Annotated in this window: 50 protein-coding genes and 8 pseudogenes (1 of these 58 running past the window's edge); 20 read left to right on the top strand and 38 right to left on the bottom strand. The window is 59.6% G+C overall.

Annotated features, from left to right (window positions below):
• The 22 genes and pseudogenes from RFM98_RS29710 to nifH form a co-directional block, all read right to left on the bottom strand.
• Positions 1 to 37 carry the 5' portion of a cysteine synthase family protein gene (locus tag RFM98_RS29710; RefSeq protein WP_320312067.1) on the bottom strand. 1019 nt of this gene lie to the left of the window's left edge, so the window shows 37 of its 1056 coding nt (coding positions 1-37); the start codon lies at positions 35 to 37; its stop codon lies beyond the left edge, outside the window.
• Positions 38 to 47: 10 nt separating this feature from the next.
• Positions 48 to 1100, bottom strand: a complete 1053-nt coding sequence (locus RFM98_RS29705) for a GHMP family kinase ATP-binding protein (RefSeq protein WP_320312066.1) — start codon at positions 1098 to 1100, stop codon at positions 48 to 50.
• 456 nt (positions 1101 to 1556) lie between these two features.
• Positions 1557 to 1748, bottom strand: a pseudogene (locus RFM98_RS31285) (insulinase family protein); the annotation flags it as partial.
• A 185-nt stretch (positions 1749 to 1933) separates the two neighbouring features.
• Positions 1934 to 3268, bottom strand: a complete 1335-nt coding sequence (locus RFM98_RS29700; RefSeq protein ID WP_320312065.1) for a metal-dependent hydrolase family protein — start codon at positions 3266 to 3268, stop codon at positions 1934 to 1936.
• A 49-nt stretch (positions 3269 to 3317) separates the two neighbouring features.
• Positions 3318 to 3627: pseudogene (locus tag RFM98_RS29695) on the bottom strand (HoxN/HupN/NixA family nickel/cobalt transporter); the annotation flags it as partial.
• A gap of 146 nt (positions 3628 to 3773) precedes the next feature.
• Complete coding sequence (locus tag RFM98_RS29690) at positions 3774 to 4463, bottom strand: OmpW/AlkL family protein (protein WP_320312075.1); 690 nt, start codon at positions 4461 to 4463, stop codon at positions 3774 to 3776.
• Between the two features lie 285 nt (positions 4464 to 4748).
• The gene (locus tag RFM98_RS29685) at positions 4749 to 4886 is read right to left on the bottom strand and encodes a hypothetical protein (protein ID WP_320312064.1); all 138 of its coding nucleotides are present in this window, start codon (positions 4884 to 4886) and stop codon (positions 4749 to 4751) included.
• A gap of 167 nt (positions 4887 to 5053) precedes the next feature.
• Positions 5054 to 6067, bottom strand: coding sequence for a 1-aminocyclopropane-1-carboxylate deaminase (locus RFM98_RS29680; protein WP_320312063.1), 1014 nt, complete (start codon positions 6065 to 6067; stop codon positions 5054 to 5056).
• A 325-nt stretch (positions 6068 to 6392) separates the two neighbouring features.
• Positions 6393 to 6683, bottom strand: coding sequence for an exopolysaccharide production repressor protein (locus RFM98_RS29675; RefSeq protein WP_320312074.1), 291 nt, complete (start codon positions 6681 to 6683; stop codon positions 6393 to 6395).
• Positions 6684 to 6743: 60 nt separating this feature from the next.
• Positions 6744 to 7061 (bottom strand): ferredoxin III, nif-specific, encoded by a 318-nt coding sequence (fdxB, locus tag RFM98_RS29670; RefSeq protein ID WP_320215349.1) that lies wholly within the window; start codon positions 7059 to 7061, stop codon positions 6744 to 6746.
• Positions 7058 to 7261 carry a CCE_0567 family metalloprotein gene (locus RFM98_RS29665; RefSeq protein WP_320236493.1) on the bottom strand — a complete coding sequence of 68 codons (204 nt, stop codon included), beginning with the start codon at positions 7259 to 7261 and terminating at the stop codon, positions 7058 to 7060. The genes fdxB and RFM98_RS29665 overlap by 4 nt, the downstream gene beginning before the upstream one ends.
• Before the next feature lie 26 nt (positions 7262 to 7287).
• Positions 7288 to 7764, bottom strand: coding sequence for a DUF269 domain-containing protein (locus tag RFM98_RS29660; protein WP_320312062.1), 477 nt, complete (start codon positions 7762 to 7764; stop codon positions 7288 to 7290).
• A 339-nt stretch (positions 7765 to 8103) separates the two neighbouring features.
• Positions 8104 to 9261 (bottom strand): TlpA disulfide reductase family protein, encoded by a 1158-nt coding sequence (locus RFM98_RS29655; RefSeq protein ID WP_320312061.1) that lies wholly within the window; start codon positions 9259 to 9261, stop codon positions 8104 to 8106.
• Positions 9262 to 10634: 1373 nt separating this feature from the next.
• Positions 10635 to 11279 (bottom strand): universal stress protein, encoded by a 645-nt coding sequence (locus RFM98_RS29650; protein ID WP_430682365.1) that lies wholly within the window; start codon positions 11277 to 11279, stop codon positions 10635 to 10637.
• A gap of 320 nt (positions 11280 to 11599) precedes the next feature.
• The gene (locus RFM98_RS29645; RefSeq protein ID WP_320312059.1) at positions 11600 to 12385 is read right to left on the bottom strand and encodes a winged helix-turn-helix transcriptional regulator; all 786 of its coding nucleotides are present in this window, start codon (positions 12383 to 12385) and stop codon (positions 11600 to 11602) included.
• 27 nt (positions 12386 to 12412) lie between these two features.
• A complete protein-coding gene (locus tag RFM98_RS29640; protein ID WP_320253083.1) occupies positions 12413 to 12892 on the bottom strand; it encodes a NifX-associated nitrogen fixation protein in 480 nt (159 codons plus the stop codon).
• 12 nt (positions 12893 to 12904) lie between these two features.
• Complete coding sequence (nifX, locus tag RFM98_RS29635) at positions 12905 to 13408, bottom strand: nitrogen fixation protein NifX (RefSeq protein WP_320312073.1); 504 nt, start codon at positions 13406 to 13408, stop codon at positions 12905 to 12907.
• The gene (nifN, locus tag RFM98_RS29630) at positions 13374 to 14756 is read right to left on the bottom strand and encodes a nitrogenase iron-molybdenum cofactor biosynthesis protein NifN (protein ID WP_320312058.1); all 1383 of its coding nucleotides are present in this window, start codon (positions 14754 to 14756) and stop codon (positions 13374 to 13376) included. Before nifN ends, nifX begins: the two co-directional genes overlap by 35 nt.
• 9 nt (positions 14757 to 14765) lie before the next feature.
• Positions 14766 to 16256 (bottom strand): nitrogenase iron-molybdenum cofactor biosynthesis protein NifE, encoded by a 1491-nt coding sequence (gene nifE, locus RFM98_RS29625; RefSeq protein ID WP_320312057.1) that lies wholly within the window; start codon positions 16254 to 16256, stop codon positions 14766 to 14768.
• 60 nt (positions 16257 to 16316) lie between these two features.
• Entirely contained in the window at positions 16317 to 17858 is a 1542-nt protein-coding gene (nifK, locus tag RFM98_RS29620) for a nitrogenase molybdenum-iron protein subunit beta (protein WP_320312056.1), read from the bottom strand.
• A 133-nt stretch (positions 17859 to 17991) separates the two neighbouring features.
• Positions 17992 to 19494 carry a nitrogenase molybdenum-iron protein alpha chain gene (nifD, locus tag RFM98_RS29615; protein WP_320256017.1) on the bottom strand — a complete coding sequence of 501 codons (1503 nt, stop codon included), beginning with the start codon at positions 19492 to 19494 and terminating at the stop codon, positions 17992 to 17994.
• A 95-nt stretch (positions 19495 to 19589) separates the two neighbouring features.
• Positions 19590 to 20483, bottom strand: a complete 894-nt coding sequence (nifH, locus tag RFM98_RS29610; protein WP_320215360.1) for a nitrogenase iron protein — start codon at positions 20481 to 20483, stop codon at positions 19590 to 19592.
• A gap of 555 nt (positions 20484 to 21038) precedes the next feature.
• On the opposite strand from nifH, the pseudogene RFM98_RS29605 reads away from it, so the two are divergent.
• The 3 genes and pseudogenes from RFM98_RS29605 to RFM98_RS31455 all read left to right on the top strand — a co-directional run.
• A pseudogene (locus RFM98_RS29605) lies at positions 21039 to 21657 on the top strand (tyrosine-type recombinase/integrase); the annotation flags it as partial.
• An 89-nt stretch (positions 21658 to 21746) separates the two neighbouring features.
• A complete protein-coding gene (locus RFM98_RS29600; RefSeq protein ID WP_320312055.1) occupies positions 21747 to 22373 on the top strand; it encodes a type IV toxin-antitoxin system AbiEi family antitoxin domain-containing protein in 627 nt (208 codons plus the stop codon).
• Positions 22303 to 23276: pseudogene (locus RFM98_RS31455) on the top strand (nucleotidyl transferase AbiEii/AbiGii toxin family protein). The gene RFM98_RS29600 and the pseudogene RFM98_RS31455 overlap by 71 nt, the downstream one beginning before the upstream one ends.
• A gap of 150 nt (positions 23277 to 23426) precedes the next feature.
• On the opposite strand, the gene RFM98_RS29590 reads toward RFM98_RS31455, so the two are convergent.
• Entirely contained in the window at positions 23427 to 24137 is a 711-nt protein-coding gene (locus RFM98_RS29590) for a hypothetical protein (protein WP_320312053.1), read from the bottom strand.
• Between the two features lie 292 nt (positions 24138 to 24429).
• On the opposite strand from RFM98_RS29590, the gene RFM98_RS31450 reads away from it, so the two are divergent.
• The 4 genes from RFM98_RS31450 (at position 24430) to rpoN (ending at position 27722) form a co-directional block, all read left to right on the top strand.
• Positions 24430 to 24645, top strand: a complete 216-nt coding sequence (locus RFM98_RS31450) for a transposase (protein WP_430682364.1) — start codon at positions 24430 to 24432, stop codon at positions 24643 to 24645.
• 443 nt (positions 24646 to 25088) lie between these two features.
• On the top strand, positions 25089 to 25670 hold the full coding sequence (locus RFM98_RS31445) for a transcriptional repressor (protein ID WP_430682363.1): 582 nt from the start codon (positions 25089 to 25091) through the stop codon (positions 25668 to 25670).
• The gene (locus tag RFM98_RS29580; RefSeq protein ID WP_320277896.1) at positions 25670 to 26203 is read left to right on the top strand and encodes a peroxiredoxin; all 534 of its coding nucleotides are present in this window, start codon (positions 25670 to 25672) and stop codon (positions 26201 to 26203) included. Before RFM98_RS31445 ends, RFM98_RS29580 begins: the two co-directional genes overlap by 1 nt.
• Before the next feature lie 70 nt (positions 26204 to 26273).
• Positions 26274 to 27722 carry an RNA polymerase factor sigma-54 gene (rpoN, locus tag RFM98_RS29575; protein ID WP_320312051.1) on the top strand — a complete coding sequence of 483 codons (1449 nt, stop codon included), beginning with the start codon at positions 26274 to 26276 and terminating at the stop codon, positions 27720 to 27722.
• 56 nt (positions 27723 to 27778) lie between these two features.
• Here rpoN and RFM98_RS29570 read toward each other — a convergent pair whose 3' ends face one another.
• From RFM98_RS29570 to RFM98_RS29560, 3 genes are all read right to left on the bottom strand, one after another.
• A complete protein-coding gene (locus tag RFM98_RS29570) occupies positions 27779 to 28861 on the bottom strand; it encodes a cytochrome-c peroxidase (protein ID WP_320312050.1) in 1083 nt (360 codons plus the stop codon).
• A 950-nt stretch (positions 28862 to 29811) separates the two neighbouring features.
• Positions 29812 to 30261 carry a Ros/MucR family transcriptional regulator gene (locus RFM98_RS29565; protein WP_320215370.1) on the bottom strand — a complete coding sequence of 150 codons (450 nt, stop codon included), beginning with the start codon at positions 30259 to 30261 and terminating at the stop codon, positions 29812 to 29814.
• A 472-nt stretch (positions 30262 to 30733) separates the two neighbouring features.
• Positions 30734 to 31297 (bottom strand): cold-shock protein, encoded by a 564-nt coding sequence (locus RFM98_RS29560; protein WP_320312049.1) that lies wholly within the window; start codon positions 31295 to 31297, stop codon positions 30734 to 30736.
• Positions 31298 to 32417: 1120 nt separating this feature from the next.
• Between RFM98_RS29560 and RFM98_RS29555 the strand changes: the two are divergent.
• Positions 32418 to 32528: pseudogene (locus tag RFM98_RS29555) on the top strand (integrase); the annotation flags it as partial.
• A gap of 18 nt (positions 32529 to 32546) precedes the next feature.
• Here the strand turns inward: RFM98_RS29555 and RFM98_RS29550 are convergent.
• A complete protein-coding gene (locus RFM98_RS29550; RefSeq protein WP_320312048.1) occupies positions 32547 to 33203 on the bottom strand; it encodes a helix-turn-helix domain-containing protein in 657 nt (218 codons plus the stop codon).
• 295 nt (positions 33204 to 33498) lie between these two features.
• Between RFM98_RS29550 and RFM98_RS29545 the strand changes: the two genes are divergently transcribed.
• Positions 33499 to 34617 (top strand): ATP-binding protein, encoded by a 1119-nt coding sequence (locus RFM98_RS29545; RefSeq protein ID WP_320312047.1) that lies wholly within the window; start codon positions 33499 to 33501, stop codon positions 34615 to 34617.
• Positions 34618 to 34767: 150 nt separating this feature from the next.
• Here RFM98_RS29545 and repC read toward each other — a convergent pair whose 3' ends face one another.
• The 7 genes from repC to RFM98_RS29510 all read right to left on the bottom strand — a co-directional run bounded on the left by repC (position 34768) and on the right by RFM98_RS29510 (position 41796).
• Positions 34768 to 35244 carry a replication initiation protein RepC gene (gene repC, locus RFM98_RS29540; RefSeq protein ID WP_320312046.1) on the bottom strand — a complete coding sequence of 159 codons (477 nt, stop codon included), beginning with the start codon at positions 35242 to 35244 and terminating at the stop codon, positions 34768 to 34770.
• Positions 35245 to 35560: 316 nt separating this feature from the next.
• Positions 35561 to 36205 carry a nitrogen fixation protein NifQ gene (locus tag RFM98_RS29535; RefSeq protein WP_430682362.1) on the bottom strand — a complete coding sequence of 215 codons (645 nt, stop codon included), beginning with the start codon at positions 36203 to 36205 and terminating at the stop codon, positions 35561 to 35563.
• Positions 36202 to 37254, bottom strand: a complete 1053-nt coding sequence (locus RFM98_RS29530; protein WP_320312044.1) for an LLM class flavin-dependent oxidoreductase — start codon at positions 37252 to 37254, stop codon at positions 36202 to 36204. Before RFM98_RS29530 ends, RFM98_RS29535 begins: the two co-directional genes overlap by 4 nt.
• A gap of 300 nt (positions 37255 to 37554) precedes the next feature.
• Positions 37555 to 39153 carry an SDR family oxidoreductase gene (locus RFM98_RS29525; RefSeq protein WP_320312072.1) on the bottom strand — a complete coding sequence of 533 codons (1599 nt, stop codon included), beginning with the start codon at positions 39151 to 39153 and terminating at the stop codon, positions 37555 to 37557.
• Positions 39154 to 39466: 313 nt separating this feature from the next.
• Positions 39467 to 40108, bottom strand: a complete 642-nt coding sequence (locus RFM98_RS29520; protein ID WP_320312071.1) for a nuclear transport factor 2 family protein — start codon at positions 40106 to 40108, stop codon at positions 39467 to 39469.
• Between the two features lie 176 nt (positions 40109 to 40284).
• Positions 40285 to 40530: a ferredoxin gene (locus RFM98_RS29515; RefSeq protein ID WP_320256007.1), complete on the bottom strand. Its 246-nt coding sequence runs from the start codon at positions 40528 to 40530 to the stop codon at positions 40285 to 40287.
• Positions 40531 to 40578: 48 nt separating this feature from the next.
• Entirely contained in the window at positions 40579 to 41796 is a 1218-nt protein-coding gene (locus RFM98_RS29510; RefSeq protein WP_320312043.1) for a cytochrome P450, read from the bottom strand.
• Between the two features lie 705 nt (positions 41797 to 42501).
• On the opposite strand from RFM98_RS29510, the pseudogene RFM98_RS29505 reads away from it, so the two are divergent.
• Positions 42502 to 42689: pseudogene (locus RFM98_RS29505) on the top strand (transposase); the annotation flags it as partial.
• Between the two features lie 92 nt (positions 42690 to 42781).
• Here RFM98_RS29505 and RFM98_RS29500 read toward each other — a convergent pair.
• Together RFM98_RS29500 and RFM98_RS29495 are read right to left on the bottom strand one after the other, a co-directional pair.
• Positions 42782 to 43579 (bottom strand): calcium-binding protein, encoded by a 798-nt coding sequence (locus RFM98_RS29500; protein ID WP_320312042.1) that lies wholly within the window; start codon positions 43577 to 43579, stop codon positions 42782 to 42784.
• Positions 43580 to 44496: 917 nt separating this feature from the next.
• Complete coding sequence (locus RFM98_RS29495; protein WP_320312041.1) at positions 44497 to 45558, bottom strand: hemin-degrading factor; 1062 nt, start codon at positions 45556 to 45558, stop codon at positions 44497 to 44499.
• 581 nt (positions 45559 to 46139) lie between these two features.
• On the opposite strand from RFM98_RS29495, the gene RFM98_RS29490 reads away from it, so the two are divergent.
• The 10 genes from RFM98_RS29490 to tdh all read left to right on the top strand — a co-directional run bounded on the left by RFM98_RS29490 (position 46140) and on the right by tdh (position 56184).
• Positions 46140 to 46460, top strand: coding sequence for a HesB/IscA family protein (locus RFM98_RS29490; protein ID WP_320312040.1), 321 nt, complete (start codon positions 46140 to 46142; stop codon positions 46458 to 46460).
• 15 nt (positions 46461 to 46475) lie between these two features.
• The gene (gene nifS / locus RFM98_RS29485) at positions 46476 to 47693 is read left to right on the top strand and encodes a cysteine desulfurase NifS (protein WP_320312039.1); all 1218 of its coding nucleotides are present in this window, start codon (positions 46476 to 46478) and stop codon (positions 47691 to 47693) included.
• Positions 47690 to 48910: a homocitrate synthase gene (nifV, locus tag RFM98_RS29480; protein ID WP_320312038.1), complete on the top strand. Its 1221-nt coding sequence runs from the start codon at positions 47690 to 47692 to the stop codon at positions 48908 to 48910. Before nifS ends, nifV begins: the two co-directional genes overlap by 4 nt.
• A complete protein-coding gene (nifW, locus tag RFM98_RS29475; RefSeq protein WP_320312037.1) occupies positions 48894 to 49274 on the top strand; it encodes a nitrogenase stabilizing/protective protein NifW in 381 nt (126 codons plus the stop codon). Before nifV ends, nifW begins: the two co-directional genes overlap by 17 nt.
• Before the next feature lie 183 nt (positions 49275 to 49457).
• On the top strand, positions 49458 to 50309 hold the full coding sequence (locus RFM98_RS29470; protein WP_320312036.1) for an electron transfer flavoprotein subunit beta/FixA family protein: 852 nt from the start codon (positions 49458 to 49460) through the stop codon (positions 50307 to 50309).
• Positions 50310 to 50324: 15 nt separating this feature from the next.
• Complete coding sequence (locus RFM98_RS29465; protein WP_320312035.1) at positions 50325 to 51434, top strand: electron transfer flavoprotein subunit alpha/FixB family protein; 1110 nt, start codon at positions 50325 to 50327, stop codon at positions 51432 to 51434.
• 10 nt (positions 51435 to 51444) lie between these two features.
• Positions 51445 to 52752, top strand: a complete 1308-nt coding sequence (locus tag RFM98_RS29460; RefSeq protein ID WP_320312034.1) for an FAD-dependent oxidoreductase — start codon at positions 51445 to 51447, stop codon at positions 52750 to 52752.
• 9 nt (positions 52753 to 52761) lie between these two features.
• On the top strand, positions 52762 to 53055 hold the full coding sequence (locus tag RFM98_RS29455) for a ferredoxin family protein (protein ID WP_320223341.1): 294 nt from the start codon (positions 52762 to 52764) through the stop codon (positions 53053 to 53055).
• A gap of 171 nt (positions 53056 to 53226) precedes the next feature.
• Positions 53227 to 54975, top strand: coding sequence for a nif-specific transcriptional activator NifA (nifA, locus tag RFM98_RS29450; RefSeq protein ID WP_430682361.1), 1749 nt, complete (start codon positions 53227 to 53229; stop codon positions 54973 to 54975).
• Between the two features lie 174 nt (positions 54976 to 55149).
• Positions 55150 to 56184: an L-threonine 3-dehydrogenase gene (gene tdh, locus RFM98_RS29445; RefSeq protein WP_126083104.1), complete on the top strand. Its 1035-nt coding sequence runs from the start codon at positions 55150 to 55152 to the stop codon at positions 56182 to 56184.
• Positions 56185 to 56687: 503 nt separating this feature from the next.
• Here tdh and RFM98_RS29440 read toward each other — a convergent pair.
• Together RFM98_RS29440 and RFM98_RS29435 are read right to left on the bottom strand one after the other, a co-directional pair.
• Positions 56688 to 56901: pseudogene (locus RFM98_RS29440) on the bottom strand (transposase domain-containing protein); the annotation flags it as partial.
• 96 nt (positions 56902 to 56997) lie between these two features.
• Positions 56998 to 57228, bottom strand: a pseudogene (locus RFM98_RS29435) (winged helix DNA-binding protein); the annotation flags it as partial.
• Between the last annotated feature and the right edge of the window lie 443 nt (positions 57229 to 57671).

Genomic DNA, 57671 nt, shown 5'->3' with positions numbered 1-57671 from the left:
ACCCCGAGAATGGCAGGCGTTTGCGGAGAGCGTTCATCCTGCTTACCTCACTGACAGCCAGTCATGGTCAGATATATTTTTGGCGAGTCGTCGAACGCCGACACATGAGCGAGCACGCACCGAAGCTTCCGTGGAAAATCAGCCGCCATTCGATCAAGCAGGATTCCAATCATTGTGCCGCTGTGCGCGACTATGACCCCGAGAGCGTCAGCGGCCTCGGATGCTTTCAGCATCGAGTTCAGGTGCTCCTTTGGAGCTCGCTCCTGATGCAGGAGCGCGCTGGCCGTAGCTATTCTGCCTATTGCAGCCGTATCACCCTGCGGAATCGCTGTCCGCGCGCGGTCGAGTAATTCGTGGTATTCTGATCTGTGGCTGGCGGAGATTTTACCTCGCCGTTGATCATAGTCCACGGTCTCAACCCTCCCTCCTTCATCGATACCGACGATCGCAAGCGGCGGCATTTGCCCAAGGAAGGAGAGAAGGCGACACGCTCTCTGCTGATAGGCGACCACGCCAGGATACATCACCCCGTCAGATGGCTCGATCTCCGACATCAGTTTCTCGACCAATGACGTGCGAATCCTAAGCTTGCAGCAGTGCGCGATTGATCGCGCAGCCGCTACAAGGTCCGCAGACGAACTCGCCAGTCCTTTGCCTTCGGGGAGTTCCGATTGCAAAAGCAGAATTCCTCCTGAGGCGCCGAGCGCACTCAAGAGATTCTCAGCTAGCTGTTTTGCCTTGACTTTATGGGACGGATAGACCGTCACGGATCTTGTGTCCGCGATCGGCGTGAAGTGAGCCCTCGCAAAGAGCGCGATCGGCATCGTGACCAGGAAGTGGGAATCCTCGAGAACAGAGTCCGCCGGCAGTTGGCCTTGGAGCAGCTCGCCGAATGTGCCGCAACAAAGGGCATCGCTGGATTGAACCCTTGGCTCCGGCCCATCCACGGCTATGTTCTGGGCCGCGTCTGCGCCATCGAACGTCTGATGACACATGTAAGGCCTCCAAACTTCATCGGCGGCCGCTTCGAGAAGGTCTCTCGTCAACATGCTCAGTTCTGTTTGTGAAAATATTGAGTACGTCGACTTTCGTATTTCCATGTTACTTTCTCGTCCCGATACATTGATTGTGCTGGTGCACGGCACGACCGATACGCGCCAGCACCGGCTGGCGTTTCGGATGGGATGCCTTTGAGTGCCTCGCGCCTGAAATCCCTTCGTAGCATTGATAGTGAGTTTTGTTCGTAAAGGTTCTTTAAAATTAATTGTAAGATCTGTTTCACTGTTTGTTGTTGGCGGCGGGGCACTGAGCATCCGGCGAAACGCGTTGGGCGCCCGCGAAGGGCGCCGCTTTAACCAATCAGTGATCCCGCTTTGGCTTCGGCAAGGGTGCACCAAGCACCAAGCTCTCAACCTCTGCAGAAGCGCGCTGCTGTTCTCAAGATGCCTATCCACAGGCCTGCCCTCCTTCGATTTTGGGGACGGCCGGTGGAAGGGCTCTCCACAAACGCAACGGATCACCTCAACTCATACCTGTTGCGTCGTACGCCTCATTTATTTCTTGGTCGCCGCGAGCTCTTCCTCGGTCGGCCCGTTTTGCGCCATCTCCTTCACCACCTTGCGCACGATCGAGAGCGTCTCGGCGGCGCGATCGGAGCGTGTCGCGGTCGTCACCAGCAACGCGTTGGAATGCTCGTGATTCGTGACGCTTACGATCGACCTACCCCCTTTACGAAGCTTCGCTATCAAGTGCGCCTATTTCCGAGCCCTCGGCCAGGCTTCTGCCTGTTACGACACGCTGGCATGATGGCGCGGCCTTCCTCACCAACGATGGCAAGCTAAAAATGCCATGCCAACACGCGGCAGCACTGATGGTGCCGGTCTAGCCGCGCCGCGGCTCCAAGCCGATAAGGTCCGATTGGGCGGCGGTCGCGCTAACAGACGTAACACATCATCGCAACTATCGTGGCCTGGATCTGGGCTTGGAATGTTGTCAACGGCCAGCCGGTTCTGCTCGGGAAGCCATTGTCGTCGATGGTGTTCTTTACCACGCGTCCGGCCGTCACGATGAGGGATAGGTGGTCGCCCTGGCCGCCGAGCAGCGACATGTTCTCCAGCGGGTCACCGTCGACGGCGATAAGGTCGGCGAAGACGCCGACCTGGAGCGATCCGACCTCGCCGGTCATGCGCAGCAACTCGGCCGCATAGCACGTCGTGGACCTGATCACCTCGATCGGCGGCAGTACCTCGGCGCGTATGGTGAATTCGTCGGACTGGTACTTGTGCAGTTCGCCCAGGAGATCGGTGCCGAACGCCATCGTCACCCCGGCCCTCTGGAGAATTTCGAGCGAGCCCCGGCTGCGCAGCCGGACGTCGTCGTTCTTCGCGAGGGATACGTCCGGCAGGCCCAGCGCCTTGGCATCCTTGTGCAGCGCTTCGTAGGCCACCAGTGTGGGGCAGGCGATAGCGCCGCGTACCTTCATGAGGCGCGCTGTCGCCGGCTCGATCAAGTTGGCATGTTCAACCGAGCGCACACCGCACCGCACGGCACGCGAGATCGCCTCGTCGGTGTAGAGATGCGCGGAGACATAGGTCTGAGCGTTCGCCGCCTCTTCGACGATGGCCTCCAGCTCTGGTATCGAGAACTGCTGGAAGTTGATGGGATCCGTCGGCGACGACACGCCGCCATTAGCCATCGCCTTAATGAACTGAGCCCCCTGGCGGATTTCGTCGCGGGCAGCGTGACGAACGGCGTCGACGCCGTCGCAGACTCGGCCCATCGCACCGAGACGGTAGGTCTGGGACTCGGCGCTGCGGTTGTCGACGAAGCCGCGATAGTCGCTGTGACCGCCAGTTTGGGAGAGCGCCTTGCCGCAGAAGACGAGACGCGGTCCCTCGATCTGGCCGGCTTCCTCAGCCTGGGCCAGCGGCCGCGTCGCCCCGCCGACGTCGCGCACCGTCGTGAAGCCGCGCATCAGCATCTGCTTCATGATGCGCGCCGCGCCGAAGGCGACCGTCACGTCCGGAAGCATCGCCGTGCGGCCAGGGTCGACGGTGATCGCCGTCACATGTACGTGGCAGTCGATAAGCCCTGGCATCAGGGTGCGGCCCTTCAGGTCGATGGTGCGCGCCACCTCTGAGGAGATCGGCTTCTCGGAGATCTCCGCGATCACGCCATCCGCGATGCGCAGCCACGATTCCGACGCCCCGGCGAAGCCGTTTCCGTCAAGCATCCTGGCATTGGCCAGGATCAAATCATCCGCGGGCATGTTTCCTCACTCTTTGTGCTGGCTGGGTGTGAAGGAGATATGCGTGTGGCTGACGCGCTCGCGAGAACGCCGCCCAAATGCCTCTCAGGACAAGCCGGTTGGCAAATCCAATCACCAGCAGGAACAGTGCAGAAATCGATGTGCCGGTGACGCTGCCAATGTCGTGGAAGACGTGAAGCTGGTTCCCGGTGGCTGCGATCACCAAGTCTACCCAGAACGACGATGCTGGAATGGCCCAGCAAAAAGAAGAAGCCGACCGAAAACGGATGTTTGCCTTCGTGTGCGAGCTTGCGCACGGCATTGTCTGTTGCCGCAATATGGTCTGCGTCAAATGCATGTCGAAGGCCGAGCATGTAGGCAGGGCCTAGCACCTACGAATGAGGTGCTCGCCCATATTGCACGGCGTAAGGTTGAGGAACAGCCTGGACAGGGTCCGGTCTGCCCTCAACTCTTTCATTGGGCGTTTTCGGCGCTTCTAAATGCCGAAGGTTCAATCGCCGACCTGTTAGAAGCGGTAAGTGACGCCTGCACCAATCAACCAGGGGTCTAGCTTGGCCTTGCCCTTCAGATCGGTGCCGGCCACTTTGACGGTAAAATCTGGTTCCAGGAAAAGCTTCTTGACATCGACGTTGATCCCCCAGTGCCGATCCACCATGTAGTCGAAGCCGACCTGCAGCGCGGCACCAAACGTGTTCTTCACATGGAGAGCATCGGCGCTGCCGACACTCTGATTGTAGAAGACGGTGTAGTTCAGGCCGGCGCCGACATAGGGTCGGAAGGCCCCGAAGTGGGTGATATGATACTGCAGCGTGAGCGTGGGTGGCAGTATCCATACCTTGCCGACATTCCCCAGCGCGCCGATTGCTCCGGTGCCATCAACGTTAGCGTAGGTAGTGGCGAGTATGAGTTCGGCAGCGATGTTTTCGGTGAAGAAATAGGAGATGTCGAATTCTGGCGTCACGGTGTCTGAATAGGAGAGATTGGAACCGGCAATTCCACCGACGTAACCTGAATCGTTGCTTTTCACTCCCAACGCGCGCACGCGGACCTGCCACGGGCTCGACGCCTCCACTGTCCCCTGGTCCTGTGCGATGTAACGTTGCGCAGGGTCTGCCGCCAAAGCCTGCTGACCCACCCCCATAAGGACGATGAGCGCTATCGCACCCTGCGCCGCAACCATCCGCACTTTTGTCATCATGTTCTCTCCTGGTATCTGATAACCGTAGACTCTGTCGTTGTGCGCGCGGGATGATTCTCATCACTCGCTGGTACAGACGCTCTGCGAAGAGCACTGCATTTGTCGTGCCAACGAGAAGAACATTGGGAAACCGCAAGATTCGCTTCCGACACGCTCGTGTCTCGGAGCTGATACTGACGTGTTTCGAGCTGGTATTGTCGTGTTTTGCACAAACGGACTAACGACCGAAAGCACGCGACAGCTATCCCCGACCCATTGGCAGAGGATGAACGAGACAATACCTCACGAGGTGATCGCGACGTTGGTCATGCGATGTCTCATGCGAGAGTGTTTGGGCCTGCCAATCGGGCTTGAGGTGATCGCAATCTCTCGCGTTAGCGCGATATCGCTGATCCGGCCGAGCATGGTCATATCGAGCATGTGATCTTTCTCCCTGCCGGTCACGCTACCAGCGTCGCCAAGTGTTTGCGGTTCGTGGCGATATCAATAGACGGCTTTGCCGCGACTGCTCCAGATGCACTAGCTCCGCACTCGGCAGCCGTCGCGGCAACTCCCAGCCGGGTCGCTGCTGACGCGGCCCGTACGGGTCAGCCGTTTCGAAAGGTGTAACCGTAGCCGTTGATCGCCGGGGCACCGCCGAGATGCGTGAAAAGAATCCTCGATCCCTTGGCAAAAAAGCCTTTCTGGACCAGGTCGATCATTCCTTGCATCGATTTGCCTTCGTAAACGGGATCGGTAATCACACCTTCGAGCCGCGCGCACAGACGGATGGCATCCTTAGTTTCCGGGGACGGTATGCCGTAACATGGGTAAGCGTACTCCTCGAGCAACACCACATCATCCTCGACCAGTTCCATTCCGAGATCGACCAGCTCCGCAGTATTTTTGGCAATATCCAGCACTTGCGCCTTGGTTTGCGAGGGAGTGGCAGAGGCATCGATACCGATGACGTTGCGATGTCGACCGTCATTGGCAAATCCGACGAGCATGCCGGCATGCGTCGAGCCCGTGACCGTGCAAACGACGATGAAGTCAAACGCAAACCCAAGCTGTTTCTCCTGAGCGCGCAACTCCTCTGCGAACCCCACGTAGCCGAGACCACCATACGGGTGAACGGACGCGCCTGCTGGTATCGCATAGGGTCTGCCGCCCCGTGCCTTGACCTCATAGAGCGCCTTTTCCCAACTGCGGCGGATGCCGATGTCAAAGCCCTCGTCGACCAGATGCACTTCTGCTCCCATGATGCGGCTTAAGAGAATGTTGCCGACCCGATCGTAGACGGTATCCTCATGTGGAACCCAGCTCTCCTGAACTAGGAGGCATTTCATGCCAATCCTGGCGGCGACCGCGGCGACGATGCGCGTGTGGTTGGACTGCACGCCGCCGATGGAGACAAGCGTATCGGCATCTGAGGCGATGGCGTCTGGGATGATGTATTCGAGCTTGCGCAACTTGTTTCCGCCAAACGCGAGTCCGGAGTTGCAGTCCTCGCGTTTGGCGTAGATTTCCACCTTTCCCCCTAGATGCTTGCTGAGCCGGTCGAGCTTCTCGATGGGCGTCGGTCCAAAGGTGAGCGGATAGCGTTCGAACTTTTCCAGCATGTTCTCTCCGGCGATGCGTGAATGAGCCGAGACTAGCTATGCACATCAGCTTAAGGGGCGTGTTTGGTCTGAGGTCAGCTGCGCTGTCCGACGTCTTAGAAGAGCTTCGTCACATTCCAGCGCCTCATTCGCCGTCCCGACACGCAACGGCCAGGCCGGCGTCCCTACCAATGCCTGTCGCACCGAAAACTGCGTCGCCGGGATTGGAACGACGGAATGCGGTCGCCGTCGACCGCACCAGGCATAGCATTCCTTGAAAGATCCACCCGATGTTCACGGTTGATCCGAAGTGGCGTGAAACTGACTTTGATCTCGTCATCGCGCCTCAGTGGAGCAGCGATATGCCGCCCATCGGAAAGACCGGAGCCACATCGGAAGATTTATTCCTCACCACCTCATTATCGTCTGGCGGCTGATATTCCAACTGCGTCGCAACTCCTAAATGTTCAGCCCTTTGGCCATATCTGCTAGCGCGGCCAGACCGCCAGATCAGAAAGAGCACGCTTGCGAAATAGGCTATTTGGAGGAGCAGCGAACAAGCCAGCGTTGTGACGACTACTGTGCGGATGGAATGAGAAGCAAAGTAGACAGCCAAAGCGTTGCTGCACAGGACCACCCAAAAAACGCGATAAAAGATTCTGAAGGGCAACGCCGTTCTCCTGGTTTTCTCGCCACATCATGCAGCGACCTTGTCGGCCGCAACATGGGTCTGGCAGTTCTTCGGGCAGACGCGGGCGCAGGCTCCGCAGCCGACGCAGCGGCCTGCATGGTCGACGACCATGATCATGCGATTGAGCTCGCCATCGAAGTCGTCGTCTTCGTCGTTGCAGGGGCCGAGGATTTCGCCTGCGTCATCGACGCCGTAAAGGTGCATGACCTCGCGCGAGCAAACCTTAAAGCAGCGTCCGCAGCCTATGCAGGTCGTGCCGTCGATAGCGGTGAGATATTGCGGCATCCATTTGGAGCCGTCGCGGGTGACGAAGGCGCTCGTCATCGCGCATTCTCTGATGCAGCTAGATCTCTCTTGGCAGCGTCCCACTCGGCAAAAACGGCGAACGTTCTCTCGGCAATCACCTTGATCTCGGTCCAATTGACCGGGAGGTCTTCGGCAAGGTCGTGCAATTCCATCTTCGCGGTTCCCGCACGCGACTGCAGCTTGCGGACCTTCTTCTGCAGCTCTTCACGGTTTGACATTAATCCTTCCTCGAATACGGCTTCCATCACGCCAGCGCGACGTCGGGACTGACTTCGGTGTCTGCGGTCGCATCGTCGACCAGTTTCGTACCGGCCTCCGCGAGTTGTCGGAACGTCTCGAAGCCGAACCGGTGGATGTCCGGACAGAACGACCCAACGCCTGGCACCGAAAAGCCCGCGCCCAGAGGCCTCACGGGTTTGGCCTCCACAATTGGCGATGTCGCCGGGTGGAAACGCTCCGCGATCGCAAGCCCGACGGCGCTGTAAAACATGTCGAGCCTCCACAGCGCGTGGGGATCGGGATAGCCCATGCCAGGGATCGCGCGGCCCTTCTTTCTGGTGACGATGAAGCCGGCGAGCAGCGCTGCGTCCGATTTGCCTTCCCATAAGCAGTAGGACTCCTCAGCACGGATCAGCCGCACGAGGCATTTGACGAACGGGGTGGCAAGGGCGGCCTCGTCCTCGTTAATAGCAGCGCAGGTCGCGGCTTCGGGCAATTTCATATTCTCCCCGTTTCAGGCCTCTTCCTCGATTTTTCTTTTTCGGCAACGCCTAGTTCGGGCACATATGCGTGGCCGATGCCCGGCTCGGAGCGGGCAATTCCAAGCAATTGACATCCCGGAGAGCGGTCTTGGACGCGTCTTCGATCGCGAGGCCTTCCACCACGGCGACAATTCGCGTCCAACATCACTTGCGCCGCGACGCGGCCGCGGGTCATCGCAAAATTCGCGCTTTGAACCTGCCGCAAACGATCCACCCGGTGCTGCATAGGGCCTACTTGCTGCGGCCACGCCAGGCAAATGGACGAATTGGCCAGTAAACATTCAGATTGACGCCTCTTTTTATGTATTTTTTCGGCCGCTCGCGCTTTGGTGTCGGGGGGAAAATGTTTTGCGAACCCGCGAAGAGAGCGCTGCAACGGCCCTCCCAGCCTTGTAGCTGGCTAGGGCCTGCAGCAAATCCGGTAGAAGGTGCTGTTTCAGTGCGTCCGGAATAGGCTCCGGACCTTCAAGCGACTGCAGTGCCAACCTGAGCAACTCAATCGCGCGATCGTTATTGCCGCTGTCGTAATAGTACCTAGCGACCCCCGGATAGGACCGGAACTTAGGGCCGTCGCCTTGCGGGGGATTGAGTGCCAGGATGTGTTCGGAAAGCTTTTTGCCCATCGCGAAACGCTCACCAGATGGAAAGTGCGAATGATCGTGCGCCGGACCGAAGAGCTGGCCTAGCGCTGCAAGCATCCAGTTCTCGGAGTTTCTGTCGATTGCGTCGCGAACCAATTGGCGCATGACGGGCATGCCTTTTTGCATGTCGTGCATTCTGTGAAGTAACAGATGCACATGAGCCAGGCGAAAACTGATATTGTCTGGCATCAAGGCGATGCCCTCTTCGATCGCCGAGAGCGCCATCGTCCAATCCTCTGCCTTTATCGCCGCCCAGAATTTGTCATTGATTGGCTTCTTCAAGCCCTGTTCGCGCGCTATTGCGCCGCTTCTGGCGATCCGCGCCGTGTCGGCGGCCTTCGCTTCATCGCTGGCGCGCCAACTGCCGTTCAGCACTTTCGGCAAGACCTCGTCGAGTTGCCTCGGATGACCGATAAAGGCGATGTGGCCGTCCCGGTCGACCACGAACGAGGTCGGAATTCCGACCGAAAAGCTGGGCTCCCTCCAAAGCTTGTTCATTTCGCCTGTAGGGTCGAACGCGATCCGATAGTTCAGATCCGGGCATTTTTCGGCCAACCACGCGCCCAACTTGGCTCGGACCTCAACGGGCGAGGAAGCGTCTTCATCAGCCGCGACTCCGACGACCTCAAGTCCGGCGTCCTTGTATTTCTCCTGCAGTTGCACCAGTTGGAGTGCCGCGGCCGCACATGGTCCGCACCAAGTCGCCCAAAACTCGACGACATACACTTTGCCGGGCTGGAAACTCGCAAACGCCTCGCCACGCAGCCAGGTCTCGACCTTGATCGGAGGAGCCTGTGACTCCATCTGCAATGCCATGTTGCTCTCCAAGGCTATTGCCAAAGGTTGCGCGACTTTACGCACGAGCTTGTTTCCCACTAAGCGAGGGGCACACGGGTTCAAGGAAAGCGAGCATCACCCGTCTGGCGCGTCTGCGCGGAGCGAGCGTTTACTCAGTCTTGCCGGCATCCAGTGTTGCCGAATCTCCACTTGCAAAGGCTGTGCCAGTGCGCTCGGCGTGCAGTAATGCGTGGTTTCGCTTGAAAACCCACCATGGGATGAAGATGGCCGGTTGGTATTGAACCCGACATGTTTGGCCGTTGTCAGGTTTTGGACATGCATCACGCCCAGCGCGTCGCCAGAAGAGCCTGGCCACGGACCACTCAACATGGATACCGGCCAAGGGACGAGCAGATGGACATCATGACTGCGTCAGCTATCGCCAGGCTCGTCATCATCGCCCGCTTCGCGTCCCTGGGTTTGAGCTTTGTGCCGTTGCGGTCCCTCAGGCGGTAGCGGAACTCGGCATTTCAATTGCAAGGCGCCGCTCCATGCGTGTGCCGCTGTGCCCCTCCCGCCTTGCGATTGAATTTCCCGCTGGTGACATGGGCGTCCTCCACGTCGAGGCCGGTCCAACTGCGGCCCGCCACGACCGCCATCGCCAATGCCACCATTTTCAGATTGACTATGACGATCGTGGCGGACTGGCCAGGAGTGCTGGTGCCGGCCGGTGAACTCTGCGGGATTCCTGCTTTGTGTCACCTTTGTGTGTTTCTGGCGCCCGGGCGCTACAGCGCCCGCCCGGGTGCGAATGCGAGCATTGTCGGATTTGATGAGCCCAAGACCATTCGGCCGCCACGCGGGTCGGGCCGGACCGACTGAATACACTGAAGATGCGGCGGTGCTCGCCGCTCTACCGTCTCAGCCAATGACATTATGATCGATGCCATCGCTTGCCGCCCAATCCGGCAAGGGCCCGACCGTCCAGACTCGAAGTCGAGGGTCTTGGCCGCGGTACTATGATTGCGTTGTTCAGCCCCAAGCCAGTAGTGAGGGCAATCCGTGATGTCGCCCATGCGGGTGCCGATGCGGGCCCGAACGGCGTGCCGCGTCGAAAGGATTCTCGTTTTCGACCTGACGCCGACCTGCGAACCCTTGAGTTTGACTGCATTGAGAAGCCCAGTACGTCGGCGTGGCCGTTGAGTTCCGCTCACGGATCATCTCGGGCGAGCAGAAGCCATCCTAAGGGCACACTGGAGACGTGCGGGATGTCTCGGGCCGAGGCGCTTGTAAATTGTATCGAGGCGCTCGGCGAAAACCTGCGCGTTTGCCGCGACCTTGGCCGACTTGGCATCAGGATAGGCGACCAGGGAAGCAGAGCTTCGAACAGCATATGTGCGTCTTCGGAACCGTCACCGCGCCAAAAACAGCGGCAATGGCGGCTTTGCTTCTATCCATCTCCTCACGCCACCGAAGAGCCGCTCGCGCAGCCGCCGGCTTCCATAAGCGCCCATCACAATCATGTTGGCAGACGTGTCGATTGCGTGCTGCGCGAGCACCGTTGCCGCCGGCTTGCCGGCGCTCGGCAGCCTGTCGACCGATACCCGAGCACCATGCCGGGTGAGATAGGCAGCGACGTCGGCTCCCGGCTCGGTGCCCTTTCCGGTGCAGGTCACCTCCGGATCGACCAAGGTGAGCCGAACTTCCTCGGCTCCGGACAGCAAATCCAGCGCTTCCCGAACCGCACGGGACGCCTCGACGCGAGAATCCCAGCCGACCAGCACGCGCCGCGGCGACAGAGTCGCCTCGGCACCCTTCGGTACGACGAGCACCGGCTTTCCGGTATCGAACAAGCTGCCGTTGATAACAAGAGGTCCGAGATCAATGTCGTTGAGAAGTGCGGGGCCGACGATGGTCAGGTCACTGCAGAGCGCCCGCTGTCGCACCGCGTCGCCGACGCTGGCCTGATCGCAGTATTCGGTATCGACGTCATAGCAAATCCACAGGGCTTCCAGCAGTTTTTGAATATCCCTGGACGTCTTTTCCAGAATGGCCATGTCGTGTGAAAATTTCTCGATTTGCCTATACCGTTTTTCCAGTCTGGCAATGGCCGCTGCACGTCGTTTTGGCCACTCGGGGATGGAACCGCATAGCGGCGGAGACGCCATAATAAGTACCGAAAGGTTCGCACCGCCCTCAGCACACAAGCCGGCAGCTATTGTGACGTCCTTATCGGAGTGATGAGCTCCCGTCACACTGAGTACGCTTTTGAAGGCCATGGACTGCTTCTTTTCGAGTATGTTGTACCTGCAGGCGTTTCGAAGCCGCTAGACTTGCCCTCGCGAGGGAGATGGGAAATGGCAAACCGGCTTGCCATTCAGCCATCCGGCTTCTCCAGCGAGTAACCTGCCGATCTGACGGTACGAATGACGCTGTCGGGCGAGGCCGCCTTCAGCGCCTTTCTGATCCGGCTGATATGGACGTCGACGGTGCGTGCACCGATATGGATATTGTTGGGCCAGGCCGCGTCGATCAGCTCGTCTCGGCTAAAGACCTTGCCGGGAGCTTCAAGCAAATGGCGCAGCAGGTTGAACTCGAGCGGTCCGAGATGGATGTCATGGCCATTGCCGCGAACTCGGTAAGCATCGAGCTTCATCTCAAGGCCGCCGCAGCAGAGCCAGCTGCCGTTTTCGGCCCCGTTTGAACCCGGCTTCGGCAGCGCCAGCTTCGCGCGCAGACAGTCAAGCAGCGTGGCCGGCGCGATCGGCCGCACAAAGCTCTCGTCGATGCCTGCCTTCAAGAGATCGAGGTGCTGGTTCTCGGCGCCGGGGGCAATCAGGGCAATAACGGGAAGGCCACCCGTCCGGGGCTCGCTCTTGAATGTTGCGCAGATTGTGGAGCCCGTTGGGCTTGCTGGCCCGCAGTCCAGCACCACCGCCTGGAGCTCTCGTTCATCGGCCGCTGCAATTGCTTCCTTCACGCCGCCGGCCGGCTCACTCGTGAAGCCGTCCACCCCGAGAATGTGACTGAGGAACAGATACAACTCCGCATCTTGCGAACAGATCAGGACCAATGGCTTCATCGGCGCTACCCCAAGAAGCAAATCGGCCTCGACCGCCCCGGTTGGGTGGGCGGGCCATGGCATGTCTTCAACGCCTGGCATGATCCCCTTGCTCGAAAATCGCGTTCATCACGCCCGCGCCACATCGGGATAGGCTTCAATGGCCGCGATCGCGTCACCGGCCAGTTTCGTACCCGCCGCCGCAAGTTTCCAGAACGTCTCGAAGCCGAACCGGTGGACGTCGCGCAGGGTCTTCGACAGAACGACCAGCCGCCCGGCCGTGAAGAGCACGCGCCCGAAACCCTCATGGCTCATCTCCATCATCGGCGATGCCATCAGGCCGGAACGCTCTTCGATCGCGAGCCCGACGGCGGTGTAAAACATGTCGAGCCTCCACAGGACGTCAGGATCGGGATCGCCGATAATCGGGATCGCACGGCGCTGTTCCTTTGTGATGATGAAGTCGCCCAGGAGCTCGGCGTCCGATTTGCCTTCCCATGTTCCATAGGAATCTTGGGCACGGATCAGTCGCACGAGGCATTTGACGAACGGGGTGGCAAGGGCCGCCTCGTCCTCGGCGACATCAGGGCTGACCACGGCGTCAAACATTTCGCCCACTCCTCATTTGAAGTCCTCGTCTTCGAAGCACGGCTTCTTTTCGGCAACGCCTGCCTCCGCCAGCACCTTGCGCAGCCAGGGCGGAGGAGCCTTCCTGAGCATCGTTTGCGTGCGCAACAGCACCTCTTGGATGGTTTGGGGCTGCGGCACTTTGATCGGATGGATTTTCGCCGAAATAACCTTGGCTGCCGAAGGTCCCCCGATAGCAAGACAAAACAGAAGATGACAGCCCTTCAGCGCCTCCACCTTCGGAGTGATGCGATCATCGCCCTCGCTGCGATGCTTCCCGCTCTCGTCGGAAACGTCGTCGAAGGCCACGGCTTCCACAAGCTGCCACTCCTCGCGCGTCACGTCGTAGACAGCAAAGCGCTTGGCCGACCCGAAATGGGCATTGAGGTTCTTCATGTCTTGCGTAGCGATCGCCACGCGCAAAGCGCCGGCTTGCCGTAGCGGCATCGATGCGTGAACCTCGTCAGAGACGAGCGAGAGGCGACGAACTGAGCTCATCTGGCATTTCTCGGTGGCGGAATGGATCAAGCGCCTCAGGCGTCGGCGTATGTCGATTGGCCTGGAAGATGTTGGCAACCTCGAAGATCAGGTCGCGGGTCCCCTGATAGAGGACTGTGAGCTTGTGTTGGCTGCCGAGCCGGTCAAAGATCGGGAAGCCGACGCGCATGAGCGGGATGCCAAGGTGCTGCGCCGCTTGGCGGCCGTGGGAATGGGTGACGAGGAGATCAGCGCCAGCGCCAAGAGCCTCCAAATCGCCAAGATCGCCGATCTGAACCGAGTCCGCCGGTACTTTCTCCAGAATTTTCGACATATTGGTCGTGGTGACCGCCGCCGCGATTTCGGAGCCCATGGAGACGAAGAAAGTCGCGAGTTGGTAGAGCTGGTCTGGTTCGGCAGCGATCGCAATTTTCTTGCCTCCGAAATGGAAATGTCCGTCGAGCAACGCGTCCTGCAACTGCGCCCGGCGCCGGCGCAGCCCGGCTGGCACCGGCGCGCCCGAAATCGCTGACAGCAGCGAGACGAACCGGTCTGCGGCCTTCAATCCAGCCAGTGACTGGAACATCGCGTAAGGCACGCCAGTCAACCTGTGCAACAGCTCGGCCGGGCGGCGCATATGCTCACCGATCACAATGCATCGCACGGCCGTGCCAAGCTCGCGGATGTCCTCGACGCTGGTACCGCCATAGGTGGTCGTGACCCAGCGGTCTGGCACTGTACCGTCGAGCGAGCCGGAGACGTCCGGCACAATCACTGGCTTGAGCCCAAAGCTTTCGACCATGTCGCGCAAATGCTCGATATCGGCGACAGTGAGATTCCAGCCGGGCAGGATCGCGATCTTCTTCGATTGCCGCGCCTGCTCGCCGGGCCGCGTCATCCTTCCGATCATCGCCGTGACAGCCTTGGCCCAGCCCTCTTCGATCGCCCCCTCGAAATCCGGCGTGTTGGCCAGCACGATCTCCGTACCCGCGAGTTCTTCCGCGCGCTTCTGCCCGATATTGGCGATATCCCCTGCGAAATCCTCGCCTCGGGTTTCCGTTAGCGCCGTCGTGCAGACCCCGATCAGCTTTGGCTTTGTGCGCGTCTTGAGATTGAGGATCGCCTCTTCCAGATGATCCGCCCCGCCAAGGATCGTCGCCACTTCGTCCATCGCGGTAGTCTGCAGGGGGATGGCTTCCTTGAAATGCCGCACGAAGAGCACGAGCGCGAAGCTGGTGCACCCCTGGCTGCCGTGGAACAACGGCATCGCACCATCGATCCCAAGAAAGGCCAAGGCTGCACCCAGCGGCTGCGACGACTTCAGTGGATTGACGGCCGCGGCTTTTGTCTGGGGAAGGATGCGGACCATCGGCTTTCCTCAACACTCGCCGAAATCGTCGGCCGTCGTGCCGGCGAATTTCTTGAAACCCTGGACGGTCGCGGTCTCACTCTCCGTGCTCGGCGGTTCGTCCCCTGCGGGGAGCCGGCACTCCCACGGTGGTGGCTCCCGCACCTGGCGCCAGATCGGGTTGTGGATGGCGAGGTCGATTTGGCGCACGAGTTCCACCATGCCGTCATAACCGGCATAGGGCTGGTGACGCTCCTGGTTGATATCGAGCCAGGGTACCTTGGCCTTCAGTGCGATAAACTGCGTGCGCCCTCCCGACAGCATGATGTCTGCCTCGTGTTTTGAGAGCATTGCGTAAAGCTCGCGCGGTGCAATGGCCTCGAACATGTGGTTTTCGTCCTTGAGGATCTTCTTGATGCGCTCCTTGTCTTCGGGCGTTGATTTCTTGACCGAGGTGCCGACGATCTCGATGCCGATCTCCATAAGTGCGTGGACGACCGACCAGGACTTCACACCGCCAGTGTTGAGAAGCACGCGCTTGCCTTCGAGCCTCGGCCGGTAGGCCGCGAGCTTCTTCCAGGCAATCGCCTCCTCTTCAGCAATCAATGCCTCTGTGCGGCCGAGGATCTCCGGATCCGCACCCTTCTTCATGAGCAGTCTGGAGATCTGCCGCAGCGCTTCGGAAGTGTCGGTGATGCCGTAGAAGGAGCCCTCGAAAAACGGGATGTCCCAGCGCTGCTCCATCTTGCGCGCCAGATTAATGAGGGCGGTCGAGCACACGATCATGGTCGCCCGGGCGCGGTGCGCTGACGCAACGTCGAGGTAGCGGGCGTCGCCCGGAATTGAGGCGCGCACCCGGATGCCGAGCCGATCAAGGAGCGGCTTCACCAGCCAAAATTCGCCCGAGAGGTTGAATTCACCAAGGATATTGATGTCGTAAGGGCCGGCATCGTCGGGCTCCGCCGTGCCGATGACATGGTCGAGCAGCGCCTCGCCGGCAAGCTTGTTGCCGAGATTCTTGGACCCGACGAAGCCCGGCGCATTGACCGGCACCACCGGCAGGTCGAACTTTTCGGCCGCGCGTTTGCACACGGCCTCGATGTCGTCGCCGATCAGCGCCGTCACACAGGTCGAATAGACGAAGATCGCGGGCGGCGCGTAAGCTTCCTTGATCTCGCGGATCGCTTTGAAAAGCTTCCGTTCGCCCTGCCCCATCATCACGTCGAGTTCGGTGAGATCGGTCGTGAAGCTTGTGCGCCACAGCGTTGGCCCGGACGAAGCCGTGCCCCGGTTGTCCCAGGAATTGCCCTCGCAGGCGAGCGGTGCATGGACCAGATGCGCGACATCGGTGATCGGCTGCAGCACGATTTTTGCGCCGTCGAAGGCACAGCCGCCGGCTGCCGCCCCGGGGGTCAGCGGCTTGGAGCAGCCCTTTTTGCGCGCCTCGGCGTCCTTGCCGCGGTTGTTTTCGCAGGCAGGCTCGTTGAAGACATCTTGGATTTTGGCATTGAGCGAGGACATTACGCCGGTCTCCAAAGTCCATCGAGAAGACGGACCGGCCCTAAAAGCCGGCCGCCGCTCTTAGCGGGTGAGGTCATAAGAATAGTCCGTCACCCCCGTCTCGCTTGTCTCGCGATCGAGCTTGTCGAAGATCTTGTCGAGGATTGTCGTCAGTACGCGCAACCCGCCTTGGTAGCCCATGAGCGCAAAGCGATGGTGATGGTGCCGGTCGAAGATCGGAAACATCAGCCGGATCAGCGGCGTGCCGGTGTCGCGCTCCAGATACTTGCCATAGGAATTGCCGATCAACAGGTCCACGGGCTCGGTGAAGAGCAGCGATCGCATCGCCCACAGGTCCTTGCCCGCCCAGACTTGAGCCTCCTTGCCGAAGGGCGAGGATGCAAGCAGCTCCTTCATCTCGTGTGCCCACGCCGTCGTGCCGTTGGTGGCGAGGCAGTGAGTCGGCTCGCCGCCTGTCTCCATGATGAAGCGGGCCATGGCGTGGACAAAGTCCGGGTCGCCGTAGAGTGCGTATTTCTTGCCGTGCAACCAGGATTGGCTGTCCGCCATGGCGTCAACAAGTCGGCCACGCTCCAGTCGGATTGCCTCGGGGATTTCCTTGCCGGAGATCGCGGAGACCTCCACCAGGAATTCGTCGGTCGCCTGCACGCCTAGCGGGTAATGGAACGAGGCTGTGGCCTGGCCGACCTCCTCGCAATATTCCAGCGTCTTTCGGGTGTTGTAATGCTGTAGCGAAAGTGTCGCCTCGGCGTTGAGTGCGTTCCTCACGTCTTGGATTTTCGTGCCGCCGTCATACATGCGGTATTCGCCGTCCGATGGTGTGTCGAACTGGTCAGAGGCATCTTGGATGAACGTGTAGGACACGCCCATCAGATCGAGCAGGCGTTTGAGTTCCCGGTTGTTGCCAACGCAAAAGCCGTCGAAGCCCGGAATGATGTTGATCGTCCCTGGGGCTTCCGTTCGCTCCTGGCCTTTCCAGAAGTGCTCCAAAATGCCCTTGACCGTACCATCATAGCCGTCAACGTGGCTGCCGACGAAGGCCGGCGTGTGCGCGAAGGGCACGTCGAAGTCGCGCGGGACCGAGCCTTCTTCCTTGGCGTTCTCGATGAAGCTGTGCAGGTCGTCGCCAATGACCTCGGCCATACAAGTCGTCGATACGGCGATCATCTTCGGGTCATAAAGTTGATACGTGTTGGCGAGCCCGTCGACCATGTTCTTCAGGCCGCCGAACACTGCCGCGTCCTCGGTCATTGAGGAAGAAACCGCCGACGCAGGCTCCTTGAAGTGGCGCGACAGGTGCGAGCGGTAATAGGCCACGCAACCCTGGCTACCGTGCACGAAGGGCATGGTTCGCTCGAAGCCCGTGGCCGCGAACACCGCGCCGAGCGGCTGGCAGGCCTTGGCGGGGTTGATGACAAGCGCTTCGCGAGCGAAGTTTCTTTCCCGGTATTCCCAGGTCTCGGTGAACTCGCGTTGATCGGTAACGACCTGATCCTGGTGCGGACATTCGAAATTCAGCTTCTTCTCGGCCAGCATCTGCCTGTATTCCGGCTCGCGGAAGAGGGGCGCATGGTCGAGAATTTTTTCGGCCGACTGCGGCATGGTGGTCACCTCTTTTTGTATCTGACCGCGCCATACGGCGGGACAGGAACATCAAACATTTCTGGTCTTCCGCGTATCACGGGGTCGCGGGGTTTATCGTCTCCTTGGGAAGACCAGGCTAGGGGTCCGGCATTTATTCGGCAGCCATCGCCCGCCCACGGCTCGGACGCCTTTTCCAAGGCGCCTCGAATAGGCCCCAGACCGGGTTGTTGATGGCAAGATCCACATCACGGGCGAAAACGGCAAAGCCGTCATAGCCATGATAGGGCCCCGAATAATCCCAGGAGTGCATCTGACGGAACGGTATGCCCATCTTTTGCACGGGGTATTTTTCCTTGATCCCCGAGCCTACGAGATTAGGGCGAACCCCCTCGATGAACTTCTCCAACTCATAACCGGTCACGTCGTCATAGATCAGCGTGCCGTTCTTCACGTAGTGAGCAGTGCGTTGATAATCGTCGTTGTGGCCGAACTCATAACCCGTGCCGACGATCACCATGCCGAGGTCCTCGTAGGCTGTGATGACGTGGCGGGGGCGCAGGCCGCCGACATAGAGCATCACCGTATTGCCTTCGAGGCGCGGTCGGTATTTGGCGATTACCTCTTCGACCAAGGGGCGGTACTTGGCGATCACCTTTTCGGTCTTCTCCTCGATTTCCGGCCCAAAATGCTTGGCAATCTTGCGCAGGGAGGCTTCGATCTGGGAGGGACCGAAGAAATTGTACTCCATCCAAGCGATGCCGTACTTTTCCTCCATGTGTCGACAGATGTAGTTCATAGACCTGTAGCAATGGATGAGATTGAGCTTGGCCTTCGGCGCGCGCTCTATCTCGGCGAGCGTGGCGTCGCCCGACCAGTTGCCGATCACGCGCAGGCCGATCTCCTCGAGCAGGATTCGCGAAGCCCAGGCGTCGCCGCCGATATTGTAGTCGCCGACCACGTTGACGTCGTACGGGCCACCCTCGAACTCGACGTCCCTCTTCTCGAACACCCAGTCGCGGATCGCATCATTGGCGATGTGGTGGCCGAGCGATTGCGAGACGCCGCGGAAGCCCTCGCAGCGCACCGGCACGATCGTCTTTTCGATCTCCTTGGCTTTCTTGCGCGAAACCGCTTCGGTGTCGTCGCCTATGAGGCCGATCGGGCACTCGGACTGCACGGTGATGCCCTTGTTCAACGGAAAAAGTTCTTCAATCTCGTCGATGATCTGTTCCAGCTTTTTGTCGCCGCCGAAAACAATGTCTTTCTCCTGGAAATCGGAGGTGAACTGCATTGTCCCGAACGTGTCGATGCCGGTGGTGCCGACATAGTAGTTGCGGCGCTGCGACCAGGAGTATTGCCCGCAGCCGACGGGGCCGTGCGAGATATGGACCATGTCCTTGACCGGACCCCACACCACGCCTTTTGAGCCGGCATAGGCGCAGCCGCGAATGGTCATCACGCCGGGAATGGACTTGATATTCGATTTGACGTCACATTCGGAAAGGACCTCCCCTTCCTCCCCGGCCTCGTCCCCGCTCTTTGCGACGTTGAGGTGCTTTTTGCGGCGCTTCGCCGTCTTGTCGGGATATTGCGACAACACCTCCTCGATAAGCTTCGCATGGAGAGCACCGTCATTTTCGTATTCCAGGCTCATGGGACCCCTTTCAAGGTTCGTGTGACGCCTCACCGGCGAGGCGCCGTTACAAAGGCGCGCTTGGTCAAGGCCGCACCTCAAGTCGACAACGCTCGTTACAGTGCGGCCGCCTTCGCCGTTTCCTTGGCTTGGAGTTCGGCAAGCATCTGCTCGTCTGTCTTCATGATGCCGAAGTCGAGCAGCATGTCCTCGAGCTCCTCCATGGTGATTGGGGTCGGGATGGTGCCCTGGCGCGAATTGGCATGGATCTTCTCGGCCAGCGCACGGTATTCCCCGGCCTGCTTTGAGTCCGGTGCATACTGGATCACCGACATCTTCCTGAGCTCGGCGTGCTGGACGATATTGTCGCGTGGCACGAAATGGATGAGCTTGGAATTGAGCTTGGAAGCCAGTGCTTCGGCGAGGTCGAGCTCGCGGTCGGTTTGGCGCTCGTTGCAGATCAGGCCGCCGAGCCGCACGCCGCCCGAATGGGCGTATTTCAAAATGCCCTTGGCGATGTTGTTGGCGGCATAGAGCGCCATCATCTCGCCGGACATGACGATGTAGATTTCCTGGGCCTTGTTCTCGCGGATCGGCATTGCAAAACCGCCGCACACCACGTCCCCGAGCACGTCGTAGGAAACATAGTCGACATCATCGTAGGCGCCGTTCTCCTCGAGGAAGTTGATCGAGGTGATGACGCCGCGGCCGGCGCAGCCTACACCCGGCTCGGGGCCGCCCGACTCCACGCACTTGATGCCTCTGTAGCCGATCTTGAGCACGTCTTCGAGTTCGAGGTCTTCCACCGAACCTTCCTTTGCAGCAAGGTGCAGCACGGTATCCTGCGCCTTCGAGTTCAGGATCAGGCGGGTGGAGTCGGCCTTGGGATCGCAGCCGACGATGAGTATCCTCTGCCCGAGATCGACAAGGGCGGCGAGCGTATTTTGGGAGGTGGTGGACTTGCCGATGCCGCCCTTGCCGTAAAAGGCGATCTGACGCAGACCTGACATGTAGCTTTCCTTCCTTCGTTCCATTCATCGCGGCTGCCCGCGACATGAATGCCGGTCGGCAGCTTTTTCGCCGCCTCGTAATGCAAGGTTCAAAACTCGTGCCAATTTTATTGACCGATCGAAGAAAGTTTTTTGTTCTTCCTTTTCAGTTATTTGACCTGAGCAAAATAAGGGAATGGCTAACCGAGCCCGTGTCGCGAACCTGACAAGACCAACGAAACCTGTCGGAGAGCGTAAATATGACAGCCATACCTCACGCCGGGACCGAAAGGCACAAAACGCTGTCGTCCACTCCTCGTGAGTGGCACGCCTCCCCGGCCAATTTGCGCCGCCACAACTTCAATCCTGGATGACGCACCTGTCTTCTGGCAATAGTCGAGAACGCCACGGTTGCTGTCGTCGATCTGGCGGAAGTGAACCTTTAGTCAAGGTGCGCCCAGATATCTCCGTTGAACGCACCCTGATGGCGCAAGTCGAGTGATTTTGGGTCATTCGCGGATTATCGCTAACTATCGCTAACCCGCTCTACGTCACTGATTTCAAGAGAAGATATGTGTAACCCTCGCCCGCGCGAGAGAGTGGTGTCTCGATGCGCGTCGCATGGTCGGGGAGGGAATCTCGCCTGCGCAGGAGAAGCAGCGACAGAAGCGCCGCTTGAAGGAAGCCAAGAGTTTCGGTGAGTTCGGGGAGCGTTGGTTCAGGAAGCGCGTATGGCTGACAGTACACGCGCCATGCGCCGGGCGATCTTCGACCGCGACATTGTGCCGACCTGGAGAAACCGGCTCCTCAAGGAGATCTCGCCGGACGATCTCCGGGGGCTCTGCAAGAAAGTGAAGGATCGAGGAGCACCGGCAACGGCTATCCACGTCCGCGACATCGTCAAGCAGATCTTCGCGTTCGTGATCCTGCATGGCGCGACGATCCGCTTGGGCCTGCGACTCATACTGCTGACCATGGTTCGAAAAAGCGAATTGCAGGATGCGGTCTGGGATGAAGTCGATTTGCCGTGTGGAGCATTCCCAAAGGGCGCATGAAGCGCTCCAAGCCTCATAATGTTTATCTGTCGCGCCAATCCGTCGATATCATGATCGCACTCAGGACATGCGCCGGGAACTCACGCTATGTTCTTCCATCGCGCTACGATGCTGACGCGCCGATGTCTCGCGCCACGTTTACAGAACGGTGGAAGGGCTGCTTGCCGACTTCCCCTCTCCGGTGTAATAAAATGTCGGAACTTACCTATAATTGCCGACAGTTTGATACATGACCGGATCCCTTGAAACCTCTCAGCGCGACCTTGCCGTCAGTCTGATTGAGCACCACGGGATCATGCGCCTGTCGGATCTGAAACGCCGAGGCATCAATCCGGCTACACTTGCGCGTCTGGTAGACGAGGGCATCCTCCATCGCCCCTCACGTGGGCTCTACGAACGCGCGGATGCCGACGTCGACATTTCTCATTCCCTGGCCGAGATCGCAACCCGAGTTCCGAAAGGCGTGATCTGCCTCGTATCGGCGCTCCAGTTTCATGAGATCACGCTGCAGCTTCCGCGCGGCGTCTGGATCGCAATCGGCTCCAAGGACCGCAAGCCGACGATCGACTATCCGCCGATCCGGGTTGCTCGCTTCGGCGAAAAGGCGCTCACCATTGGCGTCAAGACCTACACCATCGATTCGGTGCCTGTCCGGATCTTTGATCCGGCCAAGTCGATCGTGGACTGCTTCCGCTTCCGCAATGCCGTCGGCCTCGACGTTGCAATGGAAGCGCTCCGCATGGGCTGGCGGTCCAGAAAGGCCAGGCCCGACGACATTGCCCGATATGCGCAGGCGCTGCGCATCTGGAGTGTCGTTCGTCCTTATCTTGAAAGCACAGTTGCTGATGAAGGATAGGCCGGCGAATCTTCCAGCATCGATTCTTGCTCGGCTCCGCAACATCGCGCGGGACAAGCAGACGGACAATCAGCTCATCCTGAGAAGATACGCCATCGAGAGGCTGCTTTATCGGCTGAGCATCTCCCCGCATCGAGATCAGTTCATCCTGAAGGGCGCGATGCTCTTCACAGCGTGGCTCAACGATCCGTTTCGCCCTACGCAGGACCTCGATCTTCTTGGATTCGGCAATCCAGCCGTAACGGCGATCCGATCCGTTTTCGAAACAATTTGCCGGATCGAGGCCGAAAGAGACGGACTGGTGTACGATGCGAACGGCCTGAGCGTCGAGGTGATCCGTGAAGGCCAGCAATATGGCGGCGTCAGGGTGCAGACGACAGCGTTTCTCGGGAGGACCCGGATCCCGGTACAAGTCGACATCGGCTTTGGTGACGCTGTTACGCCGACGGCGCAGGAACTGGAGTTTCCGTCGCTTCTGTCGGCCGAGGGTCCTCGACTGAGAGCCTATCCCATGAAACCGTGGTTGCCGAAAAACTCCAGGCAATCGTCGTGCTTGGCCAGGCGAACAGTCGCACGAAGGATTTTTACGACCTGCTGGCGCTGTCGCGGCTGTTCGCGTTCGAAGGTGGATCGCTGGTCCAGGCAATCCGAGCGACATTTGAACGCCGTGACACGCTACTGCCAACGGAGACTCCGCTTGGACTCAGTACCGCTTTTGCCGAGGACAGCGAGAAAGCAAGGCAATGGACGGCGTTCGTCGGAAGGGAACCGCTTCTCTTGCAGCCACCGAATCTCCCGGCCGCGATCGTCGCGATTGGCGAGTTCGTTTTTCCGCCGCTCCAGGCTGCAGCCATAGGCGACGGTTTCGAGCGTCATTGGCCGGCCGGCGGCCCTTGGACATAAAGCTCGGACTTGCTTTGCTCCACGGGCGGATCACGGCTCTCGAAATCGTTACGGATCGATCGGCTGCCACGGCAGCGGATCAGCTTGGGCGCGGAGGTGTCGACCTGTCGACATAGCACTTCGAAGTGCTTTTTCGCTAGGCCGATGCTTTTATTGCATTGCGGGATGACATTTGTGCGTTGCAATATCTGACGCGGAAGCTACTATGAGGGTGTCGGCCATCAACTCTCTCGATGCGATGCCGATCTTGAATGCGGCACACCCCTCTAGTGCCGTTTTCGAATCGGGCCCGTTGCCACCTCCTCCCGGCAGCGGGCCTTTTCTCTCCAAGGCTGCCTTACTAAACTCACTCAAGTCAATGATTTTGCGCCGTTGGCACATTAGTAGTGTAAGAAGCGACGATAAAATCGATCTCGCCTTCTGGGTAGATGAGTTTGAGGTAGTTTGCCGCCTCATCATATGCCTGATGATCCCAGTTGCCATGTAAGCCTTGGCGAGCTTGGATTTAGAGATACCGTGAGCGCTTGCAAATTGAAAAACGAGAAAAGGCTCCACGTCTGTGAAGAAAGTGGCGACATGGACGGGCCAGTCGTCCAGTTTGGCCTTGGCAATACACTCCCGCAGCGCCGCTACGCTGATATCCCGCTTGTAGGGCGCGTTGACCGTAGCCAATACAAGCCCGTCCACTGCTGAAAAGCCTTCAGCAGCGCCAATGATATGGGTCTTCGTAATCGCGCGAACCATGCTGGGTATGTAGTTCTTTCGCCCGACAAAGTCGACCACGGGCAATTTGGCATCGCGCCTCACAATAGAATTCACCGCGGCACAACGACCCGTTCCGATCGTCAGCCCAAAATGCAAGGAACCGATCGACTCCCGCCGCCATATCCAAGGGCCCGCCCCATGTTGAGGGGATAAGCATACGACGCTGATTTCGAGGGCCTCCCACGGCCGCCGCTTTGCCCATTGCGTATCGACGGCTGCCCAGTCCAGGAGCCTGAACCTGAACCCCAGGCCTCTAATTCTCCTTCGCACCGCCTGACCCCCAGGATTTTGGAGCGTCCGGTGTGGTTCGAAGATAGCCATCGCGATCCGAGAACGAAACGCGGGGTTGTGAAATACCGAACGAGCAGCATTTCCTGATGTCCCCGGCATGCCGGGACATGCCCATCCAGGATCTCGTCGGATTGACGAGGAGGAAGCCTACACGACCTTCTGCCATTTCAGCTGGCCAAAGACGAATGGCGAGCCAGTCTGCCCGCATTGCGGCCTTCTCGGCTGCTACGCGCTCCGCAGGCGCGCTTTCAAGTGCTCTGGCTGCCGCCGCGAGTTCTTACCGACGTGCCGAAAAGAGCGCAGAGTTCATTGACATGAACGAACTTATTTCGGCCCTTTCCCATTCGGCTACGCGCGGACGAAGCTGCGCTTCGGGTTCAGCATAAGTATCGTCTCCCTTCCACCACTTCTCCCTTCTCGCGGCCCAGCCCTGCCCTTGGTAGAGCTTCCGACATTTCGTCCACCTTCTGACACAAGAAGGTCCGTCGAGTCGTCACGTGGAAACGCCTTGTATGTTTCCCGAGCATTAGCTGCCTGAGATGTTACAAGTTAGCCCGATGAGATCGCCGTCTTAGACGGAAGCCTTTCCTCCATGGCGACCCCGAAAGCAGCTCCCTCTACTCAAGGTAAAACTCGCTTCCATCCCTGCTGCAAGTCAGATGGCACGGCATTTGCGACAGCTCATTAGAACCATCGAACCACAAACAAAGCGACGAGCGAATCATTGGTGACTCCGTACAAGCGCTTGAGGCGACGGTGACTATCGCGGATAAACATCGGGAGGTCGTCCCCTCCAGGCGTCAGTGCTCGCTAGCTTTTCTGCGCAGGTGTGGTCGGAGGCCGATATCCAACTGCGCGGCATGCGCCCAATTGCTGCTTGCCGGTCCTCATCAGCATGTGAATGCCGAAGCACTGCATCGAAGGGTCACTCCAACCGACGTCGGCGCGCCACTGGCAACCATCTACAATAGGCAGAACCACTTTCGTGAAGCGAGACTCTTGCGCGACCTCAACGTTGCGGCGCCACACGGCTATTTCGAGATTGACACTGTCGATCACCACCACTTTCTCCTCGACGACAAGCAGCCAGTCATCCACATCCCTTCCAGCGCCACTTGCCGCAAAAGGGTTGCTCGATCCCGCCCAAATCACTCATATTGGCCAGGCCATTCGGATGACGAAGAGGGTGGGCCCAAGGCCTTCCCGTACCACCGGATGGAAGAGCGATTTGGAAGCCGCGAAGGCCTTCATCTCATGTCCGGCATGCCTGCCGAGTCGACGTTGCGTCGGCCCAAACCGAGAAGCCATGCCAGGTTTCTCCTAAAAGGAGCTACTTGATGACCATCACGAAGAAGGTCCCCTTCGTTACTTTTCGCACGCGTGTTCGCGATGAGTCCGTCGAGGGGCCAAATCCATACCGCTGGCAAGACAAGACATCCGACGACTATTTCGATGGCAAGCGCGTCATCCTGTTCTCGCTGCCTGGCGCCTTCACCCCGACCTGCTCGACCTACCAACTGCCCAATTTCGAAAAGCTCTATGACGAGTTCAAGAAGGAAGGAATTGACGCAATCTACTGCATCTCCGTCAACGATGCCTTCGTCATGAATGCGTGGGGCAAGTCCTTGGGGCTGCAGAAGGTCGAGCTTATCCCGGACGGCTCAGGCGAGTTCACGCGCAAAATGGGTATGCTGGTTGCGAAGGACAATCTCGGCTTCGGAATGCGCTCCTGGCGCTACGCCGCCCTGATCAACGACGGTGCGGTGGAGCAATGGTTCGAGGAAGAAGGATTCTCCGACAACTGCGAGACCGATCCCTATGCCGTCTCATCCCCGCAGAACGTTCTTGAAACACTGCAGGCCGCCGCATGATCAAGTGAGCGTCTGGCAATCCCATTAACGCACGGCCAAGAGCCTCCTCGATCGGAGTTTCGCGTTCAACATGCTGTCCTCGGCAAGGCTGCTTCAACGCCAGAAGCAATCTATGGTGGCATCGCCTCAGCTCATTGAGTCGATTCGCCTGTTGCAACTGGCTCGCGCCGAACTGCATCAATTTGTGGAGCAGGAACTCGAGAAAAATCCGCTTTTGGAGCCAGCTTCAAACGACGGTGAGGCTCTTGGCGACGTGCCGATTTCGGCAGACCAGTCCACCGGCGCACGCGAAAAAGACACGGATAGGCCGACGAGCGCGGCGGCCGCCGAGCGACCGGGGGAATGGAAATCGCTGCGCAATACGACGAATACCCCTGCGGATAGCCGCCCTGCCCTGGACGAGTTTGCCGCCTGCACCGAAACCTTGCACGACCGCGTCGCTGGTCAGATCGCGCTCACTGCATTCACACCACAGGAGCGGCTGATTGCCGGCGAGCTCGCAGCCCATCTGGAAGATACGGGCTATCTTCGGGTGGACCTCGTGGAACTGGCCGGCAAACTGAGGGCCCGCGAGACGGATGTGGAACGGGTTCTCGCAACCTTGCAGCAGTTTGATCCACCTGGAATTTTTGCTCGTACTCTCAGCGAATGTCTCGAGATCCAGTTGCGTCAGCGAGACCGGTTCGACCCGGCGATGGCCGCGTTGGTTTCGAACCTTGAGATGGTTGCCAGACGCGATTTTCAGGCGTTGAAGCAGCATTGCTGCGTCGATGAAGAAGACCTTCTCGAGATGTTGCATGAAATCCGTGCGCTCGATCCCAAGCCTGGCAACCGATTCCAATCCGGAGCGCCCGAATCCATCATACCCGACGTCTGGGTCACGCCCTCACCCGGAGGTGGATGGCAGATCGAACTTGATCCGGACGCATTGCCCAAAGTTTTGATCAACCAAACCTATTTCGCAGAAGTTTCGCGACACACCGTCCAGAATTCGAAAGATCAAGCGTTTCTGAACGAATGTCTGCAAAACGCGAATTGGTTAATCCGCAGCCTGGATCAGCGGGCCAAGACGATTCTTAAGGTTGCGACTGAAATCGTGCGCCAACAGGATGCCTTTTTCCAACATGGCGTGGCCCATCTGCGGCCTCTCAATCTCAGGACTGTCGCTGAGGCGATCAACGTGCATGAATCGACGGTGAGCCGGGTGACCTCGAACAAGTATATGCTTACCCCACGCGGGGTGTTCGAACTGAAGTATTTTTTCACCGTCGCGATTGCCTCCTGCCAGGGCGGCGACGCGCACTCCGCCGAAGCTGTCCGCCATCGGATCAAAGCGATAATTGCTCAAGAATCGCCCGGTGACGTGCTTTCCGACGACGAGATCGCCGTCCGGCTGAAGGAAACCGGCATCAATGTTGCGCGCCGCACCGTCACAAAATATCGCGAGGCGATGAACATCCCCTCCTCCGTGGGACGGCGCCGGGAAAAGCGGCTATGGCTCATTGGCGATCAAGATTGAAGCAGGCGTCTGGCCCTTTCTCGGCTTCTATTAGCCGCCCTCGAAGGATTATGCGGTCACGGCGCCGGCCGGGGTGTCGTCGCGACGCTCGGCGGCAAGGTGGGATAGGTGACCTTCGGCTGGTCCCCGGTGAGCGCCTGTAGGAAAGCGGTGATCTTGTCGACTTCCTCAGGGCTCAGCTGCGTACCAAGCTGGGTCGTGCCCATCACCGCCACGGCTTGCTCTAGATCCCATGCATGGCCGCTGTGAAAGTAGGGGGCGGTGAGTGCAACGTTCCTCAAGGTAGGGACCTTGAAGACATAGTCGTCATCCACCTTCCGTGTCACCTCGACGCGTCCCTTGTCGTCAGGCGGCAGGAACTCCCAGCCGGGCTTTTCGACCACCCCAAAAGGAGCGTACATGCTCCCACCGAGGTTGATGCCGTTGTGGCAAGACGAGCATCCTTTGTCGGTGAAAAGCCTGAGCCCCTCCTTCTGTTCAGTGGTGAGCGCGTTTTCGTTACCTTCGAGATACCTGTCGAAGGGTGCGTTAGGCGTGATCAGCGTCGCCTCGAACACGGCGATGGCTCTCGCGATGTTGTCATATCTGAGGGGATCGACTTCATCAGGGAAGGCTTTGCCGAACGCCTCAACGTACCCAGGAATGCCCTTGAGCTCTTCGACGGCGTGCCCGGGAGTGGTCCCCATCTCCGTTGGGTTGGAGATCGGGCCGCCGGCCTGCTCCGTCAGATCCGCTGCCCGTCCGTCCCAAAACTGAGCGATGTTGAACACCGCGTTGAATACAGTTGGCGCATTGCGGCCGCCGCGCTGCCAGTTATGGCCAATAGAGGTGGAGCGGCCATCGCCGCCAGCACGGCCGATTTGATGGCAGGTGTTGCAGCTGATGTTATGTGCTTGCGAGAGCCGCGGTTCGAAATAGAGCATCTTCCCCAACTCGAGCTTCTCTAAGGTCGCCGGATTGCCGTCCAGGTCTGCAGCAGGCTTGGGAATGGGGCTAAACAGCGATCTCGCAACATCCAGCAGGTTGTCCTGCCCCATGGCTGTGGAGGCAAGCAGGCAGCCTGTGAGTGCAGCACATACAAACGCCAATCCCGCCGCCAAGCGGATGAAGGAGACAATAAATGTCTTCACTAAGCCCATCGACGTAAGTACCCACTATTGCTTTGATGAAGCTTTCTAGGGCTTCAAGCGAACTACCGCAGCGCCCGGACCGCGTCTTCGCAACTAGAATTGGAAGTCATTCCTGAATTGCATGAATGCCCAAGACGGGAACTTTCCCGGCGAAGCCCTCGCGCCCCTTAAGGCGAATCTGAGGCTGGCCAAAGATTGAGTCTCTTTCCGGTCGTATCATCCTTTTCCTCCATTTGGGTTTCGCGAGCGGGCCGTCGCGTTTCTTGCCCGCGGCGATCACATCGAATGGAAAACAACAAGGATCATGCCATTTCAGGCCAACCGAGATTTTTCTCTAACTTGCAGCGGGGTTACGCTCGAAGAGCCTGTCTCGGTCGAGCTACAGTTGTCGCCAATCCGACAGAATCGACAGCGGAAAAGTCGGGAGTTTGTGCGGCCACCAGCGCTCCTAATCACGGCGCGCGGGTGTCTATTCATCAGCCGCGTCGAACTCTAAGTCTGCCGCCTGGGGCTGCGGAGTTATCTGTACACTCGGTTATGACGTCGATGGCGGCGAGGACCGGAGTCGCTGCCGCAATACCGCCTCGGCTTCGTCTTCAAAGCCCTCCCCGGCAATTTTATCTGGACTTCGCCTTCGAAATCGAAGCGGTCTTCAAGGCCGCGCAGACCTTCCAAGGAACCCCGGCGATAGAGTTCGCGTCTCAGTCGAGACTAGCGATCTGGCCGCGCAGCTCAAGCAGCCAGGCAGCCGCTGTGACGCGATCGGCCGCGATTGCACAGGACCAGCCGGCGATCACTTAGCCGTAGCAGGACTTGCTACGAAAGGATTGCCGGCGTCCTTGTCGCCTCCGAGTTTGCTTCGGGTGTGCGCAGGGGCTATGTCGGATTTGAAGGCCCTACAGGTTTGGCCGGTCAATTCCACCCTATGGCGCATCGACCTGGGGGAGGCATTGCGCCCCCTACCTAGATTTGCGTGCCGCCGACTTCCTTTCAGGATTGCTGACAGCCTTGTGGCCGAGACCGCTCGACTTCGCCAGCGCCGACCGTTGGGCCGCATAGTTCGGCGCCACCATGGGGTAGTCGGACTTCAATCCCCATTTCTCGCGATATTCGTTGGGCGTCAGGCCGTAGTGGACGTTGAGATGACGCTTAAGCGATTTGAATTTCTTGCCGTCCTCTAGGCAGATGATGTGGTCGGGAAACACCGACCGCTTCGGATTAACCGCAGGCGCTTGGGCTGGCTTCTCTGGCTCGACCGCCTGCCCAAGATTCGACAATGACGAATTCACGCTTGCGATAAGCTCTGGCAGTGACGCGGGGGGAACGGCGTTTTTGCTGACATAGGCAGATACAATATCTGCCGTAAGTTCAATCAACAGGCCTCGGCTATTTGCGGTGTCCTCGTGCATTCAATTACTCCTATTCCGTGACAACACGGGGAACTCTTTTACCGGCTTTGTCGGGGAAGGCCAGCATGATCTGCTTATGTCGGCGTTAGTCCACCACTTCTGGCTATCGCAGCAGAAGATTGATTGAAGGCTTGAATGATCCGATAAAACTGCATTTGCAGCAGCCGACCAGTTTGGCAATTCCTGCTGGGCCGAGGCCGTCGGCAAGCAGTACCATGATAATCCCTGTCAAGCCGCTGTTGCCACCTTATAGGTGCTGTTATGTTGTTCGATTTCCGTCGCGCCCGCGTTCCGTGATAAACCGCAACCTCAATTTGAACGACCATGGCAACGACGGTGAGCACGAAGTGAACCATATCGGCCCTCGTTAAAAGATGAGGATCGAGCACCGCGACAAACGCGCCATTCTGATGTGCTTATGCGCAGTGAATGGCTCACCATCGCGCGTTCAACAAAAAGGGCTGGGCCGTCGTCAAGCAACTACACGAATGCTTTGCACCTCCAGACCTTTCTTGCCCTGCGCGCACTCGATAAAGACCTTTTGTCCCTCCACGAGCTCGCTCACTCCACAGCGGGCCAACGTTGAGGCGTGGACGAATACGTCCTTTCCGCCGGCTTCAGGAGCAATGAAGCCAAAGCCTTTCTCGGCGTTATACCATTTGACGGTGCCGGCGCTTTCCGGCGCGGATGTCGAAGTGTTGGCAGTCTCCCGTGCAATCTCCAGAACTTGCGCGACCTGATGGCCTTTTCGCGTCTCCTCCAAGGTGCCCTTGAGCCGCGCTCCCTCTGGGACACTGCTCCTTCCAACCGCTTCCAATGCCCGAATATGCAGGTAGGCGTCCCTTCCGTCCGAGACTCTGACGAAGCCAAAACCTTTGCTTGCGTTGAACCACTTGACCTCTGCGTCTACCGGCTTTGCCGTCGCAGGTGACGTTTGATGAAAGAAGCTTGGGACGAGGTCCTCTTCTGGAAAAGGAAACGGGCCGTCGTCATCTCGACGCCGACGGGGCTTGCGGTAATCCTTGTATCTGCTCATGTCATCTCAGGGGAAGGAAATGGTGCTGGCCACCAAAAAGGTTGGCACGGATGGGCGTCGCTTGGGGCTTCGGTCGCAAGTGTCAGCTCTTCAAAAGCGCCATCCATCTTTGATCAGCGACAAGCTAGAATTGTCAGCCGGACAGCAGGGCGCAGTTCAATCAACCAGACTCCGCAGAGGGCTCTCACTTGCTTTGGGCCTCGCTTTCTAACCACTGGATATCCTTCTTTGCAATATCGTCGCGAATGCGTCGCCACGGCGCTTCTATTCCGGGACCGATCCGCCATGGTTGAGACGCGTTCCGCTCGATTATTGGGAGTTGCCGCTCTTCGCGATCTCGCCCTGATCGAGCGTAGGTATTTTTCGGGATGCCCGCGCCCCCCTAGCTCGTTTGTGGACTTCGGTATCGAGAAAGACATATCTCGTGAGGAGGGCCAACCGGCCGCGGAGCATGTGTCTTCGACATTAACGCATGCCTACGAAATGATGGTAATGCCGGCGCGCAGGCCGAGCATCGAGGTCGGCGCCGACGCGGACCTGTTGCTCGAGATCCGAGCTTTACGATTCGATGACGTCGAGGCGGACTGTCTTGAAGACGGCAGTGGGCTCGATGTCGTGAAAGATCGACTCGAAAGCCGCTGCCTCCCGCGATGTCGCCGCGTAGAGCGTCGGTACGCATGCGCCTGCGGAGTCTTGAAAAGGAGCGAATCGCGTCGGCTGACCCATGCATGGGTTGAACTGCGCCGGCCGGAAACTGGAGCCGTGCGTGCGATGGAGGACCGTGCCTTTCGTGACGTTTTGGGTGTTAATGCTCGGAAAGGAAGAAGGCGGCGGGCGTACGCTTGAACGTGCGCCGTCCGCCGATCGGCGCATGCGGTCGATCGACCATGAGGAAAGATGAGAAGAGAGCGTCGGACAAGACATCACGTGAGATTGCATATGAGCACACTCATATCACGTATGTCACGCGACGTCCAATGCAAGTGCCGCGACTGCTTCTTGTCAAACGCATGGGAGAGATTACCGAGGGGATTTCGGGGCCTACCCTGATGGCACTCGCTATCCTACGGCCCCGTCGCATCCCGACATACAGATCGCAATCTGGACGGATAATCAATTGGCAGAGCTGCGTGAACCGCATGTGCAAAAACAGCTCGGCTATGCCTCAGCCGAAATGACGCGAAAGTATCAGCGGCGGCGCGACCAACTAACCAAGGCGTCCGGGCTGTAGAAAAAGCCCCTCCCCTGCTCAGTGCGATGCACCATGAAGTTCTTTGGTCGTCTCCTTCTCGGACGACAGGGCTCGCAACACGGCCTCGGGCTCTTTCTTCATGATGCGAAGCAAGGTGCGCGCAGCGCCACTCGGCTGCCTTTTCCCCTGCTCCCATTTCTTGTAGCCGGATGGGCTGGTCCCCAGCACGGTTGCCATCTCGTCCTGTGTAAGATCGAGCTTCTTGCGGATTGCTTTTGCGTCCACAACGCCAACGTCCACGCTGTGGACCTTGATGCCGGGAACGTCCTTGCCTTGCGCGTGAGCCAAAGCTTCCGACATCGCCTGGATCAGATCGGCGCCGAACTTCGTCATCTCGCTCATGTCCTGCTCCTTGTTAGCTGCCTTGATCGCTTTGGCGAATGCCGCGACCGCCTTGGCTTCGTCGGGCTCTAGATCGACTTTCTCGTTCTTTCCGTACGCCAACAGCGCGTAGATCGGCGCGTCATCGCTGTACCAATAATAGATGACGCGTGCCGCGCCGCGCTTGCCCTTGCCTTTGGCGCCGAACCGCACCTTTCGCACACCGCCGGTTCCGGGAATCTCATCACCAACCTGCGGATTGGCGGCCAGAAAGTCGATCAGTTCCTTTCGCTCATCCTCACTGAACAGCTCAGCTGCCTGCTTGATGAACAATGGTGTCTCGGCAACTGTCTGGATGCAGTCATATAACCCAATGGGTTACTACATGGAACCGGAAAGGATGAAAGTCAATGTCTGACTGCCGCCGACGTATCGATCGCGCGCGCCATCCGGTCCCATTTCCGGCGTGACCGTGCGGAGTGATCGGAACACGGCTTGCTGCGCGCCTCCGTTGTGCGGTATCCAGCTATTTATCCTTGCAATCTTAAAACGCGCCTTTTAATTTGCATGGATGATAGGCCGCCGTGTGCTACCTCAAGTTCGTCAGGCGCTTGCCCGTCAAGCTGCTGTGGCCCTCATCGGCCCACGCCAGGTCGGCAAGACAACGCTCGCCTTGCAGATTGGTGAAGACCTGGATGCACTCTATCTCGATCTGGAGTCCCGCGAGGACAGGAACAAGTTGTCGGATCCAGCACTGTTCCTGCGCGCCTACGAGGACCGTCTGGTCATCCTGGACGAGATCCATCGAATGCCAGAGTTGTTCCAGGAGCTTCGAGGGTTGATCGACGCCGGACGCCGGCGCGGACGCCGCACCGGTCGTTTCCTGCTTCTGGGATCAGCCTCGATGGATCTGCTGCGTCAAACGGGCGAAAGCCTGGCCGGCCGCATCGAATATGTCGAGATGACACCGCTGGACGCGCTCGAGATCGCTTCTGAAAAGCTGTCGGTTGAAAGTCTCTGGCTGCGTGGCGGGTTCCCGGACAGTTTTCTTGCACATTCGGAAGCCAACAGCTTCGCGTATCGACGCAATTTCATCCGCGCTTATCTCGAGCGCGACGTGCCGCAATTCGGCCCGCGGATTCCGGCGCAAACCCTCGAACGGCTGTGGACCATGCTTGCCCACAATCAGGCGGGCCTGCTGAATGCGTCACGCCTGGCGGCCAACCTTTCGGTCAGCGCGCCGACCATTTCGTCCTATGTTGATCTGCTTGTGGACCTGCTGTTGATCCGTCGGCTGCCGCCGTTGCACGCCAATACGGGCAAACGCCTCGTCAAAACACCGAAAGTGTACGTCCGCGACAGCGGGCTCGTACATGCCCTGCTTGGCATAGAGACGGCCGACAGCCTCGCCGGCCACCCGGTCGTCGGCGCGAGTTGGGAAGGCTTCGTTCTGGAGAATCTTGTATCGGTGGCGCCCGAAGGGACCCTCGCAAGCTTCTTCCGCACCGCGGTCGGAGCCGAGATCGATCTTGTCCTCCAGCTTCCAGCCAATCGCGGCGTCTGGGCAATCGAAATAAAACGCAGCCTGTCTCCTTCGCTGGGAAAGGGTCTGCATATGGCCTTGGAAGATGTTCAGCCCGACCGCACTTTCGTCGTGTACGCCGGAACCGAGTCCTATCCGATGGCCCCGAAAATAGAAGCTGTCGGGCTCACACAACTGGCATCGCTGCTAGGCGAACAGTCATAGTCGTATATCAGCAAGGCCTCAGACGAACCGGCTGAAAGGTCGAACAGGCCGGCCGAGCGGCCATTCTGGGTCAAGGACCTGATCGACCGCACGCTCTCCGTTCCGAGCTCATTGCCAATGGCGGCATCGGCGATCCAGCCCGGGACATCATCACCAGCCCTTTTTCTTCATGCTGTCGCGCAGCGCGTCGCTGATATCCAGCGAGCTGCTCCACGGCACCCGCCGCGCTCCTGCGCTGCTGAGGATTCCTCCGCACCTTTTCCGGCAGCAGCCTTCTCCAGCGCCCCCGACTCTGGCGTTGAGCAACGCGGTGACCATGGGCCAAACAGAGAATTTCTGCGCCCGCGCTTTTTCCGTGAGATCCCGCAGATAGCCGCCACAACTGCAGATGCGTTCGGCCCGTTGCAGGATCGCAGCCAGGGTAATCGACGCATTCTGTGAACCCATGACCTCCGCCGCCTCCTGCCAGGCGCCTGGGCTGACCCCAATAGTCGGCCGCGCCCTGTCCGCAACGGCTGCAAGTCCCGCCAAGTCCGGATTTGCGCCCCCTTCGTGTAATTTGCGATGGGCAGGCGCCCAGCACCAACGGCACGTCCCGTTGTGGCAGGCTGCGCACGTTGTCGTCATGCTCGGCGTCGCGGCCGGCTCCTTGTGGAGACAGGCCGTCCTTGGGTCTGTGATTCTATGGGGTGCTAATGTCTCTAAGAGACTAGATGTGACCCGATAGTGCTATGAACAGGTCATGCGCCCGTTCGTTTGGTTAGTCAAATATGATCGCCCCTGCTTCCGAAATAAGAAGATCTCGACCCGAGTCGAATCGACCATCGCTCACCGCGATCATGCGATGAAGGTCCCCTCCTCCCGTGTAACGTCGCCGGGAAAAGTGCCTACGGCTCGATGGCGATCAAGGTTGGCTGCCTCATAACACTGACGAAAGCTGCTCTTAATCCAATGCAAATCCATTTTTGATTCGTGCAAGGCGATTTTCGCCTTCCTCCGGACCGAAGCAGCCTGCGAAATCATTGCATTCCCGGCAACTGGGCGCGGTGCATAGCGAAAACCCTTCGGCCTCACAGAGCTTGCGGTAAAAGTACTTCTTCCATTTCATGTTTTGGGTGTTGCCGGCCGCCAGCGTCGGAAAATGCGTGGCAAGCAGGCGGCTGAGCTCGGTGCGATTGAAAAGGCCAAGGTCCTGCCAGAGATGGTCATTGCGCATGGCGCGCCGGGCGATGATCTTGGCAAACCGGGCGCTTGCCGGGTCGCCCGGCAGGGCATGGGCCAGGAGCAGCTCGCGCAAAAGTTCTTCCTCCGGGTCCGGCTCGGGCTCGCCCATCTCTTCCAGGGCGAAGGCCTTGAAGGGGAAAGTGGGGAAGCTGCTGGCCAGGACATCGCGCAGCTCGGCGCGCGAAAGACCGGTTGCCTCCGTCGCCGTCGCCTCGCCGGCCTCGACTTCCTCGAGTGCACACGAAAGCACGCAGATAAGCACATGCTGATCAAACTCCAGCTGATACGCGGCGATTGGCCGGCGCAGAGGCGGCCCCAGTGGTGGGCGAGCATGGGTGCCATTCTCCTGGTTTTGTCCCATCAACCGCCCTGATGATCGAGCGACTTGTTGACCGCCGGGATGATCTTGTCTCCCCAGAGCTCGATCTGGCGCAGCATCGTCTTTTGGTCGAAATCCCCCAACTGGGTCTGAATTGCGATCTGGTTGGGTTTTAAGATATCGATCTCTTCCAACAGGCGATCGACCACTCGATTCACGTTGCCGATCGGCAGGTTCCGGCGCATCGTCGCGAATGACAAATCTTGCTGCGTTGGCGTTTCTTTTAGCAGATAGCCGTCCAGGCTCTGCTGGCGATGCTGATGCAGTGCTTCAGACAGCCGGCGCTGGAAGCGGGCGTTGTCGAGATAGCTATTGATCTCTGCCTCGTCGTCGCTGGCATAGCAGCAACGTAGCAAAGATATCTTGGCGTCCGTGACATTCTTGCCTTCGGCAGCCGCGGCCTTCTCGATGGCTTCGCGCAGGACGCGCAAAGTTTCTAATCCGTTATGGAATGCCGTCACAAAAAGATTGTGTCCCTCACGATAGGCCCGGCCCAGGCGGGCCGTCCCGGCGGCGATCCAGATCGGCGGGGTCGGCTTCTGGACGGTGCGCACCGAAATCGCCGTGGGGGGTATGTTCTCATACTGACCGTCGTGCTCGAAGATGTTCTGGTTGAGGCCCTTTTGAAGGATGTCCAAGTATTCCGAAAAGACCGCCGGCGCCTCATCGATATTGACGCCGAAGCGCTCGAACTCGAATTGCTGGTATCCCGAGCCGACGCCAAGCTCGAGGCGGCCATTCGCAACAATGTCGGCGAAGCCGATCTCGGAAAGCAGGCGCTGCGGTTGATAGAGCGGCAGCACGCACACGGCAGTGCCAAGGCGAATGGTACTCGTCACGCCGGCGCAGTGCGCCACCATCATCAAGGGCGAGGGAATGAGGCTATAATTGTTGAAGTGGTGCTCCGCGAACCACGCGGTATCGAAGCCGGCCTGCTCCGAAACGACGGCCTGTTCGATGGAGTTGCGGATAACGCTCTCGCACGATTGGTGATATCCGCGCTGGGCCGCCAGGATGAAGGTTGCGAATTCCATGGTGTTTCCCTGTTTACAGAACGGAGCTAGCCATCGGGAGATGCTCTGGGTGCGCACGAGGCGCCTTGGCCGCGGCCTCGATCTTGCCCTTGGCGGCGGCGTGGTCATGCGGCAAGCCTTTCGGCGGTTGCAGGCGCACCGAGCGGTTGGAACTGCTTCGACAGCGATGAGGACGGACTGTTCGTCTCGCCGAGGATGACATCTTCGGTCACAGCAGTGCGGGCGCGGCGCCCGACCGAACCATGAACCCTTGGACGAACTCGGCGTCGATGAGCCGCGCGCCTGACGAGTAGTCGACGATCAACACGCGGCCTCCGCAAAATACTCGTTATTGAGTTCGCTGGCGTTTCCGGCATCACCGAAAGAGGTCCAGCCGCCGTCCACGTACAGGATCGAGCCGTTGACATATGAGGCGGCGGACGAAGCCAGGAAGAACGCTGCGTCAGCGACGTCTTGCGGCTGTCCCAGCCTGCCCATCGGGATGCGTCGTGCGATCGTTTTCATGTCGATGCGGCCGACCTTCGCCAACTGAGCAACGCCGGGCGTGCAAATGAAGCCAGGAGCGACGGTGGCCGTCCGTATGCCGACCGGCCCGAGTTCGGCCGCCAGGCATCGGGTCAGAATGTCCAGCCCCGCCTGGGAGGCACCGTAGGCATGGCGCGGCGCGAACGGCAGAAAGCTGTTGATCGATCCGATGTTGAGGATCACGCCGCCAGCGCGCATCGTCTTGATCGCTTCGCGAGCGCAGGTGAAGGCCCCGGTAAGATTGACATCTAAGACGCGTTGGATGTGTTCCGGTATTTGTTCGATTCCCAACGACAAAGTGTCGGCGGCAGCAGCACCGTTGACGAGCACATCGATGCGCCCGAAGCTCGCCCGCATCTCTTCGAATAGCGCAACCACCTCGCTCTCGACGGCCACATCCACGCATTTGGCCGGGTTCTTGCCGCGGAGCCACGCAGCGAGTTCTGCCGCTGCAGCGCCATCTCTATCAGCAATCACAACGGTATCGCCGTTTGCTGCAAAGCGGCGAACCACGGCCGCGCCTATGCCGTTCGCGCCGCCGGTGACGAGCACGATTCGCGCGTCGGTGCGTTCGGCCGGACAGCACAGTTCGGCTTTGGGTATCCCATCCACCTGCGGGTGCGCATCCCCCGGCTGGTTGAATGACATCCAGCCTCCGTCGACCGCCAGCACTGAACCGGTGATGTAGCGCGCCTGCGAGCTGGTCAGAAAACGCACGGCGAGAGCGATCTCGTCCGGATGCGCCAAACGCCCCAGCGGCACGCGGCGGCGCACGGCCGCTAGGTCCACTTTGCCCGCGCGTTCCAGTTCTGCCACCATCGGCGTGCGCACGTAGCCGGGCGCTACCGCCGTCACGCGAATGCCGCGAGAAGCCCACTCACATGCAAGCGACTTCGTCAACGAGATCAGGCCCGCCTTCGAGGCCGCGTAGGCGTTGCGTTTGGGATTGCCTACGACGCCCGCCATCGAAGCGACGTTGACGATCGCACCGCCCCGCCTCATGCGCCTCGCCGCTTCGCGGGCCATGACGAACGGTCCAATCAAGTTTACTGCCAGGGCGAGGCGGAAGGCGTCGACACCAGTGTCGACGCTCGCAGCCATGGTGGGTCCCATCGCGGCGTTGTTGATGAGGACGCTGATCTGGGCGAACTGTGCTTCGACCCGACCGTAAAGCGCGAGCACATCCTCCTCCCGCGAGACGTCGCATTCAAGGCCAAGATGCGGGTGGCCGAGACCACGGGCCAGTTCAACGACGCCACTGCCAGGAAGGTCTACCGCAACGACAGTGTCTCCATCCCTGGCAAGAACTTCGACCAGCGCACGGCCGATCCCACCCGCGGCGCCCGTAATGATGACGATGCGTCCTGTCTGCATGTTGAGGACATCCTTCGGCGATTTCATCCAATCAATTTTGAGCGGCAAAAGATGCGTCGCGCTAAAGCAGCGCGTCCTGGCGATGGCCAGTTGCGGACCCGGAAAGACGACGCAGCGATCCGGCAGCGATCCAACTTCCGATTTGGTAGCCGAGGCTGCTGAGGGACCGGCCAAGGACAGGAGCTTGCCGTGATGATCTGCGCTGCCAAGGACCCGTACATTTGGGCACAACCAGTGTCGTCGGCGGGCTCGTGGGACAGAGCCGATCGCTCACGCCGTCGCGGGCAGAAAGGCAATCCAATTTGGCGCACCTTCACCGGCTAGTCTTTCGCCGGGATCGCTGTGGCATCGCAAAGTTGTCATGGCCTTGATTCTCCTCGGCGGATGCGGCTGTGTCGTTCGAAGCCCCCGAAGAGTCATGGGGAGAAGGAATGCGACGCTTTCCGAGCCTGTAGACCGGATCGTCCGGATGCGGTGCTCCGATCGGCCGTCGCGGGCCGAACCGTTCTGCCTCAACGATCGCTGGTGGGATCTGCTCCTCTATCCAATCGTAGACAACTGTCCGTTCGGCAATCCGCCACTCCCCTTCCCTCTTGTGAAACAGATCGCAGTAACGGCCGCACAGGAGCGTCTGGCGTACGTCTCCGTCTTTGTCCGGTGCGCGTTGCAGCGCGGTGAAATAGCTCTCGACCGCAGCCTCTGCCGAGCTGATGAACTCGATCAGGATGTTGGTGATCTGGTGGATGTTACGGGGTCCGGTCTTGAAGACACCGAGTGCAAACTCGATGAACCCCTCTGCAGGGCCACAATAGGCGCCGTGATTGTCATGCGCATCGGGCCAGTATGCGCTGCGTAGCGCCGCTTCATCGGCGCGGTCGATCCCGCGGCAGTACCGATAGAGGCAGTCCCGGATCGCCTCACGGTCGATTAGTTGGGCAATTTTCGTCTGTTCCATCGGCTCTGCCACAAATTCTGTGATCGGAAGAGGTGTTTCGCGAACCGCACCTTGGCGTTTGCGCATCCTGGGGGGCTTCTCGATGCCGCAGGTGCCCCTGCGCAGTTGGACGAGGACGGTGGTGGAACAGAAGGCGCGTGCCTCAGTTCCCGTATGGGCCACTTGGTCGATCCCTTTCATGCCCGCCGGACTCTCGGTGGAATGACGTCCGGTTCACTCGTGCTGCAGGGTTCACGGTCGAGTTTAAGTGCACGTTCGGGACAGGATCGCGCACCTCGCGATGCAGTCAGTTCCTCCCCTTCCGCAACTTCGATGTTACCGGCCAGGATGTAACCGGCGTCATCGAGCTTGAAGATGTGTGGCGCGTGCGCCGCGCATCGCGCGTGACCCTGGCATTTGGCATTTTGGACGATGATGCGCATGGCGCTGCCTCCATTGTCTTTGCACCTCGGCACGGGGGCGGGGCTTGGTCAGGACCAGTCTAGGATCAGATTTTCGATCCCGAACACATGGCCGCCAGAGGTGATGGGTGCCGTACCCTTCTTGATCCGGAAGGCGGGGATGCGCGCCAACCACTCCTCCAGGCCAATGACGATCTCGCGCCGGGCAAGATGTGAGCCAAGGCAACGATGGGGACCATAGCCAAAGGTGGCATGGCGGTTGTCCTCTCGCGCCAGATCGACCGTGTTGGGGCATTCGAATTCCGCCGGGTCGCGGTTGGCGATCATCGTGGCGCAGGAAACATAATCTCCCTTGCGGATCGGCGCGCCTTCGAAGTCGATATCTTTCGTTGCCACGCGGATCAACTGAACGGTCGGATAGGCGCGCAGCAATTCTTCGGCCGCGGCCACGATCCGGCCTGGTTCGCCGCGCAGCAATTCCTGATCCTTGAGGTTGCGTGCGAGATAGGCCAGGTCAAAGCCTATGGCTGCTGCAACAGTGTCGAGCCCGGCAACAAAGACAAGCACGCCGACGCCGCGTACTTCCTGTTTCGTCAGGCGGCGGCCCTCGACCTGTGCCTGCACGACGAACGTCATGAAATCATCAACCAGGTCCTTGCGGCGGACGGCTGCAAGTTCATCAATGAACGATACGATCGTACGGGCCGCGGCCGGCCGTTTCACATCGTCGCCGTGGAGCAGATCTCTCCCCCATCCGACAAATGTGTCGATTCGGTCATCCGGTAGCCCTAGGAGATGAAGGAAGATGTTTACCGTGAACGGAAATGCGAAATCCTTCATGACGTCGCAGCTTGTGCGCGATGCGGCGATCCCGTCGATGAGCCTGATTGCCCGCTCGCGGACAGCCGGCTCCAATGCCGCCACCCGCTTTGGCGAAAACAGGGGATTGAGCAATGAGCGAAAGGCGCCATGGGCAGGGGGATCAAGTTCAAGTGGGATCATCGGCCAGCTTTCGCCCAACGCGGAGGCAAAGATGCTGCGATGGCTGGAAAAAGTTTCGGTGTCCTGCAGCACCCGGCGCTGGTCGCTGGCGCGGGTGATCACCCAGGTGCCCCTGCCGTCGCGTGTGTTGAGGGGTGAATAAAAGATAGGCGGGCCGGAATGGACGCAAGCGACTGCTGCGTGGGGATCCCCGTTGGGAGTCGGCGACATGCCGGGCGAAGTGAACAGGCTGAACTCCCTCACCATTTCGGGCGGAACATGATCTGGAACCGGATTTGTCGCCATTTGGCCTCTTCTCCTGAACGCCAGGGGTTCATGCGCTCGATTGAGATTGCCGGCCGATCTCACGGTCGATTGGCCAGCACCCGGTAAGTCCCAGCTCTAGCGCGTCGTGATTGTGTTGCGCGATGCAGCCAAACTGCGCACCAGCGCAAGAGATCGGTCGCGCATTCAAGCAGCAGAGGCATCTGCTTCGTGCTGCGGTTCTAAAGCGTAACCCACTGGTTATCCCCATTGAAGTTGTGAGACTGGTCAATCATCGCTGAGCTCCGTGACGCACTGCTGCTGGCGCCCCGAAATCATCTAAGCAAGTTGCGTGCCGGATCGGCCGTATCGATGGTGCTGAACCGATCTATGCTCAGCCACCACCGGGACCGCCGCTCATTGGATGACCACATGTCCTCCCGGCAAAACGTCCGACAACCGACACCTGCGGTCAGCTTTGTCGCGTCCGCGACACGGGGACAGTTCGGCTTGGCTCCTGCCAAACTTTGGTTCAGACCAATTTAACAGTATGCAGGACACTCTTTCTGAGGCTCTTCTGCCAACTTGGCATAATGTCGAGACTCTTTGGTGGCCGCGCCAAGCATTGCGGTCTCGCCGAGTACCGCAGCCATTCGGCTTTCTCCCTCGCAGACCGACGGGATGCTCAAGGCCTTGATTGAATGGCCGATCGAGGACGATTGGCTATAGGAGTGGATGTGCGCGAACTATCTGAAGGTGCGCCGCGGCGGCCGCGTCGTCTCGGTCGCGGTGATTATCGCCGTCGGCGTCGACCATTGCCGCGAGGTGCTTGGCATGAGGTCGGCATCTCCGTGGCCAAGCCGACCTGGACGGGGCTCCTGCGCAAACTGACGCGCCGCGGCTTCGGAGACGTCAAGCTTGTCGTCTCCAACGCGTCTCGATCGCGGTGATTATCGCCCTCGGCGAAAGCGGCGGTGTATCTACGCGGTAGCGCATCTCGTGCTATCCGATCCAAGGTTCCCGCGGATCAGACGAAGGTAAAGTCCCACGCGCTCAACCCAAGCCCGGCCAGATCCGCGACGCTGTGGACATTACCGAGATGAGCAAAATCGTCGGCATGGTTATCGGAGGTGACATAGGCCAGATTCCCTGACTGGGTCAACGGGTTATAGTAAACGATAACGTCGCCGATACGCTCATTGGAGATCGCATCCGCGGCCTGGGAGCCGTTGCTGAACGAGTTGGTGAGCACGACGACATGCTCGCCGTTCGCGCCCGCGGCGTCGCCGCTGTAGAAGGTGTCAACTGGATGGCCAGACCGTGAGCTGGCGTGGTTGACGAAGTTGGCGCCAAAACCGTCGCTACCGAGGCCGACTGCATCGAAGGCCAAAGTGTCATCCGCCGGGTTGAAATCCAAGATCGAGGTATTATCCGGGTCCGGCCCGAAATGCGGGTCATATCCAGGGATCGGGTTGTGGAATTGGAACACGAACGTGTCGTTGCCTGTCCCCCCGGTCAGATAATCCCTGCCGTCACCAACAAAGAGGGTGTCGTTACCCGGACCCCCATAGAGCTTGTCATTATCCTCAGCAGTGATGCGCGGTCCGTCTCGCCCGCTGTCGCCGTAGAGGTAGTCATTGCCCTCCTCGCCAAAGACATGATCATTACCTGTGCCACCGAAGACTCGGTCATTGCCGGGCCCCGCCGAAATGGAATCGTTACCGGCAAGAGCGTCAATCCAGTCATTACCGTCTGGATCTGTGATCACATTTTCACCGTTGGTGCCGAAGAGGGCGTTGTCGCGCGGACTACCATGGATAGCCATCAGAGACGCTCCTTATCCTGCATCCCCACGCCACCTGAACCTTTTCATATCTCTCTTCAGGTTATTGGCAAAATTGATTGTTCCGATTCAACATATTTACGCGATGGATGTGTGTCATCCTCGGGTGCGCCATGGGCGCCTCCGGGTCGTGCGCGCAATGACGCGAGGCGCGGATGCCGGAAGAACACGCGCGGCCTGCGGGCGTCCTGCTCTCCCGGTCGCGAGTGGATGTCTAACGCTTTGATATCGGAGAAACGTGATTGGAAGATTGTTTTCCAGGAAATGTGGTCATTGAGCAGGACCTTATTGAAGCCGGAGCCTCCCGCGGTGGAAGCAGGGGCAGAATGATCGTTGGTCCTTGCAGCCGTTTGTTTGACGCAAGGTGGTTGAATGCCTGAACAAATCAATCCGGCGCGGCACTCCTAAGCGAGCGGCAAGCGGCCGGGGCATTTCGGTTCGCGGCAGAGATCACCTCCATCTGCCCACGCACGGGTGCTGTCGCCAGATTAAGAGTTGTTCCCGCCTGCGGATCAGATCACAAGCAAGCAATGCCCAGCTAGGGATCTTAGTACTTTGAGGACGGCTACTTGAAGGAAGCATGGGCCTCGTTTTGGAGCACGGCCGCAAAGTTGGACTGACTGACCGACAAAACAACCTTCGCCGACAGCTGACGCATGTGGCCGACATCGGTCAACCTTCAGCGGAATTCGGGTAGTAGCTCGTCGAATTTCGAGCGGTGAGATGTCTTTCCTCGCCAAGCGCGCAGGCGATTGCGACGATCGAGCGATCCGTGACAGCACGGGAAGCAATAGCTAGGCGCTCACTCGCTCCGCAGGCAAAGCGATGGCCAGCAGAATGCCGAGCCCCGGCGACGGGTGCCGAGCGAAACCGGAAAACAACATGCAATTGGTCTCGCCTCATGCAGCGGTCGGACCGGGAATGCGTGGCAGGGTCTCGGCCAGAAACCGCCAGTCCTCGCGCTCGCCCTCGCCTTCGCGGCGCTTGCCAAAGAACTGGATGATCATTTTGCCATCGGCGCCGTAGGCTTCGAGCGAGGTGACGTGACCGTCCTTGGTCGGCTTGCGAACGGCCCAGACCTCTATGATGTGGTGGGTCCCGAGATGCAGGTGGAAGGTCTCGTCGAGCACATTGATCCACGGCCCGATTGTTTTGACCCACTTGATCGGACCGGAATGGATCTGGATGCAGCCACGATTGCCTACAAAGCACATGATCGGCATTTCGTCTTCGGCCGCCTGTTGAAACATGGCGCCGATGGCGTCCTTTTCGAGCGCCCAAGCGTAAACCTCGCCGACCATACGCACCGCCTCGCGGCGGCTGAGCTTCAGTCTCTTCAACATGTCGAAGAACTGATGCACGTCCGTCAGCTGGCTCCAGCACTCGCGTAGATCCTCCACCGTGGCGGCTTGTCCAGGAACCTCTGCGTCGTCGTTGGCTCCGCTCGCCTTGAATACTACGATCGGCTCCTGGTTCGAGGATTCCAGCTCAGCCACCAGCTTCTGATAAGCATCGAGATTTGAGGCGGGCCCGAGTTGCACCTTGTGCATCGCCTTGCCGGTGGCATCAAAGAATTGCAGGCTACGGCTAATGTCCTTGCCATTGCGCTTCTCGACAGCAAAGCCATGTGCCCAAACTTTCGGGAAGATGCGCAAGTCGATGTCGTCGCCAAGTACCAGGGCATGCTTGTTGCCGGTGACCACCTTATCGTAGACGCCGATCTTTTCGTGCACAGCACTTTCATTGCGGGTATGCGCCACCACCTCGCCGACCGCTTCGAGGCCGGTCAGCAGATCATTGACGCGCGGTTCGACGCGAATCGCGCCCAGACCGCAATGCGCGGCGACCAGTTCCGCTTCCGAAATGCCCAGTCGGGCGGCGAGATCGTGCTCACGGATCTTTGGATTGTCTTGCTGCGCCCGCCGGATTTCGTGCGGCGATGGTCTCTCGCGCTGGTCCATGTGTTAACGACCTTCATCTGCTTGTTGAGGATCAGTTGCCCTGCCGGGTGGTCGGTCGACTGAGCGCAGCGTGGTGCTCGATGTCGACCTCCTGCTCGTCCAGGACAGTTGCTGGCGAGAGTGCGTGATCGCCATCGAAACCGGCGTGTCGCCTGAGCGGCGAGGAGCCGATTCCACCCGCGCAGAGCGGTTCTGACCCAACCCTGACATGTGGCTTGCTCCATTCCATCGATCGCGAGGGCACTCGCAGCATGATTTTTGTCTCGGCGGTTCTTGCCGCATCGCCAATGGGCGTTTCAAAAGTCGTGCCAATTCACCTGAACAAGCGCAAAACAATGTTCCGCACACTCATCAATGATTTATGTGAGAGTTCAGTGGGAACCGAGGCCGGACACTTTGTGTCACGTACTCGACAAACCCGACAGTGTGTGTCGGGTGCCCGACGTCTTTTCAGCAATGGCCAACAAGATTGATAGCGCCTCTAGAGGGACCGCGCCGTGTTGAAATGGTTTTTTCCTCTTTTGGCACGATCCCTGCGGCGTGATCCGCAAAGACGTCACGGATTGAGGAGAAATCTTGCCATGATCACGCTCACCGACAATGCTGTTGCCGCCGTCAAGACCGCTCTTTCCAGCACCAGCGAGCAAGCGGAGGGCTTTCGCATTATGGTCCAGACCGGCGGCTGCGCCGGGTTCAAATACATAATGGGCCTGGAAAGCGTCTCGCGCCAGGGCGATGTGATTACGGAGACAGATGGGATCAAGCTGTTTGTGGATGCAGACTCCCAACCCCATGTCGCCGGCATGACCGTCGACTTCGTCACCGGGCTCGACTCTTCCGGCTTTGTCTTCGACAACCCCAACGCGCGGGACAAGTGCGGCTGCGGCAAGTCCTTCAGTTAACTGAGGACTGTTCGCATGAGGCCTGTCTACCTCGACAACAACGCAACGACACGGGTCGATCCTGACGTTGTGCGAGCGATGTTGCCGTACTTCACGGATCAATTCGGCAACCCTTCGTCGACGCACGCTTTTGGCGCCTCAGTCGGTGCGGCGATAAAAAAGGCGCGGCGGCAGTTGCAGGCGCTGATCGGCGCGCAGTTCGACGATGAGATCACCTTCACCTCGGGTGGAACAGAAAGCGACAATGCTGCGATCCTTTCGGCGCTCGAGCTCACGATCGACCGAACCGAGATCGTGACGTCCGCGGTCGAGCATCCCGCCGTATTAACGCTGTGCGCGCATCTTGAGCAGGTTCGCCGCGTCAAGGTCCACACGATCCCCGTGGATCGTCGTGGCCGGCTTGACCTCGACGCCTACAAGGCAGCCCTCTCGCCCCGTGTGGCAATCGTCTCGGTAATGTGGGCGAACAACGAGACCGGTACGATCTTTCCCGTGGCCAAGCTCGCCGAGTTGGCCAAGGAAATTGGCGCCCTTTTTCATACCGATGCAGTGCAGGCGGTTGGCAAGCTTCCGATGGACCTGAAATCGACCGCTATCGACATGCTGTCGCTCTCCGGCCACAAGCTTCATGGCCCCAAAGGGATCGGTGCACTTTGGATAAAGCGTGGCGTGCACTTCCGCTCGATGATCAAGGGAGGGCACCAACAGCACGGCCGGCGTGCCGGTACCGAGAACACGCCCGGCATAGTCGGGCTCGGCACGGCGGCCGAACTCGCCTTGAAATTCATGGACGACGCGACCACACGGGTAAAGTCGCTGCGCGACCGCCTGGAGGATGGGATCCTCCAGCGCATCCCAAACACCTGTGTCACTGGCGATCCGATGGAGCGGTTGCCAAACACCGCAAACATCTCCTTTGAACATACCGAAAGCGATGGGATCCCACATCTGCTGAGCCGCGTAGGCATCGCCTGTTCCTCCGGCTCCGCCTGCACCTCCGGTTCAATGGAACCCAGCCATGTCCTGAGCGCGATGAAGATGCCACACGGGGCAGTCCGCTTCTCGTTTGCGCGCGACAACAACGAAGAAGACGTCGATCGGGTGCTTGAGGTCATGCCGGCAATCGTTGAGAAGCTGCGTGACTCTCCCGGTTCTGGGCCGCGTGGGCGAAGTCCCGAAGACGTTCGATCCGGTCTATACCTGAGCGGAAGCAGAACAGGCTGCCGTTCATGAGCCGTGATGTCTTCCTCAACGACACGACCTTGCGCGACGGCGAGCAGGCGCCCGGTGTCGCCTTTACGACGGCGGAAAAGCTGGAGCTCGCCGAGTCTCTTGTCGCCGCCGGCGTCCCAGAGATCGAGATCGGCACGCCGATCATGGGCGCCGACGAGATCGAAACAATTCGCGCCGCGGTCGCGCGGCGTCTCCCGGTTCGGCTCATGGCCTGGTGCCGGATGAAGGCGCGGGATCTCGACGCAGCGATCGAGAGCGGCGTCGGCGCCGTCAATCTGTCGCTGCCTGCGTCCGACATCCAACTTGCCGCCAAGCTCGGCCTCGATCAGGCGGGAGCGCTCCAGGTCATCGAGGATATGGTCAGGCGCGCAGCCGCTGCCGGCTTCTTCGTCGCTGTGGGCTGCGAGGATGCCTCGCGGGCTGATGGGGATCATCTTGCCCGCGTCATCGAAACGGCTGCGCGCGCCGGCGCAAGCCGCGTCAGGCTGGCCGACACGGTCGGCATTCTCGACCCCTTTTCGACTTTCGAACTTGTCGCCCAGCTCATGGCGAAGTCTGAAATCGACCTCGAATTTCACGCGCACAACGATCTCGGCCTTGCGGCCGCCAACACGCTGGCCGCGATCCGCGCAGGCGCGCGCCATGCGTCCGTGACCGTCCTCGGGCTCGGCGAGCGTGCGGGTAATGCCGCGCTGGAAGAAGTAGCGGCCGCGATGGCCGTCATCGACGGCGCGGATACCGGCATCGAGCTGACCGCATTGCCCGACCTCGCCGCCCAGGTGGCTTGCGCCGCCCGCCGGCAGACGGCGACTATTAAGCCGGTCGTCGGCGCCGATGTTTTCACCCACGAATCCGGCACTCACGTCGCAGGGCTGCTGAAGGACTCGCGCGCCTACCAGGGGCTCGACCCGGCACTCGTGGGCCGCTGCCGGCGTATCGTCATCGGTAAGCATTCCGGCGCCACCTCGATTGCCCGTGTGCTGAGCGAAAGCGGTCGCGATCTCGACCCGGATTTGGCAGCCGCGATGGTGGCCCGCGTCCGCCGCAAGGCGGCCGAGACAAAGTCGACCATTACTGCGGCTCAACTGGTCGAGATCTACGATGGAATGTGCAGCGAGGCACGCTTCGCGGATGTAGCGGTCCAGGCCAGCTGGGCGACGAACACAGCGACACCACAGTTGCCCGACCAGGGAGAATGCGATGAATTGTTCCGCTGACGGCCGCCCCATCGATGTTACCGACATCCTCGCGCGACTGAAGGGCCTGTCGGCCGCGGAGGAGTTCTTCGCGGTCCTTGGGGTCTCTTATGACCCAAAGGTGCTGAATGTCTCACGGCTTCATATCATGAAGCGCGTGGGCCAATACCTTGCCGAAGAAGATCTATCCGATCTGCCCGACCAGGTGGTCGCCGCGCGGGTGCGCGCAACGCTGCTACGCGCTTACGAGGACTTCACGACTTCCTCGCCGCTTAAGCACCGGATCTTCAAGGTGCTCAAAGACCACGATCCCAACAAGCCTGCCACGCCGGGCCGCACCTTCGTCCCGTTCGAGTCCGTACTGAAGCGGTTCGCAAAAGAATGAGCGCGATATGGTTGCGACGCGACAATGTCGGGAAGCCGACAAATCGTGTCATCACGGACGCGCCCCTGGAAGGAACCAACGGAGTCTCGAGGAATATGAGCACGCAAAACAGTTGGCACGAATGATGCTGCCAAAGATCTACTGCCAAGCCCGCATCCGTATTGAAGCCCAAAGAGACCGCCAATGCACATCGTAGTCTGCATCAAGCAGGTGCCGGACTCGGCACAGATACGGGTCCATCCCGTTACGAACACGATCATGCGTCAGGGTGTGCCTACCATCATCAATCCTTACGACCTATTCGCCCTCGAAGAGGCTCTTAGACTGCGCGACACTTACGGCGGCGAGGTCACCGTGCTCACTATGGGTCCGCCCATGGCGGAGGACGCGTTGCGCAAGACGCTCGGTTACGGCGCGGACCGCGCGGTGCTGTTGACCGATCGCTATTTTGCGGGCTCCGACACGCTGGCGACCTCCTTCGCTCTTTCCCAGGCAATCGCGAAGGTTGGCGAGACGTTCGGCACGCCAGACATCGTCTTCACCGGCAAGCAGACGATCGATGGCGACACTGCTCAGGTCGGGCCCGGCATCGCCAAGCGCCTCGATCTCATGCAACTCACCTATGTCGCGAAGATCCCCTCCGTTGACCACGCTGCGCGCGAGATCAAGGTCGAGCGCCGCTGTGAAGGCGGCACGCAGATGCTGAAGAGCAGGCTCCCTTGTCTCATCACCATGCTGGAAGGCACAAATGAGATCCGTCGGGGCTCGCTCGAGGACGCCCTGTACGCCGCGCGTAGCCAGGTCCTGAAATGGAGTGCGGCCGACGCCGGCATTGATGACCTCACCAGATGCGGCCTGCGCGGCTCGCCGACGGTCGTCAAGCGCGTTTTCGCCCCTACAGCGCGGGCGGAAAAGGCGGCACTTATCGACACCCCCGAGAGGAATTTGCGTGATCTCGCTGACGAACTTATCGCCGCAATCTTAACCCGCGGGCCAGCGCTGGAACAGGAACTCGCCTTCAACGGCGGCGAATGACGGCAAGGAGAGACGATGTCGAGCGCGAATCGAGAAGCCCCTCGCCCTGCCTCCGGCCGTGCCGGCACAAAGAAGGAGCTGCCCGACCATTTCAAGGACTATCGCCACGTCTGGGTGTTTATCGAGCTCGAGCGCGGCCAGGTCCACCCGGTATCGTTCGAACTGCTCGGTGAAGGCCGCAAGCTCGCTGACAAGCTTGGCGTCGAGCTCGCGGGAATCGTGCTCGGACCGCCAGGAGAGACCACCCAGTCTGCGGTAGCCGAGGCCTTCGCTTATGGCGCCGATCTTGTATACAACGTCGAGGCGCCGCTGCTTGCCGACTATCGCAATGAGCCTTTCACCAATGCGATGACGGATCTGGTCGATGCCCATAAACCCGAGATCCTGCTTCTTGGGGCGACCACACTCGGCAGGGATCTTGCTGGTTCGGTCGCAACCACCTTGAAGACAGGGCTCACGGCCGACTGCACCGAACTCGACGTCGATACGGACGGTTCGCTCGCTGCGACCCGTCCAACTTTCGGCGGTTCCTTGTTGTGCACGATCTACACGCTCAATTACCGGCCGCAGATGGCGACGGTGCGACCAAGGGTCATGCCCATGCCGCAGCGGATGGATAAGCCGGTCGGGCGTGTCATCCGGCACCAGCTATCGGTAGCCGAGGATGACATCGTCACCAAAGTCCTCGGCTTCCTGCCGGATAGCCAGTCTGGAAAGGCCAATCTTGCCTATGCCGACGTTGTGGTTGCGGGAGGCCTCGGTCTAGGCGCGGCGGAGAACCTGCAGCTTGTGAAGGATCTCGCACGAGCAATCGGCGCCGAGCATGGCTGTTCGCGCCCGTTGGTCCAAAAGGGCTGGCTGTCGGCTGATCGGCAGATCGGCCAAACAGGCAAGACCATCCGGCCGAAGCTTTACATAGCGGCAGGAATTTCCGGCGCCATCCAGCACCGGGTTGGCGTCGAAGGAGCGGATCTCATCGTGGCTATCAACACCGACCCGAAGGCGCCGATTTTCGATTTCGCCCACCTCGGGATCGTCACCGATGCGATCCGCTTCCTCCCCGCACTGACGGAGGCCTTCACCCGGCGGCTGTCGCCCCACAGTCGCGATAAGCTTGCGAGCTAGGGAGATGGACATGATCGAGGAAAAATTCGATGCCATTGTTGTTGGGGCCGGCATGTCCGGAAACGCTGCTGCTTACACCATGGCAAGCCATGGCCTGAACGTGTTGCAGTTGGAGCGAGGTGAATATCCGGGCTCCAAGAATGTTCAAGGTGCAATCATGTACGCGAACATGCTGGAGAAGATCATCCCGGATTTCCGGGATGATGCGCCTCTCGAGCGGCATTTGGTCGAACAGCGGCTTTGGGTGATGGACGACACTTCCCACACCGGGATTCAATATCGGTCGGACGACTTCAACGAGGCGAAGCCCAACCGCTATACGATCATCCGCGCCCAGTTCGACAAATGGTTTTCGCGTAAGGTGCGCGAGGCCGGCGCGACGGTTCTGTGCGAGACGACCGTGACCGAACTCGTCCGCGATGCCAAGGACAAGGTGGTCGGCGTCCGCACCGACCGGGTCGGCGGAGAGATTTTCGCGGACGTTGTCGTTCTCGCAGAAGGTGTCTCCGGACTACTTGGCACGCGCGCCGGGCTTCGCGAGATGCCGAGGCCAAAATCCGTGGCGCTCGCCGTCAAGGAAATGCATTTCCTGCCTGAAGAGGTCATAGAGCAGCGGTTCGGCCTCAAGGCCGGTGAAGGCTGCGTGATCGAGGCAGTGGGTACAATCTCCCGCAGCATGGCCGGGCTCGGCTTCCTTTACACCAACAAGGAATCGATCTCACTGGGCATCGGCTGCCTCGTTTCGGATTTCGCTTCGATGATGGAGAGCCCATACGTCATACTCGATGCGTTAAAAAACCATCCTTCGATCCGGCCGCTGATCGCCGGCTCGGAGGTGAAAGAATATGCCGCGCATCTCATTCCCGAGGGTGGCTACAATGCGATTCCGCAGCTGTTTGGCGACGGCTGGGTGGTGGTCGGCGATGCTGCGCAGTTGAATAACGCCGTCCACCGGGAGGGTTCGAACCTCGCCATGACCTCCGGTCGCATCGCGGCTGAGGCAATCATGCAGGTCAAGAGCCGCAAGCGGCCGATGACCAAACAGAACCTAATCCTCTACAAGACCATGTTAAACAAGTCCTTCGTGATCAAAGACCTGAAGAAATACAAGGACATGCCGACCCTGCTCCACACCAATTCCCAAAATTTCTTCACGACTTACCCGCAGCTGATGTCGCAGGCGGCCCAGAACTTCATGCGGGTCGACGGCACCCCGAAAATCGACAAGGAAAAGGCGACCACAGCTGCCTTCATCAAGGCGCGTTCGCGTTGGGGGCTGGTGAGCGACGTGGTCCGCCTGGCATTCGCCTGGCGCTAGGAGGACGAGATGACAATCGCAGTGCCACGCATTGAAGAGAAGCTTTACCAGAACCGCTATCTGGTCGATTCGGGGCGTCCACATATAAAAGTGCGACCGCACCAAAAGCCAAGCGCCAACCTGCTCGCGTTGACCCGCGTCTGCCCGGCCCAATGTTATGAATTGAACGACAAGGGCCAAGTGGAGATCACCGCCGACGGCTGCATGGAGTGCGGCACCTGTCGGGTACTGTGCGAGGCCAGTGGTGAGATCGAGTGGAATTATCCGCGCGGCGGCTTCGGTGTCCTCTTCAAGTTCGGATGACCCGCGCACGCGCGCGCCGTTGCCAGAGCCGATACCTGGAATTGTCGCGATTGCAACATGACAATTTGCAATTGAACAGGGGCTCGTGAATACTAGGATGTAGCGAGTCGAAAGAAAGGCGCTTTGGGAGGGGCACCTTACAACCCCTGAGGCGTTTCCATGGGTCAAGTAATGCGGGATCAGGTGCACGAGGTAGGGCTTGGCGACGCACGGCCACCTATCAAAGCGATGCACGGGGCAAACATCCCGCTCAGGGGCCTCTACGAGATATCCGAGATCCTGACTGCCCCCACGCGGCTGCAGATCACGCTTGGCAATGTCGTGAACATTCTCTCCTCGTTTGTGCAAATGCGTCATGGAGAAATGGTCATCAAGGAGGCGGCCGGGGAGCTGGAGATTGCCGCAACTGCCGGCAACAAACACGCTCCTCAATCAGATTGGCGCCGCTTCACACCGCAGGCCGTGGTAGACCGTATCTGCGCTACGGGGAGGCCACTCGTCATACACGATGTCAGCAAGTCCGAACTATTTCAGGCTGATCTCCAAACGGCTTCGGGCGGCGCAACCATGCCAGTTACCTTTATCGGAGTGCCAATAGAGGCTGAGGATGAAATCCTCGGTACACTGTCGATCGACCGTATCCGGGACGGCGCCGCCAGCGTGCATTGCGACGAAGACGTGAGCTTGCTGACAATGGTCGCCAATCTTGTCGGCCGGACTATCCGCCTCCATCGCATCCTGAGCACAGACCGTCAGCGGCTCTTTGAGGAGGAAGGGAGAGCGGAGAACTCGCGCGACGACAAGGAGGCCCGCCCTGCGCGCCATTCGCCTGTCAAAATCGACGGGATCATCGGGGAAAGTCTCGCACTCAAGCAGGTGCTTGAAACCGCCGCGGTCGTGGCAAGGACCAACTCCACCGTGCTTTTGCGGGGTGAAAGCGGCACCGGCAAGGAATTTTTTGCGCAGGCCATCCATAAGCTTTCGCCTCGCAGCAAGAAGGCTTTCGTCAAACTGAACTGCGCCGCACTGCCTGAAAGCGTTCTGGAATCGGAGTTGTTCGGGCATGAAAAGGGCGCCTTCACCGGGGCTGTCGCGCAGCGCGCCGGCCGTTTCGAATTAGCCAATGGCGGAACCCTGTTGCTTGACGAAATCGGCGAGATTTCGCCTGCCTTCCAGGCAAAGCTCTTGCGCGTCTTGCAGGAAGGCGAGTTGGAGCGCGTCGGCGGCACCAGGACGCTAACGGTCGACGTCCGGCTCATATGCGCCACCAACAAGGATCTCGAGACGGCTGTCGTGAATGGAGAGTTCAGGGCCGATCTTTACTACCGTATCAATGTGGTGCCAATCATGCTGCCACCGCTCAGAGAGCGACCCGGCGATATTCCACGCCTTGCGAAGGCCTTCCTCGATCGATTCAATAGCGAGAACCATCGCGAGCTCGCCTTCGCGCCGTCGGCGCTTGACCTGATCTCGCAATGCTACTTCCCTGGCAACGTCCGTGAGCTGGAAAACTGCGTGCGAAGGACGGCCACTCTTGCGCGTTCAAGCACTATCGCCACTTCAGATTTTGCCTGCCAGAATAGCCAGTGCCTGTCTTCCCTCCTCTGGAAAGGAGCCGACCGTGCAAATGACGGCAATGCCAGCGATGAGTTCGGCCGCAACAGGATGCCGGTTGAATCGCCGCTGGGAGCCAGGCGCACCGGCGCCTCCGAGGGCGCGGCGGTGCCCGTCAACGCCCGCGGTCCGAGCCATCCTGCCTCGGGTGCAACAGGCATGCGTGTGACCGATGGCGACCGGCTGATCGACGCGATGCAGAAGGCCGGCTGGGTTCAGGCCAAGGCTGGTCGTATCCTCGGCCTGACGCCGCGGCAAGTCGGCTATGCCCTGCGTCGGCATGGTATCGAGGTAAAGAAGTTCTAACGCCCTGCGAGGTCAAACGTCCTCGCGCTATGTGCGAGTGGTGCCTTTGAGACGCCACTCGACGCAGCGCATGTAGAATCGAGGCACTACGTCATCGGCTTCTCCTTCCCGGTGGTGCCGAAGGGCCAGGCGCGCATCCACACGCAGATGTCGGCGGATTCAAGGAACAAAAGAATGTCAAACATGATGAAGGCGCTGGTTAAGGCCAAGGCCGAGCCGGGCATCTGGATGGAAGAGGTGCCGGTTCCGGAAATCGGCCCCAACGACGTGCTGATCAAGGTCAAGAAGACCGCGATCTGCGGCACCGACGTCCACATCTACAATTGGGACCAGTGGGCGCAGAAGACCGTGCCAGTGCCGATGGTGACCGGCCACGAATTCGTCGGCACGGTCGCCGATTTCGGCGCCGCGGTCACCGAATACAAGGTCGGCCAGCGCGTCTCGGGCGAAGGCCATATCGTCTGCGGCCATTGCCGCAACTGCCGCGCTGGGCGAGGCCATCTCTGCCGCAACACGCTCGGCGTCGGCGTCAACCGTCCCGGCGCCTTCGGCGAATACATGGTGATCCCGCAGCACAATGTCGTGCCGATTCCCGACGACGTGCCGGACGAGATCGCCGCCATCTTCGATCCGCTGGGCAATGCCGTTCACACCGCATTGTCCTTTGATCTCGTCGGCGAGGATGTGCTGGTCACCGGCGCCGGGCCGATCGGCATCATGGGCGCGCTGGTCGCGCAATGCGTCGGTGCGCGCAAGGTCGTGATCACCGACATCAATCCGGTCCGGCTGGATCTGGCGCGCAAGCTCGGCGTTCAGCACGTCGTCGACGCCTCGAAGGAAAAGCTGCGCGACGTGATGCCTTCGATCGGCATGAGCGAAGGTTTCGACGTCGGACTGGAGATGTCGGGCGCGGCACCCGCCTTCCGCGACATGATCGACACCATGAACAATGGCGGCAAGATCGCCATCCTCGGCATCGCGCCGACCGGCTTCGAGATCGACTGGAACAAGGTCATCTTCAAGATGCTGCACCTGAAGGGCATCTATGGCCGAGAGATGTTCGAGACCTGGTACAAGATGATCGCTTTGGTGCAGGGCCCGCTGGATGTTTCCGGGCTGATCACGCACCGCATCGGGATCGATGATTTCCAGGTTGGGTTCGACGCGATGCGGAGTGGTAGTTCGGGCAAGGTGGTGATGGATTGGTAGAGGTTATGCCTTCGTCAAGCCTTGGCGCTGCCAGCGCCACACACGTCAGACGTTCGTTTGGGATTGAATACTGGCGGATAGTGACGCTCGTCGAGCATTCGAGGAAGGGTCCAACCCCGCCGTTCTGACGAACTCGTACTCCGCACAGGAGATCAAATGGACGCAGAGGATCCCAACGTCATCATTGTCAATGGTCAGCGCCTCGGCAATACGGTTGTCCGGCGCTATGATAGGGGTAAGAAACGGGAAAACTCGGAAATCCGATCCTGAGACCGGCGAACCAAAGCGTTTCAATGCGGTAACCAAAACCCAACCATTTGAGATTGTTGATGATGTTCTGGTCACGAACTTACCAGATTAGTTCCGCTCGCCGCTCGACGTCTCTCCTGCTGTTGACGGAGTGGCCATGCGCCGATCGCTCATTCCGTTGGTTAGAAGCACGAAGCACTGGCCGGCGGGATCGATGGTAAGCGCGAATTTCCCCGCGCGTCGCCGCCGCCCTTTCAACGACGGTCGCTTTCAAACGGACGCGTCCGGGCGGATCGGGCTGCAGCGGCTTTGGCGAAGTTGAAGGGCTTCGTCGATATCAGTATCGACAGCGCGTTGAGGCAGTTCGGTGAGAACGTGGCGCAACCATGCGAGCGGCTCGACGAGTGAGGCGCGGCAGGTCAGCACCAAGCTGTAGACGATGGTGCTGGCCTTGGCTCCGTCGACGGTAGACCGATTTTCGATAGAAGTTGCTGGAGCTGCCGGATGACCCTCCGGCGCGAAATCCCTTTGGAAGCCAAGCCATCCGTATGTCCAGTCCTGACTTCAACCCTTTAGCCCAAAATGATTAGCACCAACTGTGTCTTGTCCCAAACAGGCTTCGAGCGCCGCTACGCCCTTTACAATCGCCGCTCGCTCGTCCGCACTCAGCCTCTCCAGCAACTCCCTTTCAAACGTCTTCGCCAGCGGCACCATCTCGCGATAGGCGGTGAGCCCTGCTCTGGTCAGCGCCAGGTTCCCGACGCGGCGATCGTTCTCGTCGGGCGTTCGCGTCAGCTGGTGCAACACCCAAAGTTTTGTACCTACAAGCCAATGTTTGTACTTGGAGCGGCCAGACACCCCGGAAGTTCCGGCCCGGGCGATCCAAAGACGGGGAGCACCTCAAAAGGTGAACAGGGCTAACTTATAGGCGCGGACAAAACGGGGAGCAGGTCAGCGGGCCCCTAAATCAAATCTGGAACTGAAACTCATTACATTGGAAGCTTGACCTCTTCGTGGGAGGTTTAGCGATGGCGCACAGCGGCTCCGGGATCAGGCTGGGATTCCAGAACACACCTCGGTCGGTATATCGCTTTTTGACCAGCAGAGGCCGACATCAGCCCCGCAGTCGGTTTTGCAGTGCCTGCCGATCAACGGCAAGATAGTCGAGGTGCAGCCTGGCTGGCTGCCGCCTTTGCCCCAGTTGTCCGACCAGCGCCCTCGTGCCGTCAAGCACAAAG

This window comes from Mesorhizobium australafricanum (assembly GCF_033977265.1).
In the GTDB taxonomy this organism is placed as follows: domain Bacteria; phylum Pseudomonadota; class Alphaproteobacteria; order Rhizobiales; family Rhizobiaceae; genus Mesorhizobium; species Mesorhizobium australafricanum.
The sequence above is the reverse complement of the archived record's forward strand: the minus strand, read 5'-3'. Positions and strand labels throughout refer to the sequence as shown.

Coding starts and splice junctions, on each gene's coding strand:
- RFM98_RS29500 (WP_320312042.1), bottom strand. CDS start 43,579: ATGGCTATCCATGGTAGTCCGCGCGACAACGCCCTCTTCGGCACCAAC.
- RFM98_RS29460 (WP_320312034.1), top strand. CDS start 51,445: ATGATCGAGGAAAAATTCGATGCCATTGTTGTTGGGGCCGGCATGTCC.
- RFM98_RS29495 (WP_320312041.1), bottom strand. CDS start 45,558: ATGGACCAGCGCGAGAGACCATCGCCGCACGAAATCCGGCGGGCGCAG.
- RFM98_RS29640 (WP_320253083.1), bottom strand. CDS start 12,892: ATGTTTGACGCCGTGGTCAGCCCTGATGTCGCCGAGGACGAGGCGGCC.
- nifN (WP_320312058.1), bottom strand. CDS start 14,756: ATGGTCCGCATCCTTCCCCAGACAAAAGCCGCGGCCGTCAATCCACTG.
- RFM98_RS29525 (WP_320312072.1), bottom strand. CDS start 39,153: ATGCAGACAGGACGCATCGTCATCATTACGGGCGCCGCGGGTGGGATC.
- RFM98_RS29645 (WP_320312059.1), bottom strand. CDS start 12,385: ATGCCAGGCGTTGAAGACATGCCATGGCCCGCCCACCCAACCGGGGCG.
- RFM98_RS31450 (WP_430682364.1), top strand. CDS start 24,430: ATGCCGGGACATGCCCATCCAGGATCTCGTCGGATTGACGAGGAGGAA.
- RFM98_RS29570 (WP_320312050.1), bottom strand. CDS start 28,861: ATGGGCTTAGTGAAGACATTTATTGTCTCCTTCATCCGCTTGGCGGCG.
- RFM98_RS29700 (WP_320312065.1), bottom strand. CDS start 3,268: ATGCCCGCGGATGATTTGATCCTGGCCAATGCCAGGATGCTTGACGGA.
- RFM98_RS29660 (WP_320312062.1), bottom strand. CDS start 7,764: ATGAAATTGCCCGAAGCCGCGACCTGCGCTGCTATTAACGAGGACGAG.
- rpoN (WP_320312051.1), top strand. CDS start 26,274: ATGCTGTCCTCGGCAAGGCTGCTTCAACGCCAGAAGCAATCTATGGTG.
- RFM98_RS29510 (WP_320312043.1), bottom strand. CDS start 41,796: ATGGCGACAAATCCGGTTCCAGATCATGTTCCGCCCGAAATGGTGAGG.
- RFM98_RS29690 (WP_320312075.1), bottom strand. CDS start 4,463: ATGACAAAAGTGCGGATGGTTGCGGCGCAGGGTGCGATAGCGCTCATC.
- RFM98_RS29455 (WP_320223341.1), top strand. CDS start 52,762: ATGACAATCGCAGTGCCACGCATTGAAGAGAAGCTTTACCAGAACCGC.
- nifW (WP_320312037.1), top strand. CDS start 48,894: ATGAATTGTTCCGCTGACGGCCGCCCCATCGATGTTACCGACATCCTC.
- RFM98_RS29655 (WP_320312061.1), bottom strand. CDS start 9,261: ATGGCATTGCAGATGGAGTCACAGGCTCCTCCGATCAAGGTCGAGACC.
- RFM98_RS29470 (WP_320312036.1), top strand. CDS start 49,458: ATGCACATCGTAGTCTGCATCAAGCAGGTGCCGGACTCGGCACAGATA.
- RFM98_RS29490 (WP_320312040.1), top strand. CDS start 46,140: ATGATCACGCTCACCGACAATGCTGTTGCCGCCGTCAAGACCGCTCTT.
- tdh (WP_126083104.1), top strand. CDS start 55,150: ATGTCAAACATGATGAAGGCGCTGGTTAAGGCCAAGGCCGAGCCGGGC.
- repC (WP_320312046.1), bottom strand. CDS start 35,244: ATGACGACAACGTGCGCAGCCTGCCACAACGGGACGTGCCGTTGGTGC.
- RFM98_RS29565 (WP_320215370.1), bottom strand. CDS start 30,261: ATGCACGAGGACACCGCAAATAGCCGAGGCCTGTTGATTGAACTTACG.
- RFM98_RS29600 (WP_320312055.1), top strand. CDS start 21,747: ATGACCGGATCCCTTGAAACCTCTCAGCGCGACCTTGCCGTCAGTCTG.
- nifV (WP_320312038.1), top strand. CDS start 47,690: ATGAGCCGTGATGTCTTCCTCAACGACACGACCTTGCGCGACGGCGAG.
- nifK (WP_320312056.1), bottom strand. CDS start 17,858: ATGCCGCAGTCGGCCGAAAAAATTCTCGACCATGCGCCCCTCTTCCGC.
- RFM98_RS29665 (WP_320236493.1), bottom strand. CDS start 7,261: ATGTCAAACCGTGAAGAGCTGCAGAAGAAGGTCCGCAAGCTGCAGTCG.
- RFM98_RS29530 (WP_320312044.1), bottom strand. CDS start 37,254: ATGGAATTCGCAACCTTCATCCTGGCGGCCCAGCGCGGATATCACCAA.
- RFM98_RS29465 (WP_320312035.1), top strand. CDS start 50,325: ATGTCGAGCGCGAATCGAGAAGCCCCTCGCCCTGCCTCCGGCCGTGCC.
- RFM98_RS29650 (WP_430682365.1), bottom strand. CDS start 11,279: ATGGCCATTCTGGAAAAGACGTCCAGGGATATTCAAAAACTGCTGGAA.
- nifS (WP_320312039.1), top strand. CDS start 46,476: ATGAGGCCTGTCTACCTCGACAACAACGCAACGACACGGGTCGATCCT.
- RFM98_RS29685 (WP_320312064.1), bottom strand. CDS start 4,886: ATGCTCGATATGACCATGCTCGGCCGGATCAGCGATATCGCGCTAACG.
- fdxB (WP_320215349.1), bottom strand. CDS start 7,061: ATGACGAGCGCCTTCGTCACCCGCGACGGCTCCAAATGGATGCCGCAA.
- nifX (WP_320312073.1), bottom strand. CDS start 13,408: ATGAGCTCAGTTCGTCGCCTCTCGCTCGTCTCTGACGAGGTTCACGCA.
- nifA (WP_430682361.1), top strand. CDS start 53,227: ATGCGGGATCAGGTGCACGAGGTAGGGCTTGGCGACGCACGGCCACCT.
- RFM98_RS29580 (WP_320277896.1), top strand. CDS start 25,670: ATGACCATCACGAAGAAGGTCCCCTTCGTTACTTTTCGCACGCGTGTT.
- RFM98_RS29680 (WP_320312063.1), bottom strand. CDS start 6,067: ATGCTGGAAAAGTTCGAACGCTATCCGCTCACCTTTGGACCGACGCCC.
- nifD (WP_320256017.1), bottom strand. CDS start 19,494: ATGAGCCTGGAATACGAAAATGACGGTGCTCTCCATGCGAAGCTTATC.
- nifE (WP_320312057.1), bottom strand. CDS start 16,256: ATGTCCTCGCTCAATGCCAAAATCCAAGATGTCTTCAACGAGCCTGCC.
- RFM98_RS29705 (WP_320312066.1), bottom strand. CDS start 1,100: ATGGAAATACGAAAGTCGACGTACTCAATATTTTCACAAACAGAACTG.
- RFM98_RS29515 (WP_320256007.1), bottom strand. CDS start 40,530: ATGCGCATCATCGTCCAAAATGCCAAATGCCAGGGTCACGCGCGATGC.
- nifH (WP_320215360.1), bottom strand. CDS start 20,483: ATGTCAGGTCTGCGTCAGATCGCCTTTTACGGCAAGGGCGGCATCGGC.
- RFM98_RS29520 (WP_320312071.1), bottom strand. CDS start 40,108: ATGGAACAGACGAAAATTGCCCAACTAATCGACCGTGAGGCGATCCGG.
- RFM98_RS29560 (WP_320312049.1), bottom strand. CDS start 31,297: ATGAGCAGATACAAGGATTACCGCAAGCCCCGTCGGCGTCGAGATGAC.